The sequence below is a fragment of the Mesorhizobium sp. BHscii genome (assembly GCF_053848065.1).
Window position 1 is genome coordinate 330,777 of sequence record NZ_JBSPKW010000002.1, and the last position, 55,695, is coordinate 386,471.

Consider the following 55,695-nt stretch of genomic DNA (forward strand, 5'->3'; position numbering starts at 1 on the left):
GCTCGGCTGCATGCAGACGAATGGCCAGACACGTCAGGCGCTGGAGAGTTGTTCCTGCTCGATCGACGTCATCGCCTCGATCCTTCCGCTCGAGGATTATGAAAGGGCCGAGACTTTCAAGAGCATGTCCCTGACGACAGGGGAGCGTTCGGGACTGTTCCGCGAAAACGCGCCGGCAAAAGCCGCAAGCACGGAACTGAAGCGCGCGCAGGCGGAGGCCGACGTGCGCTGCTTTTAAAGCGCGTCGCGTTTGAGTGGATTCATGCGACGCTTTGCATGTGGTTTCGAGGCTTCAAAGCCCCGTAACCTCCAGCGGCCATTGATTGCGAAACACCTTGCCATCCGTATCGATTGCTTCGACCTGGATTTGGCCAGTGCCGTGCGCGGTGAAATCGAACCGGAAATTGGGATCTTCCGAAATAGATATCCCCCCTTCCATCGACAGGATCAGCCGGTCGGCCTGCGAGACCGACAGTTTCTGAACGAAATGCGCGGGGATGAAATACTGGGTCAGCGGATTGCGCTGCAGGCCCGAATTGTTCGGGTGGCGGATCATCAGCTGCAATTCCTGCGCCTTTGTCATCGTCTCTTGCGGCGGGAATTGGCGCAGCTTCATCTGCCCCATCGTCGCCATCGCCTCGTCCTGGTTCTTGACCGCCGGGGCGGAGCATCCGCCTGACGCCTTGACGAAGGTCTGGGCCATGTGAAGCTCGCCGCCCTGCGTCTCTGCTATGGCACGCAGATAGGAATAGTCGTCGACGCGCACGCGCGTCGACAGATGCGTCACGCCGGCGTCCTTGCCGATCTCGAACGTCGCCGCCACCGGCGCCGGGTTGACGTCGATGATCAAGGTGACGGATTTGATGCCGGCGGGCGCCCTGGCCGGGTCGATATAGATGTCGACGGGCACGATGGCGGCATCCTGAGCCCGCTTCGGCGCCTCGATCCTGACGACGCCGCTATCGACCAGAATTGCCCGATCGCCGAACACGTCGCCTTTCAGAGCCTGCCAGATCCTGTTCGAAGACGCGGTTGTCTGCTGGGCGTTGGCGGCGCCGGAGGCGCCAAACAGCGTGCCGACGGTCAGGACAATCGCGGCAAAGACGACTGCGAGCGGCAAGCCGAGCTGCCGGCTCCGGTAAGCGTGGTTCTGCATTTCGATGCCTCCACCAATGTCAAAGAGGTGGTGCCCAGGCCGAAGTCGAGGATAGACCCTTGACGATGCGTTGGCAAATCGATCCACAGCGCCTGTCGCTGTGACCTATTCCCATTCGAGTTCGGCAAAGGCGGCCGTTGCATTGCGCTCGTTGTAGTCGTCGAACAGATGCCAATTGTCCCGTTCGCTTGCGCCGGCAGTCTTGACGGCGTCGCGGAGCGGTATCCCGTCGGCAATCGCCTTGCGAATATCGCGCGCCAGAATTTCGAAATAGCGCCGCTCTGCCATCAGCGCCGCCGGCCAGTCGGCCGGCACCGGGCCATGACCCGGCACGGCGCGCACTGCGCCGATCGCGGCGAGCGCATCCATCTGGCGAAGCCAGCCGAGCAGCGATCCGTCCAGCGTCGGCAAGGAACCGATGAAAACCAGATCGCCGGCAAACAGCGTGCGGGTCGCGCTGTCGAAGACGGTCAGGTCGTTGTCGGTGTGAGCCGCCTTCCATGCCTGCAATTCGAGCACGCGTCCGCCAAGGTCGAGCTGCAGGCGATCGTCGACCAGCATCGTCGGCGGTATAATCTCGATCCCTTCGATCAGCGCGTCGCCGATCTGTTCGCGAAAGCTATGCAGGTAGAAGGCGCCGCGCGCCTCGAGAGCGCGCGGCAGATTGTGGTGGCCGACGATGGTGGCGCCGATTTGCCGGAACGCCGCGTTGCCGAAGACATGGTCGGGGTGCATGTGGGTGTTGATCAGGTAGCGGACCGGCCTGGCGCTTACTTTGCCTATCGCGGCGATGAGGGCGTTCGCCTCGATCAGGCTGCCGCCGCTGTCGATGACGGCGACGGCGTCGGTGCCGACGACGACGCCGAGGTTGGAGATCGCGCCCTGGTTGGCGGCGCTCATCAATTCATCGACGCCCTGGAACGCGAAGACGCCGTCGGCGACTTTCCTAAGCTTGAATTCAGGGCCGTAGGCTGCGGCGAGAGCGGCCCGCCCGAGGCAACAGGGCAGCATCGCGGCGCTGACCGCGGTGCAGGCGAAGCCGTTCACAAGCTTGCGTCGTATCCTGTCGATCGGCATGGCTTCCTCCCATATGCATTTCCGAACCGTAAGGCGATCAGGCCACGCCTGGGAATTTTCGATGGAACGACCGCAAGAGGTCGCTCATCACCTGTGGATTGCGATATTGCCGCGGCAGCTTTACGTCGAACATGCCGAGCACATGGGCCGGCCGCTGCGCGAGCACGATGATGCGGTCCGACAGCATCAAGGCCTCGCGCAGATTGTGGGTTACCATCAGGGCGGTCGTGGGCCGCGCCGACCACACGGTCAAAAGCAGGTGCCGAAGCCGTTCGGCGGTCCGTTCGTCGAGTGAGGCAAAGGGTTCGTCCAGGAACAGCACCGCCGGTTCGGTGGCGAAGGCCCTGGCAAGCGCTGCCCTGCGCGCAAGGCCGAGCGAAAGCTCCGCCGGGTAGAGCGAGCGCATGCCGGCGAGGCCGAGCGTGTCGAACAGCCCGTCGAGATTCTTCGTCCTCAGGCTTTTCGGCAGCGCCAGCCTGACATTCTGCTCCACCGTCCGCCACGGCAGCAAGACCGGCTCCTGGAACACGGCGGCGATCCGGCCGGAGCCGCCCTCAGGCAGCTGGAACGAGCCGGAAAAGTCCTTGTCCAACCCAAGCAGGATGCGCAGCGTCGTGGTCTTGCCGCAGCCGGACGGCCCCAGCAAGCAGGCGAATTCGCCTTGCCGGACCTCGAAGGAAAGGTCCTGGAGCGCCGTGATCGAGACGCCTTGCGCGGACCTGAAGGTCTTTTCGGCGATGTCGACCCTAAGCGGGACGGCGGCGCCAACGGGTTGCATGTCGTTCAACGGGCTGCACCAGAAGGAGTTCGATGACAAGCATCACCGCCACGAAAGCCAGGGTGTAGGCAAGGATGGCGGCGACGTCGAAGAGCTGGAAATAAAGATAGATCTGGAAGCCGACGCCGTTGGAGCGGCCGAGCAGTTCGACCACCAGGACGATCTTCAGATCAGAGCGATGCCGGATCGTGAGGCGGCGGCAAGATAGGGCTGCAGTTGCGGCAGCAGGACATGGCGAATGCGGTCGAGAAGACCAAAGCGGTAGACGGCGGCCATTTCGGCGTAACTCGGATCAAGCGCCCTGGCGCCCTCGCGCATCGTCACCACGACATTCGGAAGCTTGTTGACGGCAACCGCGCCAATCGCCGCCGCTTCGTTGAGGCCGAACCAGATGTAGGCGAGCACGATGACGACCAGCGCGGGAATGTTGAGGAACAGAACCACCCAGGGAGCGAAGAACCGGTCTGCGCTGCGGTGGCTGCCGAGGAGGACGCCGATGACCGAGCCAACAACCATCGCGACGACATAGGCCGCGGCAAGCCGGCCGAGGGTCGCGCCGAGATGGTAGAAAAGATCGCCGTTCGCCGCCTCTGCAAGCAGCACCTGCCAGACCTGTCCCGGCCCTGGAAAGGCACGGCTCGGCCAGGCATGTGCCGCAACACCCCACAGCAGGCCAAGCCCGAGCAGCGAGGCCGCCACCGTCAGCACCGGTGTCAGCGCCGCTGCAAGGCCGGATTGGCTGGACATGCCGGCCGCAGCCCCAGGCGGGCGATCGCCGGTGTCAGGTACGCTCATTGCGGGGTACCTGCCAGAACGTGCCGGGCGCCATCTCCGGCGCGCGGCCGACCAGCTTTTCGCCGCCGATCTCGGCCAGCACGCGATAGAGTTTTCCCGCGTCGGCCGCATCCTCGGCGACGGGGCGTCTGGGAATGCCCTCGCGATAGCGGTCACGCAGTTTTGCCAGTTCCTCGCCTTGCGCGCGGATGACAGGCGCAAGGCGCAGCCACTCGTCGTCGGATCTGGCCAGCAAGTCCTTGGACTGCGCCGAAGCCTTGACGAAGCCCCTGATAGCGTCCGGATGTTCGTTCGCCCATTTGTCATGAAAGACATAGCCGAGCGCCGACACGGCGCCCGAGGCCCCGAGCGCTTTCGCCGCAGCATCGGCGCCGATCAGCCGACGAAAGCCGTTGGCCTCGAGTCGGGCGCAAAAATGCCAGAAATTGAGCACCGCATCGAGCTCGCCCTGCATCGCCTTTTCCGAAATCAGCGGCGGCGCGCCAAAGACGACGTCGCTGGTTGCCGGCAGGTCGAGGCCGTGATCGCGTCTGGCCAGCGCCTGGATCAGCAGCCAGCTTTTATCGAGAGGTCCGCCGGCGACGCCGAGCTTTTTTCCCTTGAGATCGGTGATCGTGCGGATCGGCGCTCCCTGCTTCACCATGATCGCCCCGACAGCGGTCGAATAGGGGACCAGTGTGAGGTCGACGCCTTCGGAGCGCTGGCGCGAGACCCACAGCCAGTCGGAGACGATCATGTCGATCGCGCCGGCCAGCAAGGCGACGTTGGTTGCATCCTCGCCGGCGAAATCGAGGACCTCCAGATCGATGCCGTTGGCTATGTCGAATCTGTGGTGCTTCAGCGTGTCAAGCGCCCAGCTCACGGTGCCGAATTTCAGCACACCGATGCGAACCCTGTTCTTGGCGAAGGAGGGATCTGAGACCAGCGCTGCGGCCGTTCCAAGGGCTGCCAGACGGAGCGTTCCTCGACGCGAAATCATCACGATGTCTCCTCCGGGGCCAATAACAGGCCGGGGCGCCAATCAGATCGCGCGTTCTTTGTTCGGGAAAGCGCATTTCCAACGCTTGACCCTTAGCTTCGGGTGTTCCTGCGACCATTTCGCGATTTCGCTGGGCGCCAAGACCATGCATTGGACGAGAGAGCCACGGCTCTCGAAATAGAGATGTTCGTCTCGGCAATTGCTCGGATCGGCAATCAGGCAAACCGTCAAGATGAGGTCGACCATATCCATTCAGCACCTCTTGCGCGCTTGAAGACGCCCGCTTCGGCGAGATCCCGCCCGGTCTGCGAGCCTGGACAAAATCGCCAACTGCCGGAGTCCCGAGGTGCCCATGGAAAACCGGAATGGTTTGAGGCTACGCGTTCGCCCGATGGCCGTCAACAACGGCGAATGGATTGGGGCGCCGATGCCGAACTCCGCCGGTTGCTTGCCCAGTCTTCCAGCGTTGGTGGTTGGCGAAAGCCGAAGCGGCCAGCTTTGCCGACTGCGCCACAGCAATTGGTCTGAAGCGACTGCCTTGTACTCGGGTAGCGGTTGACTTCCCCCATCTGCCGGGTAGCTTCCAGGATGCAGGCGCGGCAACTCCCACAATGAGACGTTTTCGCTCTGCATAAAACGACGCATGCCGATGATCCGACAAAGGCATGCGCAAATCGTCCAGGGCACCTTGACGATCAATGAGGAAACGCCATGCGTGCAATCGCATTTTTCGCCGTCGTGTCCATTGCGACTGCTATCACAAACCAATCTCAGGCACAGGATGCCGCGGCGGGTGAGAAGGTCTTCGCCAAATGCAAGGCCTGCCACGTCGTCGATTCGGACAAGAACAAGATCGGTCCGTCATTGAGCGGCGTTATCGGCCGGACGGCCGGCACGCATCCGGGGTTCAAATTCTCTAAACCCATGACCGAGGCGGGCGCATCCGGCGTCAAATGGGACGAAGCCACGCTGACAGCCTATCTTCGCGACCCGAAGGCCATGATCAAGGGTACGAAGATGGCGTTTCCCGGTCTCAAGAAGGACGAGGATCTCGCCAACGTCATCGCCTATCTGAAGCAATACTCCAAATAACCCGGTTCTTCCGCAGGAAGTAACCCGGTTCTTCCGCAGGAAGTAACCCGGTTCTTCCGCAGGAAGTAACTTCGCCGGCCGTTCGTAACTGCGTTCGGCCGGCGCTCGCACCGGTTGGCACCGGTCACGCGGCGTCTTGCAGCCTGCGCATGGCGGAAGGCAGGTCGAGCAAGCCGTCGCAAACCAGGTCGGCGCCAAGCTCTTCAACCGGAATTTGGGTGTAGCCGCCACGCAGCAGAATAGCCGGCATGGCGGCGGCGCGGGCGGCGGCCACGTCGGCGCCGCTGTCTCCGACCATCAGCGCGTCACGAGGCTCGACCTGAAGCTGGTCGAGCGCCAGCAGCAGAGCATCGGGCGCCGGTTTCAAGGATGTCACCGCGTCTCCGCCGACGATCGCGCCGAGATGCTCCGTCAGCCCGAAATGCAGCAGGATTTCGCGAGCCGCCAGCTGCGGCTTGTTGGTCACCACGCCCATGGCTATTCCGCTCAAATGGAAGTGGGTGAGAACCTCTTTGACGCCGGGCATCAGCCTTGTCAGGCCGGTCAGATGTCTGCGGTAGATCGGCGCCATGACGCGGTTGGCTTCGTCGAGCGCGCTGCCGAGCAGCGGCGCGCCGGAAGCGGCGAAGGCGCGCTCGACCAGTTTTCTGACGCCGCCGCCGATCATCGCCCTGACTTGCTCCAGGCGCAGCGGCGGCAGATCACGGCCGGCCAGCAACTCGTTGACGGCGGCCGTTATGTCAGGCGCCGAATCGACCAGCGTGCCGTCGAGGTCGAACAGGATCGCTTTCGGCGATCGAAACCGCCTGCCTGCGCCGACGTTCATGCAGCATCCTTCCACTTGATCGAGCAGCCGATCGTAGCGATCTGGTCCAGCGGTCCGTCGCCGGTTCGGGCGATCTGCCTCATCGCCTCGAACAGGTCGCGTCTTAGTCCGGGCGGTCCAGCGTCGCGCCGCGCCGCGTCCAGCCGGCCGCGATATTGCAGCGTCAATTCGCTGTTGAGCCCAAAGAAATCCGGCGTGCAAACGGCTCCATAGGCACGCGCCACCGTCTGGCGCTCGTCGTGGAGGTAGGGGAAAGTGAAGCCGTTCGTCCTGGCGAAAAGCTTCATGTTGTCGAAGGAATCATCCGGATAGGCGTCGGCATCGTTGGAGTTGATCGCAACAAAGCCGATGCCTTCGGGCTTGAGGTCGTTGGCATCGCGGACGATGCGGGAAATCGCCGCCTTCACATAAGGGCAATGGTTGCAGATGAAGGCCACGACCAGCCCGTTCGGGCCGGCGTGGCTGAAGATCAAATGCGATTTGCCGTCGACGCCGGGCAAAACGGCATCGATGGCTTGCCAGCCGAAATCGCAGACAGGTGGGATCGCCCCCATGTTGCCCTCCGATGAAATGGTTTACGCGGCTTTCCGGCTCGCGCCGTCGGCCGCCTGCCTGATGGCGCCGATATTGGCGCGATAGGCCGCCTCGCTGCCGCCCTTGAAAATGGCCGAGCCGGCGACCAGCACATTGGCGCCGGCCGCGGTGACCAGCGGGGCGGTCTCGGGGGTGACGCCGCCGTCGATCTCGATGTCGATCGGGCGATTGCCGATCAGCGCCTTGACCCGCTTGACCTTGTCGACGACCGCCGGAATGAAAGCCTGGCCGCCGAAACCCGGATTGACCGTCATCAGAAGGACCAGATCGAGCCGGTCGAGCACATATTCGATGACGCTTTCCGGCGTCGACGGGTTCAGCGACACCCCGGCCTTCTTGCCGAGATTCCTGATCGCCTGCAGCGAACGGTCGAGATGCGGCCCGGCCTCGGCATGCACGGTGATGATGTCGCAGCCGGCATCGGCGAAGGCGGCGAGAAAGGCGTCGGCCGGCGCTATCATCAGGTGACAGTCGAAGACCTTGTCGGTTCGATCGCGGATCGACTTGATCACCGGCGGACCGAAGGTGATGTTGGGCACGAAATGGCCGTCCATCACGTCGAGATGGATCCAGTCGGCGCCCGCCCGGACGACCGCTTCGACCTCGTCGCCGAGCCGCGAGAAGTCCGCAGAAAGCACCGAGGGCGCGATGATTGTCTTGGTACCCATGGTCGTCGGCTCCCGTTCTGTCTTCCGTTTCCGGTCGCTGCACCCAACCGGCTTGTCAGCGCGCCTTCGTCTCCGGCTCGCCTTCGAGCTTGCCTTCCGCGAACACGCGGCTGCCGCGAATATCGGATTCCTCAATGGTGATAAGGTCGGTCTTCGTCAATGCCCGGTCGCGCGACGTGAAAAGCCGGTTGGCCTGGCGAAGCCGCGCCCGGTCGAGCCCATTGCGGACCGAGCGAGCATTGGAGAAATGCGGCAGCCGCATGCGGATCGGCAGATACTCTTCGAGCGCCTTGGCCGCCGCCTCGCTGAGACGGTAATTCTGTTCCGCCAGCATGATCTCGGCGATCGATTTGAGTTCGCCGACGCCGTAGTCGGGAAAATCGAGGTGATGGGCGATGCGCGAGCGCATGCCGGGATTGCTGTTGAAGAAGCGGTCCATCTTGTCCTTGTAGCCGGCAAGAATCACAACCAGATCGTCACGGTTGTTTTCCATGCATTGCAGCAGGATCTCGATCGATTCCTGGCCGTAGTCGCGTTCGTTCTCGGGCTTGTAGAGATAGTACGCCTCGTCGATGAAAAGCACCCCGCCCATGGCGCGCTTGATCACTTCGCGGGTTTTGGGCGCGGTGTGGCCGACATACTGGCCGACGAGATCGTCTCGCGTTACCGCGACCATGTGGCCTTCGCGGACATAGCCGAGACGATGCAGGATTTCGGCCATCCTCAGCGCCACGGTGGTTTTTCCGGTACCGGGATTTCCGGTGAAGTTCATGTGCAGCGTCGGCGCGCCCGAGGTCAGGCCAAACTTGCGGCGAAGCCGGTCGACCAGGAGCAGCGCCGCGATCTCGCGAATGCGGGTCTTGATCGGCTTCAGGCCAACGAGTTCGCGGTCGAGCTTGCCCAGCACCTCATCGATGTTGGACGCCTCGAACTCGGCCTGCAGATCGACCGGCGCGTCCTGCGCGGCAGCGCCCTTTGCTATCGCGTCCAGCATGGTTTCGGCTAGCTCCGCTCGCCTTCGGGCTTGTCGGTCGCATAAGGCACGATCGAATAGCCCTGGCTGCGGCCGTCGCGCTCCTGGCGCAGCAGCCGGAACCCGGGTTCGTTGGGCGGCCGGTTGACCATGAACGACATGCGCGGCGCTTCCCAGCCCTTGCTCGAATCGAAGGCGGTGACCCGGACATACATGTTGGGCATGGCTTTGCGGCAATTGTTGACTTCAAGCAGGATGCCCGCCGGGTCCTTCAGGTCGAACATCGGGTTGCCGTACATTTCCCAATAGGTGTTTCTCGGATGCGGATCGTCGGTGTACTCGACGCTGACTGCCCAGTGGTTTTTCAGCGCGTATTTGATCTGCGCCGAAATCTGCTCATCGGTCAGGTCGGGCAGGAACGAAAACTGTCCCTGCGTGACCTTGTTTCCCGGATTGGTCATCATGGCGACGGTTCCTTTCGTCTAGAAGCTGGGCGTTGCGGTTGGCACGAAGTCGGCCGTGTCGGTCGATTCGTAGTTGAAGGTGACGTCCTTCCAGGTCTCCAGGGCCGCCTTCAGCGGCGTGCACCATCTGGCCGCCTGCTCAAGGATTTGGGTGCCTTCGCGCAGATAGTCGCGGCCCTCGTTGCGGGCGAGGATCATCGCCTCCAGGGCGACGCGATTGGCCGTCGCGCCGGCCTGGATGCCGTCCGGGTGGCCGATCGTGCCGCCGCCGAACTGCAGGATGACGTCCTCGCCAAGATAATGGATCAGCTGGTGCATCTGGCCGGCATGGATGCCACCCGAGGCGACGGGCATCACCTTGTTGAGCGAGGCCCACTCCTGATCGAAGAACAGCCCGGTTTCGAGGTTCTGCGGCGTGCGCTCCTCGCGCAGCGTGTCATAAAAACCCTTGATCATCAGCGGGTCGCCTTCCAGCTTGCCGACCACGGTGCCGGCATGGATGTGATCGACGCCGGCCATCCGCATCCATTTGCAGATGACGCGAAAATTCATGCCGTGGTTCTTCTGGCGCGAATAGGTCGAGTTGCCGGCGCGGTGCAGGTGCAGGATCATGTCGTTGCGGCGTGCCCACTTGGCCATCGACTGGATCGCCGTGTAGCCAATGACCAGGTCGATCATGATGATGCAGGAGCCAAGCTGTTTGGCGAATTCGGCGCGCTCGTACATCTCCTCCATCGTGCCGGCGGTGACGTTGAGATAATGGCCCTTGACTTCGCCGGTGGCGGCCGACGCCTTGTTCACCGCCTCCATGCAGTAGAGGAAGCGGTCGCGCCAGTGCATGAAGGGCTGCGAGTTGATGTTCTCGTCGTCCTTGACGAAGTCGAGGCCACCCTTCAGCGCCTCGTAGACGACGCGGCCATAGTTGCGGCCTGACAGGCCAAGCTTCGGCTTGGTCGTCGCGCCGAGCAGCGGCCGGCCGAACTTGTCGAGCCGCTCGCGTTCCACCACGATGCCGGTCGCCGGGCCCTGGAAGGTTTTGAGGTAAGCCACCGGAATACGCATGTCCTCGAGCCGCAAGGCCTTGACTGCCTTGAAGCCGAAGACGTTGCCGATGATCGATGCCGTCAGGTTGGCGATCGAGCCCGGCTCGAACAGGTCGAGGTCGTAGGCGATGTAGGCGAAGTACTGCTGCTCGACCTTGGTGCCGGGACCGGTGTTCGGCACCGGCTCGGATCTGAACGCCTTGGCGCGATAGAGTTCGCAGGCGGTCAGCCTGTCGGTCCACACCACCGTCCATGTCGCGGTGGAGGATTCACCGGCAACCGCGGCGGCCGCTTCCTCGTGGTCGACGCCGGGCTGTGGCGTGATCCGGAACATGGCGATCAGGTCGGTCTCCTTGGGCCGGTAGTCCGGCTCCCAGTAGCCCATTTTCTTGTAGGGGATGACGCCAGACTTGTAGCGTTCGCTGCCCTCCTTGAGCGTGCCTGCTGACTGCATGTCGATCTTGTTCATGACAGGTCTCCTGTTCGCCGCTCAGGCGGCTTTCGCGGTTGCGATTTGCGGGTCGAGTTTTCCCGCGGCGTAACGTTTGGCCATCTCGTCCATGGCGATAACCTTGATCTTCGAGGCGTTGCCGGCGGTGCCGAAGCGTTCGAAGCGGTCGCGGCACAGGTCGCGCAGGGCGTCCATCGCCGGTTTCAGGAATTTGCGCGGATCGAATTCGCGCGGGTCCTCCGTCGCGACGCGGCGGAACTGCCCGGCCATGGCCATGCGGCAGTCGGTGTCGATGTTGACCTTGCGCACGCCGTAACGGATGCCGCGCTCGATCTCCTCGACCGGAACGCCAAAGGTCTGGGGCATCTCGCCGCCATATCTGTTGATCACGTCCTGCAGTTCCTGCGGCACCGAGGAAGAGCCATGCATGACCAGATGCGTGTTGGGCAGCTTTTCGTGGATCGCTTCGATCACCTGCATGGCGAGGATGCCGCCGTCGGGCTTGCGGCTGAATTTGTAGGCGCCGTGCGAAGTGCCGCAGGCGATCGCAAGCGCGTCGACCTGGGTGGCGGTGACGAAGTCGACCGCCTGATCGGGATCGGTCAAAAGCTGGTCGTGCGAAAGCGCACCTTCGGCGCCATGCCCGTCCTCGGCCTCGCCCTGGCCGGTTTCCAGCGAGCCGAGCACGCCGAGCTCGCCTTCGACGGAAGCGCCGACCCAATGCGCCATGCGTGCGACTCGTTCGGTGATGGCGACGTTGTAGTCGTAGCTCGCCGGCGTCTTGGCGTCCGCCATCAACGACCCGTCCATCATCACCGAGGTGAAGCCGTGGCGGATCGCCGAAAGGCAGGTGGCTTCGTTGTTGCCGTGGTCCTGATGGATGCAGAGCGGAATGGCTGGATGCATTTCGGTCAACGCCTCCATCATCTTGGCCAGCATGATGTCGTTGGCATAGGAGCGGGCGCCGCGCGAGGCCTGGATGATGACTGGCGCGTCGCAGGCCCTGGCCGCCTCCATGATGGCAAGGCCCTGTTCCATGTTGTTGATGTTGAATGCCGGAACGCCGTAGCCGTGCTCGGCGGCATGGTCGAGAAGCTGGCGAAGGGTGATGCGGGCCATTTTAGGGTCCTTCCTAGATGATGAGCTTCAGCGCCGTTGCGGCGACGACTTCGGGCGTGATGTCGAAATGCCGGTAGAGATCCGGGGCAGGGGCGCTGGCGCCGAAACCGGCCATGCCGACGAAAGCGCCGGTGTCGCCGATCCAGCGGTCCCAGCCAAGCCGTGCTGCGGCTTCGACGGCGATGCGCGGCGCCGAGCCGAGGACGGCCTTGCGGGTGTCGGCATCCTGTTCCTCGAACAGCTCCCAGCACGGCATCGAGACGACCGCGGCGGCGATGCCGTGCTCGGTCTCCAGCCGTTCGGCGGCGGCAACGGCGATCTCGACCTCGGAGCCGGTGGCGATCAGCGTCACGCCGCGGTGCCCGGCTGGCTCGCGCAGGATGTAAGCGCCCCGGCTCGACCGGTTCTCGTCGCTATATGCTTGGCGCAGCATCGGCAGGTTCTGCCGCGAGAGCACCAGCACGCTCGGCCGGTTCCTGCTCTTCAGCGCCAGTTCCCAGCACTCCGCCGTTTCGATGATGTCGGCCGGCCGGAAGACGTTGAGGTTCGGCGTCGCCCGCAGCATCGCCAGGTGCTCGATCGGCTGGTGGGTTGGGCCGTCCTCGCCGAGGCCGATGGAATCATGGGTCATCACATAGATTACGCGCTGGCCCATGAGCGCCGAGAGCCGCATCGCGCCGCGGGCATAGTCGGCGAAGCACAGGAAGGTGCCGCCATAAGGCACGAAGCCGCCATGCAGCGCGATGCCGTTCATGGCCGCGGCCATGCCATGCTCGCGGATGCCGTAGTGGATATAGCGGCCGGCATAATCATCAGGCGCTATGCGATCCATGCCTTTGGTGATCGTCAGGTTCGAATGCGTCAGATCGGCGGAGCCGCCGACGGTCAGGTTGGTTGTGGCGTTGATCGCGCCGAGCGCCATTTCGGAGGCTTTTCGCGTTGCAACCTTGGTCGCCTTCTCGACATGCTCCTTGCGGAAGGCGCCGAGCACTTCGAAGACCGCGTCGGGCAGGTTGCCGGCGACCGCGCTTTCGAAGGCTGCGCGCCGTGACGAGGCGGCAAGCCGCTGCTCCCAGTCACGCCGCGCCGCTTGCCCGCGCTCGGCAATCTCGCGCCAGGCGAACAGGATGTCGTCCGGTACCTCGAATGGCGCGTAGGCCCAGCCGATATTTTCGCGCGTCGCGGCAATCTCGGCATCGCCCAGCGGCGCGCCATGCGTCTTTTCCGAACCACCCAGATTGGGTGCGCCCTTGCCGATCACCGTGCGGCAGGCGATCAGCGATGGCCGGTCCGACTGCTGCGCTGCTTCGATTGCCGCAGCGACGGCCCCCATATCGTGGCCGTCCACCGATTGGACATGCCATCCCGCGGCTTTGAACCGTGCCGGCTGGTCCATCGATGTCGACAGCGAAGTCGGTCCGTCGATCGAGATCGCATTGTCGTCCCAGAAGACGATCAGCCGGGAGAGCTTCAGGTGACCGGCAAGGTCGATCGCCTCATGGCTGATGCCTTCCTGCAGGCAGCCGTCGCCGGCGATCACATAGGTGAAATGGTCGACGAGATCGGCGCCGTGGCGGGCGGCAAGCATGCGTTCGGCCAGCGCCATGCCCACGGCGGTCGAGATGCCTTGTCCAAGCGGACCGGTCGTCGTCTCGATGCCAAGCGCATGGCCATATTCCGGATGTCCGGCGGTACGGCTGCCCAGCTGACGAAACCGCTGCAATTCCTCGATCGGCATGTCGTCGTAGCCGAGCAGGAAATGCAGCGCATATTGCAGCATCGAGCCGTGCCCGGCCGAAAGCACGAAGCGGTCGCGATCGGGCCAGTTGGGCGCCGACGGATCGATATTGATGAAGCGGCTGAACAGTACCGTCGCGACATCGGCCATGCCCATCGGCATGCCAGGATGACCGGAATTGGCCTTTTGGACGCTGTCCATCGCCAGTGCCCGAATGGCATTCGCCATGTCGCGCTCCGAGACGGCTGCGACGGGCTTCAATGCTGCTGCTTGGCTGTTCATGGCGTCCTCCTCACGACACACGGTTCTTGCGTTCGATCAATTGCAGGATGAGCGGCGTCAGGATCAGCTGCATGGCAAGGTCGAGCTTGTTGCCTGGTACCACTATGGAGTTCGGCCGCGACATGAACGAGTCGTGGATCATCGAAAGCAGGTAGGGGAAATCGATGCCGCGGGGGTTGGCGAAGCGGATCACCAGCATCGATTCGTCGGGCGTCGGAATCCAGCGCGCGATGAATGGGTTGGACGTGTCGACGATCGGCACGCGCTGGAAGTTGATGGCGGTCTGCGAGAACTGCGGGACGATGTAGCGGACATAGTCCGGCATGCGGCGCAGGATCACGTCCATCACCGCCTCGGTGGAATAGCCGCGCGTTGCCCGATCGCGATGGATCTTCTGGATCCATTCGAGATTTATGACCGGCACCACGCCGATCTTGAGGTCAGCGTGCCTGGCCAGATTGATCTTGTCGGTGACGACGCAGCCATGCAGGCCCTCGTAGAAGAGCAGATCGCTCGGCGGGAATTCGCGCCATTCGGTAAATTGTCCCGGCGGCGTGCCGTACTGCTTCTCCTCGTCTTCGTCATGGATGTAGGTGCGGGTCTTTCCGGTTCCCCGGCGGCCATATTCCTCAAACACCTCTTCGAGGATTCCGAGTTCGTTGGCCGCGGCATTGAAGTGGGTGAAGTTCGGATTGCCCGCCTTCTCCTCCTCGGCCACCTTCACCTTCATCGTGGCACGGTCGTAGCGGTGGAAAGCGTCGCCCTCGATGAAGGCGGCCTCGATATTCTCGCGCCGGAAGATCAGATCGAAGATGCGCTTGACCGAGGTGGTGCCTGCGCCCGACGACCCGGTGATGGTGATGATGGGGTGCTTTGCCGACATGATGCTCAAGCCCTGAACAGGCCGCGGCGGCTGAACAGCGGCGCACGCTCGCCGATGGCGCTGGGCTCGGTGTGATAGCGGGTGATGCGCGCGACTTCCCGCGCCGATCCGAACACCACGGGGACGCGCTGGTGCAGGCTTTCGGGTTCGATTTCGAGGATGCGGGTGATCGTATCGGTAGCGGCACCGGCCGCCTGTTCGATGAGATAGGCGATCGGGTTGGCCTCGTAGACGAGGCGCAGCCTTCCCTGGCGATAACCCTTGCGCTTGTCGCCTGGATACAGGAATACGCCGCCGCGCATCAATATGCGATAGCAGTCGGCGACCAGGGAGGCGATCCAGCGCATGTTGAACTCCTTCTCTCGTGGGCCTTCGGTGCCTTCGAGGCAGTCGTCGATGTAGAGCCGCACTGCCTCGTCCCAATGCCGGTAGTTGGCGGCGTTGATGGCGAACTCCTGGGTGCGCTGCGGGATGATCCGGCTCTCGTAGGCCTGGACGAAGGTGCCGAGCCTGGTCGAGAGGACGAAGACATGCGTACCGCTGCCGAGCGACAGAACCAGCGCCAGCTGCGGCCCGTAGATGAAGAAACCGGCACCCAGCTGGTTCACGCCTGCCTGCAAAAAAGAGGCGGCCGGATTTTCGTCCGGCGCGCCAGTTGCAGGGAGGAGCGAGAAGATCGTTCCGATCGACACGTTGGTGTCGATGTTGGAGGAGCCGTCGAGCGGGTCGATGGCGATGGCGAGAGGCGCTTGCCTGTCGAGCAGGACCGGCTGCTCCAGTTCCTCGGAGGCGTAGAGCGCGACCGGAGCGTGGCGCATGGCGTCGAGGAAGATGTCGTCGGCGAAGATGTCGAGATCCTTCTGGATGTCGCCATCGGCATTGGCGCCGCGGGTCCCGGCAAAGGCGGTGCCGAGCACCCCTTGATTGATGGTGTTGCGGATATTGGTAGCGGCCTGCGTCAGCTGGCGGACAGTCGCCACCACCGCGGAGCGCAGCTCGTCCGGCGGGCCGAGATAGGAATTCAGAAAAGCATCGAGCGTTGCCGCTGGCATCGTAACCTCCCGATCCAGCCGCCTCTCCTCGGGTCGGCCGGACAGGGGAATGAGAACAAACACCACCGGATAAGTAAAATTCAATAACTTTACTTCCACACTAAAAAAATTTTAGTGTGTCGCATGAGAAACCTTACGCTCAAGCAATTCAAGACAGTTCAGGCAATCATCAGCCACGGAAAAATCGTCAGCGCGGCCAAGGCGTTAGGCCTGTCTCCTCCAGCGCTGACGATCCAATTGCGGCAAGTCGAGGAGGAGTTCCAACTGGCCTTGTTCGACCGGACGTCGGACGGCATGCGTCCCACTGCCGCAGGTCTGGCCTTCGTCGAGACGGCGCAGGCGATCGAAGAGCGGCTTCGCCTGCTCGAAGACAGGATGAATGCGATCAAGGGCGTGCGCATCGGCAGCTTGAGGCTGGGCGTCGTTTCCACCGCCAAATATTTCGCGCCGCGGCTCATGGCCGGCTTCATGAAGGAGCATCCCGACATCGACATGCGGCTTGCCATTGGCAACCGCGCCGAAACGATCGACAGTCTGAAGAACCACGACATCGACATCGCGCTGATGGGACGCCCGGCGAAGGAAGTCCCGGTCCGTGCCTCGGTCTTCGGCGATCACCCGCTGGTCATCATCGCGCCGCCCGACCACCCGCTGGCCTCGGTACGCGAGATATCCAAGGAGCGGATCGCCGAGGAGCATTTCCTCATTCGCGAGCCCGGCTCCGGCACGCGCATCTCGCTGGAGATATTCCTGAGCGACGTGCCCGGCCGCATCGACGATCTCGGCGTCGAGATGGACTCGAACGAGACGATCAAGCAGGCGGTGATGGCCGGGCTCGGCATTGCCTTCATCTCTGCCCACACCATCGCCGCCGAAACCGAAGCCGGCCGGCTGGTCATCCTCGACGTTGTCGGCATGCCGATCCGCCGGCAATGGTTTTCGGTGATGCGCAGCGATCACGCGATCTCGCCTGCCATGGCGACGTTCCACGACTTCCTGATGCGCAAAGGCGCGATGTACCTGCCCCTGTTCGGCAAGCTCTATCCGCACGAAGAACCGAACACTAGAGGTCGCGCGAGTTAGGGCGCGGCCCCAGGGCAAACCCTTCAGACAAACGATGGCCCTCGTCGCTCTCAAGTTAGATTGCGTTTGACCTTTACATCGGCCCCACGGACGCGAGCTCTCGGCCAGCAGCACGCAGGCTGCCGTCTGCAGGACGGGTCAGTGCACTGGCGTCGGCTCGCAGGTGCACGTCGGTCTCGGACGACACCGTCACCTCCTCGCCGGACCTCGAGAACGCGTAGAGGGCGCCCCGGTTGCCCGGCATCGAAAAGGCCACGGAGTCCCCGTCGGCGAGGCCCATGACGACGCGCTGCGGATCGCCCCCGATCTTCGGCGCGAAGGTGGCGGTGACCTCCAGGAGGTCGCCCTCGGCCGGGACGTAATAGACGACCATGTCGAGGTGTCCCTCGTGCAGGCTGCCGGCTTCGATCGGGCGTCCTATGGTGGCTTCCTCGGCAAATGCCGGGGCGGCAAGAAACAGCGCGGCCAAAACCGAGGCGCTCAGGGTTTTGCGGATCATCTCGTACTCCTTCTTTTTAGATTGCGTTCGAACTCTATAAAGGAGTTAGATTACGAATGCAATCTAAAAATGAAAAATAATGATGCCTGTGAGGCGCTGCGGAAATCCGCGAAACCGTGATCAATGTGGCAAGCGGGCTTTTTCGGGAGCGCGGCTTTGACGGCATCGGCCTTAGGTGCCGGGCTGACCCAGGGCGCGTTCTACAAGCAGTTCGCCTCCAAGGACGATCTGGCGGTGCAGGCATCGAGGGCGGGCGATGGAGAGCGCCACCCGCCGGTGGTCTCGCGGACCGGCAACGACGAGCGCTGTCGAAGCGGTTCCTGCAAGCGGCCGCTGAGAGCGTGCTGATGGGGTCGTCTGCGGGCGATGCCCGGCATGGCCACGGGCTAGCGTACCCGCGGTTACGCTGCGGCCGCCGACTGCACTTCTGCTAGCCTACAATTGGTTCGGCGACAGCTTCTTCGAGGCCAGTTGCCGCTTGGGCGGCAAGACCGCGGGCTGCTGCTTGTGAATCGTAGAATTCCTCGAGGGCATAGACCTTGCCCCATCGCAGGGTGAACACGTGGAGACCGCTGTTGACGTAGGACGCGTCGCCGTTGAGCAGCGTCGCGGTGCCGTCCCACTGGGCAAAGACGGTGGTATGCCACGGCCAGCCCTTCACCCAGACGTGGTTGACCGTAAGATGGAGATTGGGCAGGACGCGGCCGAGGCGCTCAAACCAGCGGCGCACGGCTTCTTTGTCGTGCCGCTCACCACCAAGCGCATGGGTGCCGGAAACGCGGTGATGGACATGCGGCACGAGTGCTTTCACCGCCTCATCCCAGCGATGTTTGTTGACGTGGTCGAAGCTCTCCCGGATCGATTTCTCGACAAAATAACTGTATAGCATTTGACCTCTCCTCCAAATTTTCGATGGCGTGATCGCGGGCACCCGTGCGCAGCCAAATTGGATTGCGTTCGCACTCTATATCTGCTATAGATGTCGAACGCAAGCTAATTTAGGAGATGACGATGCGTGTGAGTCGCATTCAGGCGGCGGAAAACCGCGAAACCGTGATCAATGTGGCAAGCCGGCTTTTTCGGGAGCGCGGCTTTGACGGCATCGGCCTTAAGGACCTGATGGAGGCTGCCGGGCTGACCCAGGGCGCGTTTTACAAGCAGTTCGCATCAAAGGACGATCTGGCGGCGCAGGCGTCCAGGCGGGCGATGGAGAGTGCCTTCCACCGATGGTCGGCCGCAGCCGCGGCCAATCCTGAGGATCCGCTTGGCGCGGTGATCGCATTCTACCTCAGTTTGGACCATCGCGCAGACAGAATGGACGGCTGCCCGGTCGTGGCGCTCGGCTCGGACGCCGCCAGGCAGGGCGCCGATGTCAAGGCGTCATTCGAAGCCGGCGTCAGGGAGTACCTCGAGATGCTCGGTAATTGGGTTGGCGACGGCGAGGAGCCCAGTGGCAAGGCCATGGCCATTCTCTCGACCATGGTCGGCGCGGTAGTCCTCTCGCGGGCTGTCAACGACGAGCGGCTGTCGAAGCGGTTCCTGCAAGCGGCGGCCGAGAGCGTGCTGATTGCGTCGTCTGCGGGCGATGCCCAGCAAGGACCGCGCCAATGACGATGGATTCTGCGAGCGAAGCGCGCAGCGCGACAGGCTCAATCGCCGAGCTGGCGGACTGCACCGGGCTCGAGCTCGTTGCGAGGCTGGCGGACGGCAGCATTCGCGCGGAAGCGCAGAGCTGCCGGTAAGGACCCACAGCCGGACCGAACCATTCGACGCGTCGGCGATAGGCTGCGGGCCGCTGCTTCTCATATCCATCAAGTCTGATGTCGTGGGCGATTACTGCGAGCTGGAATTCGCGCAGACGCATGCGCTCGAAACGCCTGGTGGCTTTGCGATGTGCTGGCAGCCGCCTTCCCAGGCCGCCTAGTCCGACTTGCCGAGAGCCTTCAGAATAAAGCGAATCTGCTCGCGCAGGCCCGCTTCGGTGTCTTCGCCGTGTTGAACGCTGTGCTCGATCAGAATCGGGTGGAAGAACGGCGTGAACGCGGTCTTGATCGCACGCGCCGCTTCCGCGGGATCTTCGACGATGAATTCGCCCGCTTCGATGCCCTCGCGGATGATCGCCTCGAAGATTGTCACCATCCCCTCGATATGCGCTTTGATGATCGCCGAGTTCGCCTGCATGGCGTCGACAATCATGTCGTGCATGCGCTTTTCCTTGATCAGTTTCGTCTTGTTGTGGTGGTGAATAGCGGTCAGGAGCCGGTCGAGTTTTTCCGAGGCTGTCGCGTTCGTGCATGCGATCGCAAAGGCGATCTCAGCGACCTCGTTCACGACACGTCCATAGATGGACTCGTTGATCGCACCCTTGGAGGCGAAGAAACGGTAGACGTTCGCCGGGCTCATGCCGATCTCGGAGGCGATGTCGGCCACCGACGTCTTGTGGTGGCCGATGCGGCGGAAGTGCTCCTCCGCGACCTCCAGGATGCGTGCGCGCATCTCGTCGGGATCAGTTCGCGTTCGGACGGGACGATTCATAAATGTCTCCAGAACTGATGACTGCCGGGCTCGCCCTGGACGATCATCTGTAAGCGGCAAGATCGTGCAGCTTGCCCTGCGCATGTTCAGGCAAAGGCCAGCGGACGAGAACTTGAACCGCCTCCTCCGGCAACAGAACCCTATTCGGCGGCTAATGTTGTTTGCATTTCCAGTTCATCCGTCGAGTCGGATGGCTCCTCATGGACGTCGTCTGCTGTTGGCTTGATCCGGAACCACGCGGCATAGAGCGCTGGAAGGAAGAGCAGGATCAGCACCGTGCCGACCGCCGTACCGCCGATCAGCGTATAGGCCATCGATCCCCAGAAGACAGAGTGCGTGAGGGGGATGAAGGCCAGCACGGCGGCAAGTGCGGTCAGGATCACCGGCCGCGTGCGTTGCACCGTGGCCTCGATGACGGCGTGATAGTCGTCGAGGCCGGCCGCCTGGTTCTCCTTGATCTGTTCGGTCAGGATCAGCGTGTTGCGCATCAGGATGCCGGCCAGACCAATCAGGCCCAGAATGGCGTTGAAGCCGAAGGGCTGGTTGAAGGTGAGCAACATAGGCACGACGCCGACGAGGCCGAGCGGTGCCGTCAGCATGACCATGGCCATTGTCGAGAAGGACCGCACCTGCAATATGATGACGATCAGCATGGCGGCGATCATGGCCGGAAAGACTTTACCCAGCGCGGTGTTGGCCTTTTCGGCCTCCTCGATCGATCCGCCCAGTTCGATGCGATAGCCGGCCGGAAGAGACGCGATCAGCGGCTGAAGGGCCTTCATGATCTGCTTGGAAACCTCCGGAGGCTGGGTCGCCTCGTTGATGTCCGAGCGGATCGTGATGACGGGCGTGCGATCGCGGCGCTTCAGGATCGGCTCTTCCAGGCGGATTTCCGAATGGCCGATCTGGTCGAGCGGAATCTGGCGGCCGTCCCGGCTCATCAGCGAGAAATCCGCCAGGCGTGCCGGATCCAGCCGCTCAGCCCCGGCGCTGCGTGCGACGACGGGGACATTGCGGATGTCCTCGCGGACCTGCGTTACGGGGATACCGGTGAGGAGGAATTGCAGTTGCTGGGCCACCTGGGCAGGCGAGAGGCCGATGAGGTTCAGCCGGTCCTGATCCGGGACGAAGCGGAGCACGGGCGTGCGGTTGCCCCAGTCGCGGTTGGCCTGCCGTACGTCCGGGACGTCCCGCATGATGTCGAGGGCCTTCTCGGAAATGCTGTAGAGTTGCACGGGATCAGGTCCCATGACCCGAAACTCGACCGGGAACGGCGTGTAGGGCCCGAACACAAGTTGGGTGACACGTACGTCGGCCCCGGGTGCAAGCCCTTGGGACACCGCCTCCCGGAGCCGGTGCTTCAATGCCTCGCGCGCCTCCGCGTCCGGTGTCAGCACGACGATCTTGGCGAAGGCGGGATCGGGCAATTCCGGCGCCATCGCGAAGAAGAAGCGGGGAGCGCCCTGACCGACATAGCTCGTGACGATCTCAGCCTCGGGCTGGTCGTCCAGCCAGCCTTCGAGCGTCTCGACCGTGGCGGTCGTCGTCTCGATGCTGGTGCCTTCCGGCAGGCGAACCTCCACCAGCACTTCGGGGCGGTCGGATGTTGGGAAGAACTGCTGTTTGAGGGAGCCCATGCCGACGACGGAAAGCACGAAGGCGATGGCGACAATACCGCTGATTACGAACTTGTGCCGCACGGCAAGGACGATGAGCCGCCGCAGGCGCCGATAGTTCGGTGTGTCGTAGATCGCGTGGTGACCGCCTTCGACCGGTTTGATCTCGGGCAGCATCTTGACGCCAAGATAGGGCGTGAAGATCACCGCGACGATCCACGAGATGATAAGGGCAAACCCGACGACCCAGAAGATGTTGCCCGCGTATTCGCCGGCCGTGGAGCGCGCGAAGCCCACCGGCAGGAACCCGGCGACCGTCACGAGCGTTCCCGACAGCATCGGCGCCGCGGTGTGGCTCCACGCATAGGCCGCCGCCTTGATGCGGTCCATGCCCTCTTCCATCTTCACCACCATCACCTCGATGGCGATGATGGCATCGTCCACGAGAAGACCGAGCGCCAGGATGAGAGCGCCGAGCGTGATGCGGTCGAAGAACCGGCCGGTTTCCAGCATGATGAGGAAGACGACCGCAAGCGTCAGAGGAACGGCGGCCGCCACGACGATGCCGACGCGCCAACCCATGCTGATCAGGGCGATCAGCAGCACCACGCCGAGCGCCATCGCGAACTTCATCATGAATTCGTCGACCGCCGAGGTAATGTTGACGGCCTGATCGCTCACCTTGTCGAGCGTCATCCCGAGCGGGAGTGTCTGTGCGATGGCCGCAGTTCTGTCCTCCAGCGCCTTGCCGAGCGCGAGACCGTCCCAGCCCTCCTGCATGACGGCTGCCAGCATGATGGTGGGCTCACCCTGGCGGCGGATGAGATATGTGGGCGGATCCTCGTAGCCGCGGCGGACCTCGGCAATGTCGGAGAGCTTCAGCGTCCGCCCCGAAGCGACGATCGGCGTGTCGGCGATCGCCTGGACGCTGTCATAAGCGCCGTCGACCCGGATGAAGACCCGCGGCCCCTGAGTGTCGATCGAGCCCGCCGGTGTGACGGTGTTCTGCCGCTGCAAGGCGGCGACGATGTCCTGTGCCGAGACGCCGAGGGTTGTCAATTTGGCGTAGGAGAACTCGACGAATATCTGTTCGGGACGCTCACCGAGGATGTTGATCTTCTTGACGCCGGGCACGTGCAGGAGGTCCTGGCGGATCACTTCGGCCTGCCTGGCCAGCTCACGCATCGGCATGCCCTTGGCCTTCAGAGCATAAAGGGCGAAGCTCACGTCCGAATATTCGTCGTTGACGAAGGGGCCGAAGACGCCGGGCGGCAGGTTGCGGGCTTCATCCCCGAGCTTCTTGCGGGCCTGGTAAAACTCCTCCTCAACGGCGGATGGCGGCGTGTCGTCCCTCAGCGTGACCGTCATATAGGCATAGCCCGGCCGTGTGGTCGTCTCCACCCGGTCGTACCAGGTCAATTCCTGAAGCCGTTTCTCCAACGGTTCGGCGACGAGATCCTGCATCTCGCGTGCTGTCGCACCCGGCCACGCCGTCGTGACCGTCAGGGTCTTGATGGTGAAGTTGGGGTCTTCCGCCCGCCCGAGCATGACAAACGCATAGGCGCCGGCCGCCACTGCCAAGAGGATGAAGAACAGGGTGACGGCCCGTTCGCGAACGGCAATCGCGGAAAGATTGAGGTTCATCACTTGCCCCCGCTTTCGGATGCAGTCCTGACTTGAGCGCCCTCCTGCAGGAGGTGAGCGCCGAGCGAAACAATCGGATCGGCAGAGTTCAATCCGGAGATCACTGCGGATTCACTGGTCACACGAACAAGCTGCACGGGCTGAAAGTGTACGGTCGAGGTGGCGCTGTCCAGGACCCAGACGCCGGTCTTCCGACCATCATCGAGCACAGCCCCCAGCGGCACCTGGACTTCAGGCTGACCGGCCTGGCTTGCAAGCCGAATGGTTACCGTCGCGCCAAGCGGTGTTGCCGCGGCCTCGCCATCAAGCACATAGCGGGCCTCGTAGGTACGGGTCTGGGCATCGGCGGAGTTCGATAACTGCCGGAGATGTGCTGCATAGCGACGCCCATCACCCCCATACACGCTGGCTTCGGCCACCGACCCGATCGCCGGCCGGATCGTTTCGGGAAGCGCGACCACCGCTTCGCGGGGGCCGGCCTGGGCGATGCGAACCACCGGCTGGCCGGCGGAGACGACCTGCCCCGGCTCGCCAAGCGTATCGACCACCGTTCCATCCGCGTTCGCCACCAGGACCGCGTAGGTCGCCTCGTTCTCTGCGACCTTCGCTTCCGCTTCCACCGCGGCAAGCTGGGCCGTGGCAGTATCCAGCGCGGCCTTTGCCTGCTCGTACCGCTGCGGGGTTGCAGCCAACTCCTTCTTGACCAGAACAGCGTAGCGCTTTTCGTCCGCGCTCGCCTGAACCAGGACAGCGCGTGCTGCAGCGACAGCGTTGCGCTTCGCCGTGAGCGAAAGGCGAAGGTCGGTGTCGTCGATCCGCATCAGCGGCTGACCGGCTTTGACCTCCTGACCGACGTCCACGAGCCGTTCCACGATCTTGCCTGAGACGCGAAAACCGAGATTGCTCTCGACCTTCGCTCCTATGATGCCCGTGAAGCTGCGTTCGGATCCGGCCACCGGAGCTGCCATCGCCAACCTGACCATAGGGGGTTCCTGCCTCGGGTCGCCCACGGCGGCGGCTTCCTGCGTGGGAATGGCAAGTGTGGCGAACGCCACCGCCCCTGACACCGCGATCAAGACACCGGCTAACACCACACGATTCCGCTTTTTCATGCCCATCGCCTCCTCTCAAAATAGATTGTATTCGCACTCTATATCCGATATAGATTTCGAACGCAATCTAAAAAAAGGAATTCGACGATGCGTGTGAGCCGCATGCAGGCCGCGGAAAACCGCGAAACCGTGGTCAATGTGGCAAGCACCGCTTCTTCCGAGCGCCACCTCGCCGGGGCGGAGCCAAGCGATTCTAGCCACCTGCCGAGATCGATAGGAGAACAGATGCGACGGATTGTCGTTACAGGCATGGGAGCGATCACGCCCCTTGCTGCCGATGTCGAAGCGTCCTGGTCGCGCCTCCTGGCTGGTCGCTCAGGTATCCGCAGGCTTCCCGGCGATGTGGTGGGAGACCTGCCGGCGAAGATCGGCGGGGTGGTTCCGTCGCTGGAAGACGATCCGGACGCTGGTTTCGATCCGGATGCCGTCCTGCCGCCAAAGGACCAGCGCAAGGTAGACCGGTTCATTCTCTTTGGACTCGCCGCTGCACAAGAGGCACTCGCCCAAGCAGGATGGGCACCCGCCTCGGAAGCGGATCGCCTGCGTACGGCTACGATCATCGCCTCGGGCGTCGGCGGATTCCCCGCCATAACCGAGGCGGTGCGCACGGTCGACCGGCGCGGCGTCCGCCGTCTATCGCCGTTTACGGTACCGTCCTTCCTGGTGAACCTCGCGGCGGGCCACATCTCGATCCGCTATGGCTTCAAGGGGCCACTCGGCGCACCGGTGACGGCGTGTGCGGCCGGCATCCAGGCGATCGGCGATGCGGCTCGTCTTATCCGCGCCAATGAAGCCGACATCGCGGTGTGCGGCGGGACGGAAGCATGCATGAATATCGTCAGCCTCGGTGGTTTTGCCGCGGCTCGCTCTCTTTCGACCTCCTTTAATCACCGTCCTGATCAGGCCTCCCGTCCGTTCGACATGTTGCGTGACGGCTTCGTCATGGGCGAAGGAGCCGGCATTCTGGTGATCGAGGAATTGAGCCACGCGCTTGCGCGCGGTGCGAAACCGCTCGCCGAGCTCGTCGGCTACGGCACGACGGCGGATGCTCATCACGTCACCTCCGGTCCCGAGGACGGCGACGGGGCGCGGCGGGCTATGGAGATCGCGATCGCCCAAGCCGGCATCTCGCCGGGTGAGGTCCGCCACCTCAATGCGCACGCGACCTCCACCCCGGTCGGTGACCTCGGGGAAATCGCGGCGATCAGAACACTCTTCGGCGCAGATTCCGCCATCGCTGTCAGCGGAACGAAGTCGGCGACCGGACACCTGCTCGGAGCCGCCGGCGGGCTTGGAGCGATCTTCACAATCCTGGCGCTCAGGGATCAAGTAGCACCGCCGACACTCAATTTGAGCGCGCCGGATCCAGCCGGCGACGGGATCGACTTCGTCGCAAACCAAGCCCGCCCGATGGGAATGGACTACGCGATCTCCAACGGCTTCGGCTTCGGAGGCGTCAATGCCAGCGCGCTATTCCGGCGCTGGACGGACGAGTTGGCCGGTGCGGGCACCAGGGGCGCTCATAGCTGACGCCCTCCGAGAAGCGCTATGCGGCGGGAAAAAATGGCGCGCCAAGTCAGTTTCCTGCGCCGTTTCGCCCCGCATTCGCATTCGACAAGAGCCTGCGTAAGGAGAACGGGCTGCCGGTCTGACGACATCGACGACACGCCGTGATGATCGGGTTCATCGGCACTGGAAATATCGGCGCCACATCGAGGCAGCACAAACCTGAAGCAATTGCTCTGGAGAACGTCCCGGCGATCGTTGGCGTAAGATAAGCGATATGTTATGTTGCAGTGCGAAAGAGCGGGGGCCGCGTCCTCTCATAGCCGTAAGCAATCTGTATGTGCGAACCCCTGCAGACTGGTCGGTATCACTGAAACCTCCCGGGCATGGGGTTCGGGATTCGATGGGGACAAGGGGTAAATGCTTTACACGCTCGTTATGATGGTCTGCCTGACCGATGTGCCGCAGACCTGTGAACAACGCGAACAGATGGTGGACGGCCTGGCGATGAATCCCGGGACCGCCTTCATGCAGGCGCAGCCGCTGGTCGCCCAGTGGATCGAGACGCATCCCGGTTATTTCGTTCAGCGCTGGCGCGTGCTGCCCGGCCGGGGATCGTGAGATCCGCCGCGAAGGTTGAATGAGGTTCTACTTCTTCGCGGCGAGTGTTTCCGAGACCGCCTTGGACAATTGATAAAGCCGCTGCTCGATGATCGTCGGCACTTCACAGACGTAAGTCAGTGATTGGACGCGCTCGTTGAAAATTCGCGTTGCGAATTTCAGCTGTTCGGTTCGCCGTTCGATCTCGTCGGGATCTGCATCGGGCTTTGCCCGCAACGCATCGACGTCGGACGCTTCCTTGCGCAACGCGGCGGCCATTTCGAGCTGCTTGTGAGCGTAACGGGCAATGCCTGAGATCACGTGCGAACGCTCGGCGTCCATTTGATCGAACATACCTTGCACCAGCATCGCCATTTTCGGGGCAAGCTGCTCGGCCGGCAGCGAGGCGGCGAAATCCTTGATCTTCCTTTGGGCTTCGGCAATCGGCATTTGCCGGGCTGCCACCTCCTCGACCAGGGCGGAGACGGCGGCGTCCTTCGACAAGTCCTTCGCCGCTGGCGGCAGCTCCGGCCCGTTCCAGATCTGGCCGAGCGAGAGTTGCGGCACCTTGCGCTGTATGCAGGGCCAGTCCGGATCGGTGCTCGCCGCCTTGGCGCTCACGTTCGGCGCGAGCATGGCAGCCACAACCAGGCTGCGAACAAGGCTCATTCGTGCCATCAGGCATTTCCTCCCGTGTCCTGTTTGCGGATCATTAGGCCGCGTGAAGGGTCGTAGGCGATGATGGCGGCTGCAAGGAACAGAACAGTGCAACCGGCAACGACGCCCAGCGACAGCCAGTCAAGCTGACCGTAGAAGGCGAAGCGGATCAGTTCGACGGCATAGGTGAACGGATTGGCGAGGCAGATTTTGTAGAGCAGCGGGCTCGCCTCCTGGATGCGCCACAATGGATAGAGCGCCGGAGAGGCGAAATAGCCGGGAAAGATGACGAAGTTCATGATGCCGGCGAAGTTTTCGAGCTGCTTGATCATCGACGACAAAAGCATGCCGAGCGCGCAAAGCATCATGCCCGACAAGAACAACGCCGGCAGCACCATGAGATAGCCGATCGGCGGCGCCTTGACGCCCCAGAACCAGGCAACGATCAGGAACGCGTAGACCTGCGCAATCGATACGGAGACGCCGGCGAGCATCTTCGACACCAGCAGGAACCAGCGCGGGAAGGGGCTGACCAAAAGCGTGCGCATGTTGCCCATCTCGCGGTCATAAACCATCGACAGCGAAGACTGCATGCCTGAGAACAGCAGGATCATGCCGCACAAGCCCGGCGTGATGTAGACCTCGTAGAGCACGTAGGTCTTGTAGGGCGGGATGATCGATACGCCGAGCACCTGCCGGAATCCGGCGGCAAAAATGAACAGCCAGATGAGCGGCCGAACCAGCGAGGATATGAAGCGTTCGCGCTGGTGCAGGAAGCGCAGGCACTCCCGCAGGACGACGCCTTTGAGGCAAATGAGATAATGGCGCAGGCCGAATTTTTCGAACTTCACCGGGATGATGCCGGCGACTTTCTCGGGCATTGCGGGAGCGCTCATGGCGATATCTCCGCGATGCCGGCTGCCTCGATGCGGCTGAGCCTCGAAAAGGCGTCGCGGATCGAACCGGCGCCGCTCGTCCTGACGACATCGGCAACCTTGCCCTTGGCGACCAGTTCGCCCTGCCGCAGCACGACGACATGGTCGCCGTCTTTGACCTCGTCGATCAGATGCGTCGCCCACAGCACGCCAATGCCCTCGGTTTCGACGAGCTTGCGGATGGTGGCGAGAATGCCCGCACGCGACTGGATGTCGAGACCGACGGTCGCCTCGTCGAGCAGCAGCAGGGAAGGACGGTGGAGCAGCGCCCTGGCGATCTCGATGCGCCGCATCTGGCCGCCGGAAAGACTGCGTGCCTTGTCATGCTGACGGCCCTGCATGTCGACCGTATCGAGCAGCGCGGCAATGCGCTGCCGGGCCTCGCGTCCGCCGATGCCATGCAGCGCGGCGTGATAGGAGAGGTTCTGGTGGACGCTGAGATCGAGGTCGAGCGTGCGGGCCTGGAACACGATGCCGACACGCCTGAGTGCTTCGCCAGAAGCGCGGCTGACGTCATGACCGAAGATACGGATCGATCCGCGGCGCGTGTCGTAAAGATGGCTGATCAGCGAGAACAGAGTTGTCTTGCCGGCGCCGTTAAGGCCGAGAAGGACGGTGAAGGTCGCCGGCGCGATCGAGAATGAGACGTCGTTGAGCGCCCGCTTCGGACCATAGGAATGGCTGACGCCGACGACGTCGAGCGCCGCCACCTCATCTCCTGGTCCGCTTGTCCTCACATGCTGCACGCGGCTGGCTCCTTGTCGTCGACGATAGTCTAGCGCACCTAGCGCACCAGGAGTCTAGCGCACCGGGCCCGATCGCGAAGGTCCCGCTTTCCGGTGATCCTACTTGATCGTGATTGTGCCCTTCATGCCTCTGTCGGCGAGGTCGGGCACCGACCATGTGTAGATGCCGGGCCTCACGGTGGTGAACTGCACCTGGATGGTGCCGTCGGCGTCGAATTCGAGCCATGCGGGTGCGCCGTTCATGTGCACCTCGAGGTCATTGATCACGATCTGGTTGTTCCACACATTGCGGAAGAGGTCGGTATGGAATTTGTACTCCAGCCCGCCCGCCGCGGTGATCTTCCAGCGATAGCCCTGGCCGGCAATCAGCTGGAAGTCCTTCTGGTTGGCGGTGAACTGGTCTTCCTTGCTGCCGAGGATAAGTTCCGGCACGTCCTTGCTGGCCCGGGTTGCCTTCTCGGCTTCGGGGCTGGCGTCAGTTTTGGTGGCCGCACCGGCGGCTGCGTCGTCGTCATTGTCCTGCGCCCCGACCTGGCCCTGCGTGAGTGCCATGCCCACCAGCGCAGCGAAAGTGACGGCCCGAAATTTCCGCATGATTTCCTGCCCTTCTGCTGTTGTTCTGTCTGTTTGATTCAATTGAGTTGATTCAATTGGGCGAGACGACGACGCCCCATGGCAGCGCGCCGACGGTCACCGACTGCACCGGCTCGTCGGTCTCCACGTCGATGAAGGTGATGTCGTTCGACACGCCGTTGGTCGAGATGATGGTTTTCTGGTCCGGAGTGAAAGCGAGCTGCCAGACGCGTTGGCCGACCAGCACGTATTTCTCGACCTCGTATGTCTGCGTGTTGATCACCGCGACGCGGTTGGCCGGTCCGAGCGCTACATAGGCTTTCTTGCCGTCGGCGGTGATGCGCACACCAACCGGCTGGATCGATTCGGCCCTCAGGCCGGCAATCTGGAAGGTGATCTTCTGGACAACTTCGCGCGTTTGATTGTCGATCACCGAAACAGTGCCACCGATCTCGGCACTCACCCAGGCCTGCTTGCCGTCGGGGGTGAACTCGACGAAGCGCGGACGCGCATCCACCAGCACGTTGTCGGTGATCTCGTGGGTCGACGTATCGATGAAATGCGCCATATTTGTCGTTTCCGACGTATTGATCATGATCTTTCCGTCCGGGCTGACGCCCATGCCTTCCGGTTCGACACCGACCGGAATTTCAGCCAGCACCTTCTTATTCTCGATGTCGATGACGGTGACGAGATTGTCGTCCTCATTGGCGACATAAAGCGTCTTGCCGTCAGGCGAGAGCACGAAGAGCTCCGGGTCGGGCCCGGAGGGCAAGGTATCGACGATCTCCAGCGACGCCGTGTCGATCACCTCGATCGAATCGTCGTCGCTGGCGCAGAGATAAATGTGCTTGCCGTCATGCGAGATGGTGATGCCGCGCGGACGTTGCCCGACATTGACGGTCTTCACCACCTGCATCGTCGCGGTGTCGACGACGGACATCGTGTTGTCCTTCTCGTTGGAAACATAGGCCATGTAGGCCGACGCTGGGCAGGCCATGAAGCCGGTCGCGAGAATGGCGAGTGCGCAAGCTCGTCTCTGCACTGAAATTCCTCCCAATTGGTTCTACTCAAGCACGCATTTTGTTTCGGGTTCATCGACCCCGAGCGTATCGAGCTCCGACACCTGGTGCAAAAAACCTTCCTGCGGCGACGTCGAGACGACCGACCTGTTGTCGCCGAGGAAGATCGGCTGCCGCAACTGCTGGTTCCACTTGCGGAAAGTCAGTTTCTGCCCCTTGAACGCGGCGATCGAAAAATCGTCGGAGCGGATGAAGTCGGCCATCTTGCGCGGGTCGGCACCCTGCGTGCGGGTCGCCGCCTCGCCGAGGATGCGCACCGCGGTCCATGCCGCCATATCCTTCGACATCATGCGGCGGCCGTTTGCCTTGGCGAAGCGGTTCTGGATCTGGGTGCCGCCCCATTGCTCGCTGGCCGGATGCCAGGCCGACGGGGTGAGCCCGGCGGTGCCGGCGACCGGCCGCGGAGTCCAGGTGCGGAACGGAACATAGCTGCCGAACACCTCGCTTTCGTCGGCGACCAGCAACACATCGTGCTCCGGCAGATCCTGGGTGAAGACAGGCATCTGCCGCTGGATTTGGACGACGCCGGAATCGGTCCGCCGTGCCGTTCCGGTATCCTCGAACAGCTTTTCGCCGACGATCTCGCCGCCGAAGCGCGTCGCCGCCCGGCGCAGGGCCTCGGCAAAAAGCTGGTCGCGCTCGTGCGAGCCGTAGATCAGCACCCAGCGCCGCCATTGCTTCCAGATCAGATATTGCGCCAGCCCGTCGGCCAGCATGCTGCGCGTCGGGATGGTGTGGAAGATGTTGGCGCGGCATTCCTCCTCGCGAAGACTGTCGTCGGTGGCGCCGGCATTAAAGATCAGAACGCCGTTGTCGCGGGCAAGATCGGCGATCGACAGCAATTGTTTGACCGAGAGGTCTGCGATTACGTAGCGGTCGCCTTTGGCGATCATTTCCTGGAAGGCCGCAACGACATCCGCGTCCGGCTTTACCTCGATCACGTCGAGGCTGAATTTCTGGCCGAGGAAGCTGCCGGTCGTGTTGTTGTCGGCAATCGCGACATTGCCGCCGGCAACGCCTTCATCGCGGGGCGGGACGTCGAGCACCGACAAAGCGAGCTGCGGCGCATAGGCGCGTAAATAGCCTATCTTGATTTCGGTCAGCTTTTTTTCCGGCTTGGCCGTTGCGGCCGGTTGCTTGCCCGTCGCTTCCTGGGCCAGCGCGCCCGGAACGTTGACGGTCAGGGAAAAAAAGCACAAAAAGGCCGCGAGAGTGCCCGGCACCGCGCTCGTCATCGATAAAATTACCCGTTCTTGCGCTAAAGTCCGATTGTTGCCGGACCGGCGCGAAGTCAAGGTGCCCGTGATGAGCTTAGCTGACCCGCAAATTTTATCAAACCCTGAAAGTGGACTTCTCGCGTCTGCTTTAGTGGCATGCCTGCTGGCCGGAAGCGCAACTGAGCGGATTTCGGTATCCGGACCCGAGAGCGCCCTGTCCCTCATGCCGGAGAAAGTCCTCCAATGACCAGAATGCTGGCCAGTGTCACCGGCGTCGACGAGGCGGAGATCGCGCTTTCGGGTGGCGTCGACATCGTCGACCTGAAGGATCCGAAGGCGGGGGCGCTGGGCGCGGTATCCACGCAAACCATCCGCCGGACGATTTCATTCATCGCCGGCCGGGCGCCGGTCAGCGCGGTCTGCGGCGACCTGCCGATGGAGCCGGAGACGATCCGCGGCAAGGCCGAAGAGATCGCCGCGACCGGCGTCGATTACGTCAAGATAGGCTTTTTCCCGTCGGAAAATGTCTCCGCCTGCGCGGCGGCGCTCGAGCCGCTCGCCGCGCGAACGAAACTGATCGCCGTGCTTTTCGCCGACCTGGCGCCGGATTTCGAGCTTCTGCCGATGCTTGCCAAACATCGCTTCCATGGCGCCATGGTCGACACTGCGATCAAGGCAAACGGGCGGCTGCTCGACCATCTGCCGCCCGAGCGTATCCCGGGTTTCATCGATCGAGCCAAATCGCTCGGTCTGATTGTTGGCCTGAGCGGATCGCTGGAAACCCCTGATATCCCGCGCCTGCTGCCCTTCGCTCCCGATTTTCTCGGCTTTCGCGGGGCACTGTGCGGCAACTCCGGCCGCGTGGGTTCGATCAGTGCCGAGGCCGTTGCGCAGATCCGCGAGTTGGTCCCGGAAGAATCCCGGGCCGGCGGCCCGTCGAGCGTCGACTACCGCCTGCTGGCGGCGAGGGGCTATTCGCCGGGCACCGACCCGACACTGGGCACCGACAAGATCTTCGTGCGGGACTTTGTCCTGCCGGTTCAGATCGGCGCTTACAGCTTCGAGCACGGCCATACACAGAAGGTGCGTTTCGACGTGACCGCCGACGTGCTGCAAGTCACCGACCATCCCGAAGACATGCGCCATGTGTTCTCCTACGACATCATCATGGACGGCATTCGCACCATCGTCGCGCGGGGCCACGTCCAGCTTAGCGAGGCCTTGGCCGAGCAGGTGGCGACCTACATTCTGGAGAACCCGCGTGTCGTGCGCGTCACGGTAAGGGTGGAAAAACTCGAACTCGGCCCAGGCGGCGTCGGCGTCGAGATCGAACGCAAGCGCCAAGCGGCAGGCCGCGGCCTCGCCTCCGGCCCTGCCGGCCGAAAAGGCCAAATCGCTCCTTCCCAGCCGCGACAAGAAAGGCCTGAGGCCATCAGGCGAGCCGCCGTCAAGCCGTCCGTCGTCAAGCTTGGCGGCAGCACGGTCCATGCGGCGGAAATGGAAAGCTGGATCGCGGCGCTGGCGGGTTCCAAGCTGCCTATCGTCATCGTGCCCGGCGGCGGCCTCTTCGCCGACCAGGTGCGTGAGACGCAGTTCCGGATGGATTTTTCCGATACCGCTGCCCACGCCATGGCGATCCTCGCCATGGAGCAGTTCGGCCAGGTCATACTCGACCGTGACGAAAGGCTGGCGCCGGCACGGTCGCTGGAAGAAATGGTTCGCGCGTTGGATGAAGGGAGGGTACCGGTGTGGCTGCCGTCGTCATTGGCCCTGTCGGCGCCGGACATTCCAGCGTCCTGGGACATTACCTCCGATTCCCTTGCCGCCTGGCTTGCCGGCAAGCTCGGCGCGAATACGCTGCTGCTGATCAAGCAGACCGGCGCCTTCTTCGGCAGCGACACGATCGACGGCCTGGCAGTCAGAGGCATCGTCGATGCCGGCTTCGCCGCTATGCTGCCCGACGGTGTCGATTTCCATCTCGCCGGTCCGAAAGATGCAGCCGAAGCCGGGGCGCTGCTCGCGTCGGGCAATCTGCCCGGGATCCGGATCGCGGCTCCGATCCGGTCGGCAAGAAAAGCAGGGTAGGCGATGGCGACGCTGCATACGCCGCGCTGGGCATGGGTTTTGACCGGTTCCGGTCATTTTTTTACGGAGAGCTTCGCACTCATTCACCAGATAGAGCATTGCGATGTCTTTGTGTCGAAAGCCGCCAACGAAGTGCTGCGCATGTACAAGCTCAAGCTCGATTTCCCGGAGACGACGCGCGTCCTGCACGACAAGACGGCGAGCGCGATCCCGGTCGGCGAATTCTATCACGGTGTCTATCACACGGTGGTGGTGGCGCCGGCCAGTTCCAACACGGTTGCCAAATGCGTGCACGGCATTTCCGACACGCTCGCCACCAACGTCTTTGCCCAGGCCGGAAAATGCCGGGTGCCGGCCATCGTCTTTGCTTGCGACAGCGCGCCGGAACTCGAAACCATGGCACCGCATGGGCTTGTCAAGGTCTATCCGCGCAGGATCGACCTGGAGAATACCAACCAGCTGAAGAGCTTCGAGCGGACCCAGGTGGTCGAGTCGCTCGCCGATCTCGAAGCTTCGGTCAGACGGCGCCACGCCGAACTCGCAAGCCATGGCTGAGCGGCTGGTCTTTCTTACCGGCCACCTGGCCAAGGTCCGGCTGGAAAGGCTGCTGGCCGGACTGGGCGAAACCGAATTTGCGTGGGAGATCATCGACATCGGCGTCAAGGTCGCCGCGCTGATGAGCGAAGACATCATCAAGCGGCGGCTCAGCCTGACAGGCGGCGGCGACCGCGTCATCCTGCCCGGCCGCTATCGCGGCGACATCGAGCATCTGTCGAACCATTTCGGCGTGCCCTTCGTACGCGGGCCTGACGAGATCGCCGATCTGCCGGCCTTTCTCGGCCGGGCGGGCGAGCCGCCTGACCTTTCGCGTCACGACATGCGGATCTTCGCCGAAATCGTCGACGCGCCGATGCTGTCGGTTGAGGCGCTGGTGGCGAGGGCACGGACGCTGGCTGCGGCCGGTGCCAACGTCATCGATCTCGGCTGCCTGCCGGAAACACCGTTTCCGTTACTGGAAGAGGCCGTGCTCGAGCTGAAGACACAGGGATTTCTGGTCAGTGTCGATTCGGCCAGCACGGACGAACTGTCGATCGGCGCACGCGCCGGTGCGGACTATCTTCTCAGCCTCGATGAGAACACGCTGCCGTTGGCCTTCGATTGCAAGGCCGTACCAGTGCTGATCCCGTCCACCCCTGGCGATTTGGATTCGCTCGGCCGGGCCATCGAAGCGGCGCAAAAGGCCGGCGTCGCCTTCATCGCCGATCCCGTGCTCGACCCGATCCATTTCGGCTTTGCGGCCTCACTTGCGCGCTTCATTGAGTCGCGGCGGCGCTGGCCCGACATCGAACTGCTGATGGGCACCGGCAATCTCACCGAATTGACCGACGCCGACAGTTCCGGCGTTACCGCGGTTCTGGCCGGGCTCTGCTCGGAACTTCAGATCCGAAACGTGCTTGCCGTGCATGTCAGCCCGCACACGCTGCGAACGATCGAGGAGCACGATGTTGCCCGCCGCATCCTGTTTGCGGCGAAGAACGACGGAGCGCTGCCGCGCAGTTACCATCCAGGGCTGCTGCAGGTTCACGACCGCAAGCCGTTTACGGCCTCGACCGAGGATATCGCAGCACTCGCGGCGGAGGTGCGCGACAACAACTTCCGCATCATGACCGCCGAGGACGGCATTCATGTTTTCAACGGCAAGGGGCATGCAGTTTCCAGGGATGCGTTCGAACTCTTTGCCGGGCTTGGCGTTGAGGCAGATGGCGCGCATGCGTTCTATCTCGGCGCGGAACTGATGAAGGCCGAGATCGGGTGGCGCCTCGGCAAGCGCTATGTGCAGGACGAGCCGCTCGCATGGGGCGTTGCCGCGCCGGCTCCTGAAACCGACCGCAGCCGTCTTGCGGAGGCGGGCCATACGCTTCGCGCGAAGAAAGAGCGCTAAACCATGCCCTACATTCGCGAATCGATCATCACCACTGTCAGCAAGACCGGCGATGTCCACATCGCGCCGATCGGCATCATCGCCGAGAAGGACGGCTGGGTCATCGCGCCGTTCCGGCCGTCGATCACGCTCGACAATCTCGCCGAAGTGCCGTTCGCCATCGCCAATTACACCGATGACGTGCGTATCTTTGCCGGCTGCCTGACCGGGCGCAAGCATTGGCCAACCGTTGCGGTCGACGGGTTTCCGGTGCCGCGGCTGGAGGCGGCGCTCGCGCATTCCGTCCTCGAAGTTGAAGGCATCGATGACGATGCTATGCGACCTCGCCATTTCTGCCGCGTGGTGCAGGAGGAAACGCATGCGCCGTTCACCGGCTTCAACCGCGCCAAGGCGGCGGTGCTGGAGCTGGCCATCCTGGTCAGCCGGCTCGGCATGCTGCCGCGCGACAAGATCGAGGCGGAAATCAACTACCTTTCGATTGCCATCGAAAAGACCGCCGGCGAGGGCGAAAAGGAAGCCTGGGACTGGCTGATGCAGCGTGTCGGCGATCACCTGGCAGCCAAGGATGCCAGCGGCGAGGACGCGCGGGGGTGAGCGAAATACGCCGAACCAGAGTAAGCCTCTAGGCTGACGTATTTTAGCATGGTACACGATGGCGGTGGCGCTGATCTCAAACGGCGGTGCTCGACCCTTTGCGGGTCATTGAGCCCGGTATGAATGACTGGAGTGGGGCCGGGAGCAGATCGGCGGGTTTTGGGTCAGCGTAGACGATCAACCGACCTTTGTTCATCCGCCGCGTTCATGTTCATCATCGGCATTCATGTCCAATCGAGACGTTTCTGAACGAACGACTACTACGCAGCCCTTGAGACCATCAACATGGCCGCGTAGGACTCAAACCAACAAAGCCTCCCTCTAACCCAGGGCTGTTCAAGCAGGCTTTGTTATCATGACTAGGATTTCGTCGCGCCACTCTCCCTTCCGTGCAAGATGAACGGAACATGAGACTTTGGCATTCGGGCCGAGAACTTTGTCAACAATCACATGCGTGTCCTTGTTCCAGATGACGAACCGGTCATCTTTGCAATCGAAGTTCCACTGGTGCAGCCCTTCGTATTCGCCGCCCTCGGCTTCATTTCGGTAATGGCGGAGCAAAACCACGCCATCGTCTCTGACAAGTTCGAGCATATTCGCGATGGTGGCTATTGGGTCATAGGTGTGGTCGAGAGAATTTCTCGCATATGCAATGTCAAAGCTAGCCCGCGCAAACTGGCTCAGTAGCGTCTCGCCGTCACCCTTAACCGTGGGGAACGGCAGCTTGACACCCCTCTTGCGCAGCACGTTAGCATAGTGATCAGCGAGGGGGTCGACAGGCGTGATGGATATGTTCTTACCTGGATGCGTATACCCAACTTGGGTGATTGCTCCAGCCCCGACATCGATGATGGCAATGTCGGTACGAGATTCTGTCGATAAATATTTTGTGATCATAGGATCCCGTATGGGACACTCTAGGTTCTGAGCCTCGGCTTGGAATTGAGCAGCCTCCGGCTCACTGGAATGGTACGACTCGTGCCAATCACGCTCGTTGAGGAGGCCGATAGTCCACTTAGCCTTGTTGCCCAGTCTCGCCTTTGCATCGGCATTTCTTGATAACGTCTGGCGCGCCACATAGAACGTGGAGAGAAGAGTAAGATGTAATTTCGTTGCCACTCGTGCACCACGGCCCTGAAGGGCCGATAGGATGCGCCTGGGGCCAACTTTCGTAGGTTGGGTCATCTCGCCACCACGTGCTATTGGACCAATCAGGTTGAGCATCATGAGGTCGGCGACTGGACAATCAACGATCGCCGGCAAGATGACCCTCAAGAAACTATACCGCATCCATGGGGAAAAGCACTCGTCGCGCAGTGGTACCCACGTTGCTAGCGGTGCGCGTAACGGGGGCTGCCGAATTGTCGTCCAACCGGTGCTGACTCCATCGACGTCCATGCCGATCGAAGGGATTAGCGACTGCTTCGTTCAGCTAACCTGACATAATCTCTTACGAGCCGTATGATCGCTGATGGCGCATCCACGCCGGTGACGTTGACACAAGCGATGTCCGCTTCTTGGGGACGAAGAGGGCCGGCGGAATGACCGACTGGAGGCGCGAAGCTGCCCGCCAGAACAAGCCATTTATGTGCTCAAGGTTCTGCGAAGTGACGCCTGATGTTACCCCACCGGCTTGCCTGCAAGAAGAGGCGGGGTAGCGATAGAAAAGCCACGTTTCAGAACTTTAGCGTATCGATGAGCGAGCAAATCACGCCTGCCACCGCCTTCCGTAGGCGGTGGTCGTTGTTTTCGGTGCTGCGCGAGGTGACCGAGTGAGTTCGCCTTACCGGTGCAGAGTGCAAACAGCTCAGCGAGCCATCTGTTTGCGCCGCCTCCGCAACCGCCAATGCCCGATGGCGCAACCTTGCAAAAATGTAACTGAGTTGTTACAGGTTGTTCCATGGACGCGACCGCTCACGCGCTGGCAGACCCTGTTCGTCGTGACATCCTGCGGATGCTGCGCGACCAGCCCGTGAATGCAGGTCGCATCGCGGAAGTCTTCCCGGTCAGTCGACCGGCAGTCAGCCGTCACCTGCGGGTGCTGCGCGAGGCTGGGCTGGTCCGCGACGAGTTGAGCGGCCGCGAGCGTGTGTACCGGCTGACGCTGGATGCGCTCTCTGAACTGGAGGCGTTTCTCGCCGAGTTGCGCGCGCCAAGTCGGTGGGAGCACCAGCTCATGGCACTCGAGACTGAGGTCCATCGCGTGAGGCGTGCACGGCGGGACACCCCCAAGGCTCCCAAACGCTTGAACGACAGCAAGAAGGATAGAGCATGAATCCCCAGCCCACCGGCCACCTTGTCGGCAACGACCTGATCCTCACGCGCATGTTCCACGCACCCGTCGATGACGTCTGGACGAGCGTTACGAAATCCGAGAGCACAGCGCGCTGGTTTGGCCGTTGGGAAGGCGACGCCGGCCCCGGCAGGATCGTGCGACTGCAGCTGGTCCATGAGAAGGGCCAGCCATGGACCGACGTTACGATCGAGGAATGCGAGGCGCCGCGCCGTCTGGTCGTCGTGATGAAGGATGACCACGGGGAGTGGCGCATCGAGCTGACGTTGACCCAGTCGGACGACAAGACCGAATTGCGCTTCGTGCAGCACCTGAGCGACCGCAAGCTAGCGGGCGATGTCGGCCCGGGCTGGGAGTATTATCTCGACATGCTAGTCGCCGCGCGCGAGGGCAAGGCGCTGCCGTCGTTCGAGGACTACTACCCTTCACAGAAGGAACACTATCTGAAAGGCGCATAGACGATCGGCACGTCACAAGGCCTTGATTGCAAGTTCCGCTTCGCGCCCGAGGCGGCAGGTCTGATCGTCAGGCTCAAGCTTTTCGACGTGACTGACGCCTCGGTCATCGGAAACTGACCTACGGGGCGACACCTGCCCTAGACAGTCGGCAACAAAGCTGAACGGCAGCTTTCAGGAAGTCACGGAGCCGCATCGAACGGCGGCAATGGGGGCGCGACCCGGACATGCGCCGAGCGGGTGCCGAACGCCAGCTTTCCACCTTGTTGTGACCCTGCGCGCGGTCCGATTTTGGACGCATGGCGGGTTGAGATCTTTCAAGCCGGGGCAGTATCTCATCTCCCCGATTGATCGGATGGCCATGATATATTGCCTACAATTGAGATCCCGCCAGCAACGCCACCGCTGACGCAGGCGCCACGCTGCTGGCTTCGCCGCGAACGGCGTCATCTGCGGGAATGATCTCGGCGAAGTCGACGAAGCGGCGTTCCATGCGTTCGGCCAGCCGCCTGATCTGCCAGCGGCCGGTTCCGGCGCCGACGATCGGCGCATCCCGGGCAAGGGCCCCGGCAACCAGGGATCCGACAACCAGGGACGCTGCGTCGTGGATCCTGCGCAACTGCTGTTCGCTGAACCAGCGCGCGATTTCATGCCATTCCGGCAGGGTCAGCTCGGTGGCGTCGCGCCCGATCATGCGCGCCAGCCGCGCGATCGAGCCATCGACGGTCTTTTCCTTGCCGTCGGCGGAAGCGTGCCTGTCGTCCTTCTCGTCGAGCACCGCCAGGATCCGGTGCGCATCGGCGATCGAGGCGAAATACTCGTTCATCAGTGGTGTCAGCCTGCCGCGGACGGGGGCCGACGAGGCGACACCGAACAGGAACGTCCTGGTGAAGCCGGTATAGACCAGTTCGCCGCTCAGAAGCCGTCCGGCATCGGTGTAGCCGCCATTGGCGACGGCGCCATTCCTGACGGCGATAATGTCGGTGGTGGTCGAGCCCATGTCGACGAACAGGGCATCGCCGGCGAGCTTTGCCACCAACGACGCTGTCGCATGCCAGTTGGCGGAGGCGACATCGGCGCTCAGCCGCGTTGCTTGCTCGACCCCGACGAAGCCGGACGGCCCGGCATAGATCAACTTTTCGCCTGGGAAACGGGTTGAAATCCCATCCAGCAGAGCCGCGACGCCGGCATCGCGGGACGGAAAGATGTCCGCCAGTTCGCCGGTCATGGTGAATGCGTTGAGATCGGCGCCGGCATAAATCGGAGCCGTTTCCTCGAATGCCAAGGTCAGGGTATCGAGCCCTAGCCAAAGCGGCGTGGCGATTGTTACTGCCTCGACGATGCGGCCGTCTTCCGCACGCGTCACCTTCAGATGCGCGCCGCCAATATCAAAGCCGGCAACGATGCTCTTTCTTTTTTCCACACTTCAAGCTTTCATCACAGGGGACATTCGGACAGGGACATTGGTGAGCGAGAAAAGCGTTGCGTATCATTCCGGTTCTCGACCTGAAAGGCGGCGAAGTGGTGCGCGCCCAGCAAGGAAAACGCGATCGCTACAGGCCGATCGTTACGCCGCTCAGCCAAAGTTCCGATGTCGTCGCCGTCGCCGAAGGCCTGCGCGGGCTTCACCCTTTTCCGACCTTCTATATCGCCGATCTGGATGCCATCGAAGGGGGAACGCCAAACAGCGGCGCGCTTGCCCGGCTGAAGGCGATGGCAGAGCCGCCGGAGCTTTGGGTCGATGCCGGCTTCGCCGACGAGACAACACTTTCGGCAGCACTTGCCGAACCCTGGCTTTGCCCAGTCCTGGGATCCGAATCGCAGCAGGACGAAGCGCTGTTGCGGCGTTTTTGCGATCATCCGGATCTTATCCTGTCGCTGGATTTCTTCGACGACGGGTTTCGCGGTCCGGCATCATTTCTCGACGAGCCGGAGCGCTGGCCGCAAAGGGTGATCGGCATGACATTGGCCAAGGTCGGCTCCGCCTCCGGTCCCGATTTCACGCGCCTCGTGGCGATCAAGGCGAAGGCTGGAAGCCGCTCCGTGATCGCGGCCGGCGGGGTACGCAACGAGGCTGACATTCGCGCGCTTTCGTCACTTGGTATCGCCGCGGCGCTGGTCGCGACCTCGCTGCATGACGGCACGCTCACGCCCCGGCACCTTGCAACGCTTGGCACCTGACATTCGCGTGGCCCTCGACTTCGGCCTCGGAAACTGGGCCTTGTAGAGCGGCGGACTCTCAAGAGGATCGTCTCGCCGCTCCATTTCTTTGCTGGAGCATCGGATTTCCCAAATAACCGGTTCTCAACCCTCGGATCAGGACCGAGGGCAGTTTTGGGTCCGATGCTCTAAAGGCCCACAAGCTTTTTCAGGCGACGCAACAGACCATCCGGCTCAGCGGAGGGTTTTACCTGTGCGGGGCTGTCTCTTGTCTAAGCCGCGAACGGATGCTTCACCTGGTCCCGCTTGGCCGTGGCTTCGGCGGCCGTCGGCGTCCCCGAGACCGCGCGCTGGATGGCTTCCTTTGTCGCTTCGTAATTGTATTTCTGGATCTTGGCGTCGTCAGCGGCGTCCCAATGGATGAAAACGCCGACGCAGATGAACAGATCGTCCGCCTCATTGGCGGGAATAATGTCCTCCGCGACGGCATCCTGCACGGCCTTTGCGACCGCATGCTGGGCCGGGCCGAACATCTGCACGGCCTGCTTGGCGCCCTTGATCGTGACCTTGTTGAACATCACGGTGTTGGGCTTGCACTGAAGATTGGGCGCGATCACCGCCAAAAGGGAGGTAAAACCGTCCTTGTTGTTGGTAAGCGCGTTGCAAAATGCTGTTTCGACCGCGCTCCCCCGCGGGCCGATGAGCAGGTCGACATGCGCCACTTCGTTGCCGTCTCCTACCAGCGATTCACCGACCATTACTTTCGAGATCTTTGCCATGCCAATTTCCTCCAAGACACAGTTATGGTGTCCAAAGACGCCGCAAACCGAGCGAGCGCTCGATGGACAGCTATCCTTGTTGGCAGCGCCCGGACATCCGGACCGGTTGGCTGGATAGCCGCGGAAGCCCAGCTTCCGCTCCTGAAAGTCAACCACCAACGTTCCGATTATGCAAGCTGAACGCCGAGGAGGTGGACTAAAAGAGTAGCCACGGTCAGGTCGGCCGAGGTGCCGGGGTTAACGTTGTCCGCCTTCAGCCGGCGGTCGAGCCCCATGAGCAGACGAATGCGTGACGCCTCGTCGCCATTGGCATGCAGCGCCGCTTCAACGGCAAGGGCTTCTTGCCGTGCCTGATTTGCGGTTTCAGCGCCATGGTTGCGCACCACGTGACTGTCGGGGAAGCCGGCGAGAAACGCCATATAGGCGAACACCGTCGGCCACATGCCGTCTTCCCCGCGTGCCAACGCCGCTTCCAGAGCCGCAAGCCCGACGCTGAACACGTCGCCGAAACCGGTAACATACTGGCGGGCGATCATGTCACGGTCGGCCGCCTCCCGCATGGCTTCGAGCAGATGAACTTTCGGCTCCTGCCGCACATCGTTCGCGGCCTCGCCAAGGCCGCCCGGCGCGGCCGCGACGATCGCCTCGAACACCGCCCTGGTATCGTCCATGTTCATCGCGCGCAGCACCGCGTCGAGATTGTCGTGCAGCCTGCCGCCGGTCATTTGGGCGGCGCATAGCAGAGGCCCTGCCAGAAGGATGATACCGAGATTGGTGTTGGTCGCGACCGCCAGACGTGTCGCGCGGACCGCTTCCAGCATGCGCTGTCCGACCGGCAGGCGAGGATCTGTCAGCGGCGCGGACGAGACCTCTGCGCTCGTCATGAACTGGGCGGCAGACATGCCGTGCCCGTCGGCGAACAGATGGACGTTGCCGGGCTTCAGCGCCTCAATCTCCATCCGGCAGGAATCCTTGTAGGCAACCCGGAGGCGTTCTCGCGAAAGCGCCATGCTACCGGCTCGTCACGAATTCGCCGGCGCCGTAAGGCGGTAGGCGCGCGCCGCCGCCGCCTCGGTGCGATCAGCCAGGAATTTCAGCAGGGCATCGGCAATCGCATCGGCGATGTTCACCGCGACGACCGATTGAAGCCCGGACCAGGCGGGCATGCTGTTGACCTCCAGCACGAACAGCTTGCCGTCGGTTGCCGGCACGATATCGACGCCGGCGAAATCCGCGCCGATAGCGGCAGCGGCGGCTCTTGCCAGCGCCGCTAATTCGGTTTCGCCCTGCCCCGAAACCAACTCGGGCACTGCCCCGCGATTGATGTTGGTGATCCAGTCGTCGCCACGCCGGCTCATCATCGCCAGGACTTCGCCGGCGCAGACGAAAACGCGAAAATCGCGGAAAGGAGGGCCGGGACGCGGCACGTAGTGCTGGAGATAGTAGACGCCGTTCACCTCGTCCTCGGCGGGGAGATCGGACAGTGTTTCGATCAGCCTGATGCCGCGACCCTGTGCGCCGAAGAGCGGCTTCAGCACCAGCGGCGTAAACGGCAGTTCGCGTCCGGCGATCGCTTCGGCCATGGCACGTCCCTCGACCGCGAATGTCGGCGGCGTCGGCAGGCCGGCATCCTTCAGGAGGAAGGTCGTCATCGATTTGTCGACGCAGCGTTCTATCGCCTGTGCGGAATTCCACACCGGAATGGAAAGCTTGCCGAATGCGTGCAGCACGCCGAGGCGGCGGGTGACCGCCTCGAACGACCCGGCGGCGATCGAACGGACCAGCACGGCGTCGGGCAGCGCGCCGTCGAAGCCGGGGATCGACAGTCCGCTCGGGCTGCCGGTGTCGAACGCGATCGCCGCCAGCGGCACGGTTGCGACCACCGCGCCGCTACGGTCCAGCCTTGCCGCCAGGCCCCTGGCGCGGGCGTCCGAGACGTCGCTGACGATCAGGATGCGGGGGATCATGTCACGCCTCGGATACCGGATACCGAAGGCGCGAGCGGGCGGCCCGGCAGGCGGATGAACGAGGAATCCATTGCAGCGCCATGGTCTAACCGAGACTCCGTTCGAGCATCTGCAGATCACGCTCGCCGGCGCGAAACGTATCGCCGGTTTCGATGGCCGTGACGATCACTTCGGCCGGGCTGAACAGCAGCGGATCGATGGCATAGAAATCGCCCTTGAACCGCTTGAAGACCTCGGCAAAGGGGTGGCCGTGGTCCCGCGAGGCGCGGCTCGGCAGTTGCTCGGCGAGCTCCCTGGCGTCTTTCGACGTGCCCTTTACGAAGAGCTGGACGCTGCCGCCATAGATGATGGCGTCGTTGGTTCTGCCCATGGCGGTCAGGAAATCCGGATGGGGGGCGGGGACAGGTGCCGTTCCGATGCCGTCGACGACGTTCTCCAGCGGAAACTTGAGATCGTTGGTCTTGTGCAAGGCAACCTCGAGCGCGCGCGCAACGATCTGCACGCCGCCCGCAAGGCTTTGTGTCGGCGCGTAGAGGAAGGTGAGCTTTTCGGTTGCCAGTCCGGTTGCCTTGCCGACCTTCTCGACAATCGCTTGGGGCGGCGGTTCGGCCGTCTCCAGGATAAGCACGGCGGATGAGGCGGTGTCGCGATAGGAAAGAGCTTCGAACAGCGGTTCGACGCGGGCGAGCGCCCGCGCCGGTCCCGATCCCATGGCGAAATAATCCTGGCTCGACAGGTTCCAGCCCGCATACTGGCTGCCCAGGCAGGCAAGCACCGGCTGCGAAGACCGCACTTCGACGGTGAGCGGCCATTTCTGCGACGCGCGGTCCATACAGACCGAAACGCTGCCGAGACCGCCCATCGCGGCTTCCGCCATGCGCAGCCCGGCCTCGACGCCGCCAGAGGCCTTGGCGCCGGCATCGATCAGGCACTCGCCCAATGGCCCGGTGGAAACGGCGATACGCAGGCGTTCGGCGTCGCCGATCATGCCGTCGATGATGCGCTGCGCATTGTCATTCAGGAATGCCGAACCGTCTTTCATGTCCGGTCTCCTTCCCACTGGTGTTGCAATCGGCTGGCTTGTGCCTTGATGAGCCGCCTGGTCAAATCGGCGCTCGGACCGCGCGCGAAGATGGTGCAGACAGGATCGCCAGCGATCAGACGGGTGCCGGGCGACTGATGGTCGGCAGTCCATTCAGGCCAGGCAACCGATGGAAACTGGGCGATCGGCGTCGCGGCGTAGGTCACCATCGATGCCATCGAATCGACGAAGCGCGGCAGGCGGCAGGCCCTGCCTGCCGCGGCGCGCAGATGCGCTTCGATCAGAGGCGCGTCGGCATCGTCGAAAATGTCGAGCGTGGCGCCTGGCCTCGGATTGATCTCGATGAGCTTGTAGCCATCCGGTCCGCGAATGAGATCGGCGCTGCACAATCCAACCAGGCCGGCGCGGCGCACCAGAGCTGAAAGCCAGCCGCGGATCATCGCCGCCTGCCTGCGATCGAAGCGTCTCAACCGCACGGCGCCGCCATAGCGATAGGGCGCTGCCGGGGCAGGCGACGCCCATTGTTGGCTGAAGCCGACGATATCAGCGCTTTGGCCGTCGCCGACGAACAGGGCCGAGATGCTGCGGCCGGCAACGAAACGCTGGAAATAGCGGCCGCCAGGAGCCTGACTCCTCAATACCGGGGCTTCTCCGGCGGCCCGTCTGATATGCGTGCCGCCGGCGCCGCCCGCCGTCTTGACCACCCAGTTCTCCGGATCAGGCGGCCGGTCCCATCGGAATTCCGGATGCGGGATGCCGAGCTCGGCGCAATCGGCGGCCAGCAATTGCGGGTCCTTGATCCTGCGGATCGCGGCGCCGCTATTGCCGGCGAGCGGAAAATGGCGCGCGACCTCGTCTACGGTCTCCGTCATCCGCTCGAAGCCCGAGCCCAGGACAATGGCGACCGGCTGGTCGTCTCCAGACAGTTGCCGAAGCGTCTCAATGATGCGCTCGCTGTCGATGCCGCCCTGTAGGTCGCCCGGCAGCATCGTCGCGCGTTCGGCGAGCGCGACCGTGTCGGTGTCGCAAAAGAAATCGGCGACCAGCGGACGATAGCCGGCGCGACGCGCAGCGGCAGCCAGCGCCCGGCCTGAAATCGCCGCGATCAGGAGAGATCCGGCATTATTTGGCGGTTTCGCGTGCAAGGGAAAATGCTTCCTGGAAATCCAGCGTGATGGTTTTTTCGGATTCGATCATTCTTTTGAAGAGGCCGAATTCGACCTTGTATTTCACGTTGCCGATGGCAAGCGGACCAATGCCGACAGCTTTTGCCGCTTCGAGCGGATCGCCATTGGCATTGACGGCCACGCCTTCGATGCCGGCCGGCGGAACCGCATTGACGTCGGCGGCAATAAGCAGACCATTGCCTTTCAACTGGGCTTTCGAAACCACCTGGACGCCAGCCTTGGCGCACGCCAGGATCACCTCGCTCGCCTCGACCAGCTTCGTTTTGCGGGCGTCGCTCGATCCGTCAGCCGCATCTACGGCGATGTTGAATCGACTTTTGATCTCGGCCGCGATCTGCTCGACCCTTTCGATTCCGTCATGACCGACAAGCGTGACCCGGGCGCCTTCCCTGGCGGCGATGACGGCGGTGCAGAAGCCAACGACGCCGGTGGCGCCGAAAACAGCGATCCTCGTGTCTTTCAGTCCGCGCTCGAATTTCTTCTCCAGCGCTTTCTCGACCTTGGCCACCATCGCCGCGGCCGTGGTGAATGAGCCGGCCGGATCGGCGAATACCGAAACCTGGAAAGGCGGCACCATCGCTCTTCGCGCTGCGTCGAACATGTCGAGCGCCAGCGAGGCGTCCTTCCCGGCGATGAAGATGCCGGTATCGACGCCCGCATCGGGCGGGCGCGAAAAGATCGCGTCCTGCACGAGGCCTGTCACCTCGCCAAGGCTTACATCGACATAGGGGACGACGGCGTCGAAGCCTGCGTCGAGCGCCATGTTCACGTCGAAAGGGCTCATATGCTTCAACGGCGTCAGCATGTGCAGGATATGTTTACGGGCCATTTCTCGCCTTTCTGCTTGAAAGTGATCGCGTTGCCGAGCCGTCAGCTGCCGACGAGATCAAGTTTGGTCGAACTGATCTTCGCGCCGGAATTCCTGCCCTTGACGATCTTGATCTGGATGCCGTTTTCAACTTTCTGCTGAACCGCGCTGACGAAGCTGACTGCGGCGTCTTGCGATGGGGCGAAGGCAAATCCTGTTGGTCCCCACGAGCTTTGGCCGATGCCGACGGCGCCTGCTTCATTGAGACCGTGGGCCACCCTCTCGACCCGCTTGGAGGTGAACACGCCGCCTTGCGCCGGGGCAAAATGGGTGCCGATCAGCATTTGGATCGCGGCGACGGCGGCGCCGAAGGCTGGAAGGTCGTGCTCGATCAAAGCCGGCATAATGCCCATCAGCACCCGCCGGCAGATCTCGCCGCTGCCGGCCGCCGGAAACGGCGGCAGCGAACGAAACGCCGCGATCTCGGCATCGCCATGCAGTCCATGGCCGCCGTGGTCGAGGATCATGATGACGCGCCACTCTTCCGGGAACGGCAGGCGCGCCACGACCGGCGGCGGCCTGCCGCTGTCGTCCTTGCCGGCGTCGACAATGACACCACCGCGTTCGAAACTGGCGATGCCGATGCCGGATCGGCCGCCGCGCTCGAGCAGGGTCGCGTCGCCGCCGATATCGAGAGGTAATTTGTGGAGCGTGCGCAGCGCCGAGGCGACGGCAAGGGCGATCTGCGTGCCGGAGCCCAGGCCGGCATGGCTCGGGATCGACTGTTCGACCACCAGCCGGTGCTGGCCGCGAATGCCGAGATGGCTGCAGAGCGTCGACAAATGCTCGCTGGCGCGACGGCTTTCGGTGCCTTCGACGATGGTCTCGCTGGACCGCGACAGAGTGACGACGGTTTCGGGTTCGCTTAATGGTAGCCCGACGCTGCCAAAGCGGCGGCCGGTATCGCCATTGAGATCGAGGAAGCCAAGGTGCAGGCGGGCGGGCACTCGTATGGTAACAGAATTCGACATCTACCCCCCGATGGGTGCATCATAGACGCATCATGGAAGTTTAGGTGCCCGTCACCATGATAGCTGTTTTCGTCGAAGGGGCAAGCCGGAGAGAGTGCATTCGTTTTATCTGTTTTGGTCCCGGCATGACAGACCGGGCAGTTCGCGGAGATCGAGATGAGCGAGACAGCTAAGGAAAAGGTCTATTCGGAAGCCGAGATTGCTGAGCGGCTCGAGAAGGAGCTGCCGAAATGGCGCTACGAGAACGGCTGGATCCGGCGCAAGTACAAGACCCACAGCTGGAAATCGACACTTATGGTCATCAACACGGTCGGCCATCTCGCCGAGGCGGCGTGGCACCATCCCGACATCACCGCCTCCTATGCCTGGGTCGAGGTGCGCCTGATGAACCACGCAGCGAAGGGGATCACCGACAAAGACTTCGAATTGGCCAAAAAGATCGAGGATGTCGTCCAGTGGCAGCCGGCCAAGGAAGGCGGCGCGCTGGAAGGCACTCCGCCGACCGATCAGCGCTTCGCTTACATCAAATATGATTAGCGCGATCGGAATTTGTAGATAGCGTATGAAAACATTCGCTAATCTGCTGGCAGGCGGGGTTCACGGCCAATCCAGTTTCGTCTAGGATCGAGCCGGCACCAGAAAGTAGCTTAGTGGATGGCGGTTGCTTGGATCGGCAACCGGGAAACGCTGGTCGAGCGCGCGGCTGCACATGCCGCCGCGCTGTTGGGGTCGAGCCGGTGCCCGGTTTTCAGCTTGGATACGGATATACACGGCACCAGGGCGGCGATCGCGCTGGCTGAGCGGGTTGGCGCGGCATACGATCATGCCGCCGATGGCGCGGCACTTTCGCGGGAGACCGCGCTTTTTACCGATAAGGGCGCGATGACCGTCGCGCCCGGCGAGACGCGCCGGCGCGCCGATGTCGTGGTGATTGTGGGCGAACTCCCGCAAATCCATCATGAATTTGTCGGCGAGCTTGCTGAGACGGTTCCCGATCTCTCGGCCAAGAATCAGCGCGAAATCTTTCTGGTCGGATCGAAAGGGGCGTCTGCTCCGCCGCTGAACAACGGGCGGACGGCGACGCTCCTTTCCTGCGGCGAGGCAAGCCTCGGCGCGACGCTGGCGGCGCTGAGGGCGCAGTGCAGGGGGCGTCGGACATCGCAACCGGTGTCGAATTTCGACGATTTCGCCAAAGCCCTGGAGGCTGCGCATTTTCCCGTCTTCCTGTTTTCAGGCGACGCAACCGAAGGGCTGGCGCTGGAGATGCTGCAAGGACTGATCGCCGATCTCAACCGCAAGTCACGCGCATCCGGCCTTCATCTGCCGGCGAACGAAAACGGCTGGGGAAGCGCGCTCGCCTCGACCTGGATGACGGGTTTCCCGTTGCGCACCGGCTTTGCGCGCGGCTTCCCGGAATTCGACCCCTGGCGTTACGATGTCGCGCGCATGATCGCTGCCGGCGAAGCCGACCTGCACCTGCGGATCTCTTCCTCAATTGTCCAGCCGCAGAAGAAAAAGAACCGCATGGCGCTGATTGTGCTGGCGAAAACGCAGGAGCCGATCGCGGGTGCTGCAGTCACCATCGCCATTGGCGAAGCGGGCGTCGATCACGAGGCGGTGGTCTATTCCAGCCGCACCGGTTCGCTAAGGTCGGTCGATGTGCGAGCGGCGTCGGAACTGCCCTCCGCTGCAACTGTTATCCGCCTGGTCGCCAGTCATGTCTCCGCCGAGGCCGCGTTGCCATGCTGACGAAAATCTCGGGCGGCGACATCATCGATCCGGTCAACGGCCGTCTCGGCAAGGGCGACCTCTGGATCAGGGACGACAAGATCGTTGCGGCGCCGGCGGGGGGCGCTGCTGACCGGACCATCGACGCTGCCGGCTGCATCGTGATGGCGGGCGCCATCGACATCCATTCCCACATCGGCGGCGGCAACGTGAATACGGCACGGCTGCTGTTGCCCGAGCAGCATGCCGCGCATCAGGCGCGGCCGGCGACGACGCCGCTCTCCAACGCGGGCTGGTCGACCTTCCAGACGGGCTGCCTCTACGCCAAAATGGGTTTCACGACGGTCGTCGAGCCGGCGATGTCGCCGGGAGCCGCACTTCACACCCACCTCGAACTGGCCGACATCCCGATCATCGACAAGGCGACGCTCGCCATTCTCGGCAACGACGATTTCCTGCTGTCGATGATCCGCGACGACGCCCCCTCAAAGATGATCGAAGACTATGTCGCCTGGACGGTCGCCTCGACGCGGGCGCTTGGGGTCAAGGTGATCAACGCCGGTGCGGCGGCCGCCTTCAAGGAAAACGTCCGCACCTTCTCGCTGGACGACGTCGTGCCTTCCTATGGCGTCAGCTCGCGCAAGATCGTCAAGACGCTGCAGGCGGCCGTCGACAGTCTCGGCGTCCCGCATCCTCTGCATGTCCATTGCAACAATCTGGGCAGCCCCGGATCGGCGGATACGGCGGCCGCGACGATCGCGGCGGCGGAAGGATTGCCGCTGCACCTCGCGCATCTCCAGTTCTACGGCTACGGCACCGAAGGCAAGCGCAGGTTTTCCTCGGCCGCGGCGCGTCTAGCCGAATTGGTGAACGCGACGCCGGAGGTCACCATCGACATCGGCCAGGTAATGTTCGGCCAGACGGTCACTGTCTCCTCCGACGTCATGCGGCAGTTTTCGGCGCGTGGCAGTGCCCACCCGAAGAAATCCGTCATTCATGATGGGGACGGCAATGGCGGCGGCATCGTGCCCTACAGCTATGGCAAGGATTTCTATGGCACGATGCAGTGGGCGATCGGGCTCGAGCTTTTTCTCCTGATCGACGATCCGTGGCGTGTCTTCTTCACCACCGATCATCCCAATGGCGCGCCCTTTACCGTCTACCCGGCTCTGTTCGAGCTGCTGATGAGCCGGGAAGCGCGCGCCGAAATGATTGCCGAACTTCCAAAATCCGCCATGGCGCTGTCCACCCTGGCCGCGATCGACCGTGAATACACGTTCGAGGAAATTGCCATCATGACGCGCGCGGCCCCAGCCAAGCTGCTCGGGCTGACGGATCGGGGCCATCTCGGCGTCGGCGTCACAGCCGACATCGCCGTCTACCGCAGGGACGAGAATATTGCGAAAATGCTGGGGCAGGCGGCGTATGTCTTCAAGGATGGCGATCTCGTCGTGCAAGATGGGGAGATCACCCATTACCGTTGGGGCAAGGCGCTCAGGCTCAATCCCTCGCCGGACAAGGCGATGGTGCGGCGGCTGGAGGACTATCACCAGCAGCGTTACGGCCTGTCGCTGGACTGGTTCAATTTCCCGGATTCCGCGATAGCGCGCGAACAGCCGTTCGGCGAGGTTGCATGCCGAATGTGAGCGTAAATGGCATAACGATCGACGATACCTTTGCCGAGGCCTTCGGCATGCGCGCAACCGCCATCATCATCACCGCGCCGAACCGGAAATGGGCGCGCCAGGCGGCGATCACGATGACCGGCTTTGCCACCTCGGTGATCGGCTGCGGCTGCGAAGCGGCAATCGATATCGAACTGCCGCCATCGGCCACACCGGATGGCCGGCCCGGCTGCCGCGTGATGATTTTCGCGATGGGAACAGACGAGCTGCAGAAACAACTGCTCAATCGCGTCGGCCAGTGTGTCTTGACCTCGCCGGGTTCGGCCTGCTTCGCCGGACTGGAGGGCAGCGCCGAGTTGAAGCTCGGTTCGGCGCTGCGCTATTTCGGCGACGGCTGGCAGATCTCCAAGAAAATCGGCGGCAGGCATTTTTGGCGCGTTCCCGTCATGGATGGCGAATTCCTGTGCGAAGCAACGACCGGGTTGACGAAGGGTGCCGTCGGCGGCGGCAATTTCTTCGTCATGGCTGAAAGCAGCGCCAAGGCCTTGGTTGCTGCCGAGGCCGCCGTTGCCGCGATAGGCCTGGTGCCCGGCGCGATCGTGCCGTTTCCGGGCGGCATCGCCCGTTCGGGTTCCAAGATCGGTGGTAAATACAAGGGCATGATCGCCTCGGCCAACGAAGCCTACGCGCCGACACTGCGCGGTGTTGTCAGGAGTGAGCTCGGGCCCGACATCAACGCCGTCCTGGAAATCGTCATCGACGGCGAGACCAACGATGCCGTTGCCGCCGCGATGAAGGCCGGCATCAAGGCCGTCATCGAGCTTGGGCCGAAGCGAGGCGCGGTTCGCATAAGCGCCGGCAATTACGGCGGCAAGCTCGGCAAGTTCATCTATTCGCTGAAGGATATGCTGCCATGAAGGCGCTGACCTTCACCCTTGTCGCCGAGCCGCCCGAGCGCCTTGACCTGTCGCCGCTGACGCCGGAGCGGCTTGCCGGGATGGAAAGGCGCGATATCGAAAAAGTCCAGATCGGCATGTCGAAGCATGGATCGAAGGTCGGCGATATCTTTCGCCTCGCCGGCAACGATCCGCTGGACATCGTGTTCGAAGGTGGAAGCGCGCGCCTCGACCGCGTGGCGGAGGGCATGCGGGGCGGTTCGGTTCGCGTCGTCGGTAATGCCGGCGCCCAGGCCGGGCGTGCCATGCGCGGCGGCAAACTCACGGTCGAAGGCAATGCCGGTCCGCATGCCGGCTCCGGCATGCGCGGCGGCAGGCTTGAAATAACAGGCAACGCCGGTGATCACCTTGGGGCGCCGCTCGCCGGGGAACTGGCCGGCATGAATGGCGGCGTGCTGATCGTCAGGGGCAAAGCCGGCGCTTTTTCCGCCGACCGCATGCGGCGCGGCCTGGTCGCGGTGCTGAAAGGCTCAGGCGACCATGCCGGCAGCCGCATGATCGCCGGCACGCTGGTGGTGGCTGGCGGCACCGGCGAGATGCCGGGCTATCTGATGCGTCGCGGTTCGATCCTTCTCGATCGCGCGCCGAAAAGCCTGTCGCCGAGCTTCGTCGAATGCGGCGCGCCAGTGAGTGTCTTCGCCGCCATCGTCGATCGCCATCTGATCGCCGAGGGTATTTTGAAACGGCCGCTTCTGGGCAAGGCGCCGCAGAAATATGGCGGTGACAACGCGGTGCTTGGAATGGGTGAGGTTCTTTTCCCTCGCTGAGGTCTACTGCTGATAGCGCAATGCCTTCAGCGCCATGCTCCAGCCGACAGCTGCATGTTCCGGTTGAACTGCTGATTTCTTCCCGCGAGGGTATTTCGCACGGCGTTTGGCTTTGCGACGTTTTGGAAGAAACCACACCATCCCAAACCTAAGCCCCTGCCACCTATTGGGCAATGAGGCTGACTCGGTGTTCTCCAGCAGAACGTTTTTGTGTCAATGTGCCTAAAATATCAACATGGTAGAGTGATTGCGCTTTTTTAGGCGCAGTATCAGCAGCGCACAGCAAGAATCCATGTTGCCAAGTGAAGAGTTTTAGTTAACGTAAAGAAACCACAAAACCACATGATAGAAAAAGGGGAACGACAAATGAGCGAGTCAAGCAGGCGCGATTTCATGAAAGGCATGGCGGCGTTCGGAGCGGGCGCCGGGCTAATGGTGATCAACCCGGAATTCCTGGTCTCTGGCGCGGCTGCGCAGGCGGGCAAGCAACTGGTCTTCCTGTCGGCCGAGAATATCACCGGCAACTGGGATCCGACGGCGCATACGACGCTGTCGCAGAAGAACATCGAGGGTTTCGTCATGGGCTTCCTGACGCGCACGCCGATGCGCGTCGAAAATCCCGACGAGGTCATCTATGAACTCGCCACAAAGATCACCTTGCTTGAGCCGACCAAGCTTGAGATCAAGTTGCGTGAAGGGGTGAAGTTCCACGACGGAAAACCATTCAAGGCGGAGGACGTCAAGGCGACCTTCGAATACGGCTCGCAGCCCGACCGGCCGGCGCAATGGTATCCAGGTCCGACTGATACGCTGACGATTACGACGCCGGACGACTACACGGTGATTGTCGACACATCGAAGGGCGGCTATCCGGCGCACCTGTTCATCTTCCTCGCCTCCTACCTGCCGATGCTATCGGCAACCGACATCGCCGCCGGGTCGGGCGGACCGCTTTCGCAGCGCCTGAACGGCACCGGGCCTTACAAGTTCGTCGAGCAGCGAGGCAACGACACGGTGCTGGAAGCCTATCCGGACTACTTCCTCGGGGCGCCGGCTATCCCCGGCATCAGCTTCAATTTCGTTGGCGATTCGACCACCCGCATGCTGTCGCTGATGAACGGCCAGGCGTCCATCGTCGAGCGACTCGAACCGGAGCAGGTGGCGACCCTGCAAGGCAACGAGAAGGTGGCTATCAGCAGCGTGGTCTCGGTCGAGAACAAGTATCTGTGGTTCCGCTGCTCCAAGCCGCCGTTCGACGACCCTCGCGTTCGCATGGCGGCCTGTCACGCGATAGACCGGTCCATGCTGCTCGAAATCCTCGGGGAGGCCGGCCATGCCTCGGCGAATTATGTCTCGCCGGTGAAGTTCGGCTATATCGACCTGCCCAACTATCCGGAATACAGCCCGGAGAAGTGCCAGGCCCTGCTCGCCGAAGCAGGTTTCCCGAAGGGGCAAGGTCTCCCCGAACTCGAATACATCACCTCAGTCGGGTTCTATCCCAAGACCAAGGAGTATGGCGAGGTGATCACGGCCATGCTGCAGGAGCAGGGGTTTCCCGTCACGCTGTCGGTGCTGGAGATCGCGGCGTGGAACGAGCGCCTCTACGACCGTCCCGGCGGCGGTCCGGGCCATATGGTCGACTGCGGCTGGTCGACCGGATCGCCGGAGCCGGACCTCGTGCTGCGTACGCATTTCCATTCCTCGTCCAAGCGTATCACCGGCATCGTCGATCCCGAACTGGACGCCTCACTCGACAAGGAGCGCAGCGCCGCGTCGCTGGAGGAGCGCAAGCAGATCCTCCAGACCGAGACCATGCCGATGATTGCCGCGAAGGTGCCGTCGTTCTCACTGTTCACCTCCGTCATGATCCACGCGATGGACAAATCTCTCACGGGGCTCTTCATCTATCCGGACGGTTCCATGGATGCGTCGAAGGGGGCGTTTGCCTGATTTGGCGCCAGCCGCGGCCCGGGAGAAAACAACCTGGGCCGTATCGGTCGTCGACGGCCGGGTGGCCGGACACACGGACTCGGCTGCCGGCAACCAGTCCCTCGGGCTTCTTCGCAGCAGGAGATGGAATGTTCATCATTAGCTTTCTTGTCCGCCGCCTGGCCCAGGGTGCGCTGATCATCTTTCTCGTTACGCTGCTGATCTTCACATTGCTTCGCGTCGTTCCGGGCGATCCCGTCCGGTTGATGGCGGGCGGAATGGCGCCCGAGGCGCTGATCGAGCAGATCGCTAAGGAGATGGGGCTTCGCGACCCGGTGCTGGTTCAATTTGGGCGCTACATGAGCGGCGTCGTCAGGGGCGACCTCGGTCAGTCGTTCGTTCGACCGGCCAGCGGCGCCTCCACCGGCGGATCCAGTTTCGGGGATGCCACGCGCGGCGAGCGCGCCGACGTGCTCACCCTTATCGGCGAGACCCTGCCGATGACGCTGCAGCTCGCCTTTCTGGCGATCGTGTTCGCGATGCTCTTTTCGTTCCTGGTCGGCATCCCGGCC

55 protein-coding genes and 3 pseudogenes (2 of these 58 running past the window's edge) are annotated in these 55,695 nt (G+C 62.8%); 22 read left to right on the forward strand and 36 right to left on the reverse strand.

The window, feature by feature from the left end; translation table 11 throughout:
- A protein-coding gene (locus tag ACWTU7_RS04390) for a hypothetical protein (protein ID WP_455837762.1) crosses the window boundary here: on the forward strand, window positions 1-238 show its 3' portion. It extends 116 nt beyond the left edge of the window; the window shows 238 of its 354 coding nt (coding positions 117-354); its start codon lies beyond the left edge, outside the window; the stop codon is at window positions 236-238.
- A 54-nt stretch (window positions 239-292) separates the two neighbouring features.
- On the opposite strand, the gene ACWTU7_RS04395 is transcribed toward ACWTU7_RS04390, so the two are convergent.
- The 6 genes and pseudogenes from ACWTU7_RS04395 to ACWTU7_RS04420 form a co-directional block, all read right to left on the reverse strand.
- The gene (locus ACWTU7_RS04395) at window positions 293-1,156 is read right to left on the reverse strand and encodes a quinoprotein dehydrogenase-associated SoxYZ-like carrier (RefSeq protein WP_455837761.1); all 864 of its coding nucleotides are present in this window, start codon (window positions 1,154-1,156) and stop codon (window positions 293-295) included.
- 105 nt (window positions 1,157-1,261) lie between these two features.
- Window positions 1,262-2,233, reverse strand: a complete 972-nt coding sequence (locus ACWTU7_RS04400) for a quinoprotein relay system zinc metallohydrolase 2 (RefSeq protein WP_455837760.1) — start codon at window positions 2,231-2,233, stop codon at window positions 1,262-1,264.
- Window positions 2,234-2,270: 37 nt separating this feature from the next.
- Window positions 2,271-3,011 carry an ABC transporter ATP-binding protein gene (locus ACWTU7_RS04405; RefSeq protein ID WP_455837992.1) on the reverse strand — a complete coding sequence of 247 codons (741 nt, stop codon included), beginning with the start codon at window positions 3,009-3,011 and terminating at the stop codon, window positions 2,271-2,273.
- Window positions 2,980-3,758: pseudogene (locus tag ACWTU7_RS04410) on the reverse strand (ABC transporter permease). Before ACWTU7_RS04410 ends, ACWTU7_RS04405 begins: the two are co-directional and overlap by 32 nt.
- A gap of 34 nt (window positions 3,759-3,792) precedes the next feature.
- Complete coding sequence (locus tag ACWTU7_RS04415; protein ID WP_455837759.1) at window positions 3,793-4,788, reverse strand: ABC transporter substrate-binding protein; 996 nt, start codon at window positions 4,786-4,788, stop codon at window positions 3,793-3,795.
- A gap of 39 nt (window positions 4,789-4,827) precedes the next feature.
- Entirely contained in the window at window positions 4,828-5,037 is a 210-nt protein-coding gene (locus tag ACWTU7_RS04420; protein ID WP_455837758.1) for a hypothetical protein, read from the reverse strand.
- A gap of 459 nt (window positions 5,038-5,496) precedes the next feature.
- Here ACWTU7_RS04420 and ACWTU7_RS04425 point away from each other — a divergent pair, with 459 nt between their 5' ends.
- Complete coding sequence (locus ACWTU7_RS04425; RefSeq protein WP_029350330.1) at window positions 5,497-5,877, forward strand: c-type cytochrome; 381 nt, start codon at window positions 5,497-5,499, stop codon at window positions 5,875-5,877.
- Between the two features lie 124 nt (window positions 5,878-6,001).
- On the opposite strand, the gene gph is transcribed toward ACWTU7_RS04425, so the two are convergent.
- From gph to ACWTU7_RS04475, 10 genes are read right to left on the reverse strand one after another with little or no spacing between them, the layout of a single operon-like run.
- Window positions 6,002-6,703, reverse strand: a complete 702-nt coding sequence (gph, locus tag ACWTU7_RS04430) for a phosphoglycolate phosphatase (protein WP_455837757.1) — start codon at window positions 6,701-6,703, stop codon at window positions 6,002-6,004.
- The gene (locus tag ACWTU7_RS04435; protein ID WP_455837756.1) at window positions 6,700-7,257 is read right to left on the reverse strand and encodes a thioredoxin family protein; all 558 of its coding nucleotides are present in this window, start codon (window positions 7,255-7,257) and stop codon (window positions 6,700-6,702) included. Before ACWTU7_RS04435 ends, gph begins: the two co-directional genes overlap by 4 nt.
- 21 nt (window positions 7,258-7,278) lie before the next feature.
- Window positions 7,279-7,965, reverse strand: a complete 687-nt coding sequence (gene rpe / locus ACWTU7_RS04440) for a ribulose-phosphate 3-epimerase (RefSeq protein WP_455837755.1) — start codon at window positions 7,963-7,965, stop codon at window positions 7,279-7,281.
- Between the two features lie 55 nt (window positions 7,966-8,020).
- Entirely contained in the window at window positions 8,021-8,959 is a 939-nt protein-coding gene (gene cbbX / locus ACWTU7_RS04445; RefSeq protein WP_455837754.1) for a CbbX protein, read from the reverse strand.
- An 8-nt stretch (window positions 8,960-8,967) separates the two neighbouring features.
- Window positions 8,968-9,402, reverse strand: coding sequence for a ribulose bisphosphate carboxylase small subunit (locus ACWTU7_RS04450; RefSeq protein WP_455837753.1), 435 nt, complete (start codon window positions 9,400-9,402; stop codon window positions 8,968-8,970).
- Window positions 9,403-9,420: 18 nt separating this feature from the next.
- On the reverse strand, window positions 9,421-10,914 hold the full coding sequence (locus tag ACWTU7_RS04455; protein WP_370463524.1) for a ribulose-bisphosphate carboxylase large subunit: 1,494 nt from the start codon (window positions 10,912-10,914) through the stop codon (window positions 9,421-9,423).
- Window positions 10,915-10,935: 21 nt separating this feature from the next.
- Window positions 10,936-12,015: a class II fructose-bisphosphate aldolase gene (fba, locus tag ACWTU7_RS04460; RefSeq protein ID WP_287052991.1), complete on the reverse strand. Its 1,080-nt coding sequence runs from the start codon at window positions 12,013-12,015 to the stop codon at window positions 10,936-10,938.
- Between the two features lie 13 nt (window positions 12,016-12,028).
- Entirely contained in the window at window positions 12,029-14,035 is a 2,007-nt protein-coding gene (gene tkt, locus ACWTU7_RS04465; RefSeq protein WP_455837752.1) for a transketolase, read from the reverse strand.
- A gap of 10 nt (window positions 14,036-14,045) precedes the next feature.
- Entirely contained in the window at window positions 14,046-14,918 is an 873-nt protein-coding gene (locus tag ACWTU7_RS04470; RefSeq protein WP_065010922.1) for a phosphoribulokinase, read from the reverse strand.
- 5 nt (window positions 14,919-14,923) lie between these two features.
- Entirely contained in the window at window positions 14,924-15,970 is a 1,047-nt protein-coding gene (locus ACWTU7_RS04475; RefSeq protein WP_029350350.1) for a class 1 fructose-bisphosphatase, read from the reverse strand.
- 123 nt (window positions 15,971-16,093) lie between these two features.
- On the opposite strand from ACWTU7_RS04475, the gene ACWTU7_RS04480 reads away from it, so the two are divergent.
- Window positions 16,094-17,053: a LysR family transcriptional regulator gene (locus ACWTU7_RS04480; protein WP_455837751.1), complete on the forward strand. Its 960-nt coding sequence runs from the start codon at window positions 16,094-16,096 to the stop codon at window positions 17,051-17,053.
- A gap of 73 nt (window positions 17,054-17,126) precedes the next feature.
- Here the strand turns inward: ACWTU7_RS04480 and ACWTU7_RS04485 are convergent, their stop codons facing one another.
- Window positions 17,127-17,552 (reverse strand): hypothetical protein, encoded by a 426-nt coding sequence (locus tag ACWTU7_RS04485; RefSeq protein ID WP_455837750.1) that lies wholly within the window; start codon window positions 17,550-17,552, stop codon window positions 17,127-17,129.
- 104 nt (window positions 17,553-17,656) lie between these two features.
- Between ACWTU7_RS04485 and ACWTU7_RS04490 the strand changes: the two are divergent.
- Window positions 17,657-17,871: pseudogene (locus ACWTU7_RS04490) on the forward strand (TetR/AcrR family transcriptional regulator); the annotation flags it as partial.
- Window positions 17,872-17,982: 111 nt separating this feature from the next.
- On the opposite strand, the gene ACWTU7_RS04495 reads toward ACWTU7_RS04490, so the two are convergent.
- Complete coding sequence (locus ACWTU7_RS04495; protein ID WP_455837749.1) at window positions 17,983-18,441, reverse strand: nuclear transport factor 2 family protein; 459 nt, start codon at window positions 18,439-18,441, stop codon at window positions 17,983-17,985.
- 122 nt (window positions 18,442-18,563) lie between these two features.
- On the opposite strand from ACWTU7_RS04495, the gene ACWTU7_RS04500 reads away from it, so the two are divergent.
- Window positions 18,564-19,163: a TetR/AcrR family transcriptional regulator gene (locus ACWTU7_RS04500; protein ID WP_455837748.1), complete on the forward strand. Its 600-nt coding sequence runs from the start codon at window positions 18,564-18,566 to the stop codon at window positions 19,161-19,163.
- A gap of 309 nt (window positions 19,164-19,472) precedes the next feature.
- On the opposite strand, the gene ACWTU7_RS04505 is transcribed toward ACWTU7_RS04500, so the two are convergent.
- From ACWTU7_RS04505 to ACWTU7_RS04515, 3 genes are all read right to left on the reverse strand, one after another.
- Window positions 19,473-20,087 (reverse strand): TetR family transcriptional regulator, encoded by a 615-nt coding sequence (locus tag ACWTU7_RS04505; protein ID WP_455837747.1) that lies wholly within the window; start codon window positions 20,085-20,087, stop codon window positions 19,473-19,475.
- Window positions 20,088-20,227: 140 nt separating this feature from the next.
- Window positions 20,228-23,347 (reverse strand): efflux RND transporter permease subunit, encoded by a 3,120-nt coding sequence (locus ACWTU7_RS04510; protein WP_455837746.1) that lies wholly within the window; start codon window positions 23,345-23,347, stop codon window positions 20,228-20,230.
- Entirely contained in the window at window positions 23,347-24,459 is a 1,113-nt protein-coding gene (locus tag ACWTU7_RS04515) for an efflux RND transporter periplasmic adaptor subunit (protein ID WP_455837745.1), read from the reverse strand. Before ACWTU7_RS04515 ends, ACWTU7_RS04510 begins: the two co-directional genes overlap by 1 nt.
- Before the next feature lie 225 nt (window positions 24,460-24,684).
- On the opposite strand from ACWTU7_RS04515, the gene fabF reads away from it, so the two are divergent.
- From fabF to ACWTU7_RS04530, 3 genes and pseudogenes are all read left to right on the forward strand, one after another.
- Complete coding sequence (fabF, locus tag ACWTU7_RS04520) at window positions 24,685-25,989, forward strand: beta-ketoacyl-ACP synthase II (protein WP_455837744.1); 1,305 nt, start codon at window positions 24,685-24,687, stop codon at window positions 25,987-25,989.
- Window positions 25,990-25,997: 8 nt separating this feature from the next.
- Window positions 25,998-26,111, forward strand: a pseudogene (locus ACWTU7_RS04525) (oxidoreductase); the annotation flags it as partial.
- A gap of 274 nt (window positions 26,112-26,385) precedes the next feature.
- Complete coding sequence (locus tag ACWTU7_RS04530; RefSeq protein ID WP_095518885.1) at window positions 26,386-26,586, forward strand: hypothetical protein; 201 nt, start codon at window positions 26,386-26,388, stop codon at window positions 26,584-26,586.
- Window positions 26,587-26,613: 27 nt separating this feature from the next.
- Here ACWTU7_RS04530 and ACWTU7_RS04535 read toward each other — a convergent pair whose 3' ends face one another.
- From ACWTU7_RS04535 to ACWTU7_RS04560, 6 genes are all read right to left on the reverse strand, one after another.
- The gene (locus ACWTU7_RS04535; protein WP_455837743.1) at window positions 26,614-27,243 is read right to left on the reverse strand and encodes a hypothetical protein; all 630 of its coding nucleotides are present in this window, start codon (window positions 27,241-27,243) and stop codon (window positions 26,614-26,616) included.
- Complete coding sequence (locus tag ACWTU7_RS04540; RefSeq protein WP_455837991.1) at window positions 27,243-28,103, reverse strand: ABC transporter permease; 861 nt, start codon at window positions 28,101-28,103, stop codon at window positions 27,243-27,245. Before ACWTU7_RS04540 ends, ACWTU7_RS04535 begins: the two co-directional genes overlap by 1 nt.
- A gap of 11 nt (window positions 28,104-28,114) precedes the next feature.
- Window positions 28,115-28,903, reverse strand: coding sequence for an ATP-binding cassette domain-containing protein (locus ACWTU7_RS04545; protein WP_455837742.1), 789 nt, complete (start codon window positions 28,901-28,903; stop codon window positions 28,115-28,117).
- A gap of 99 nt (window positions 28,904-29,002) precedes the next feature.
- Window positions 29,003-29,497, reverse strand: a complete 495-nt coding sequence (locus ACWTU7_RS04550; protein ID WP_455837741.1) for a hypothetical protein — start codon at window positions 29,495-29,497, stop codon at window positions 29,003-29,005.
- A 52-nt stretch (window positions 29,498-29,549) separates the two neighbouring features.
- Window positions 29,550-30,476, reverse strand: a complete 927-nt coding sequence (locus ACWTU7_RS04555) for a YVTN family beta-propeller repeat protein (protein WP_455837990.1) — start codon at window positions 30,474-30,476, stop codon at window positions 29,550-29,552.
- Window positions 30,477-30,542: 66 nt separating this feature from the next.
- Window positions 30,543-31,793 carry an ABC transporter substrate-binding protein gene (locus ACWTU7_RS04560; protein ID WP_455837740.1) on the reverse strand — a complete coding sequence of 417 codons (1,251 nt, stop codon included), beginning with the start codon at window positions 31,791-31,793 and terminating at the stop codon, window positions 30,543-30,545.
- 225 nt (window positions 31,794-32,018) lie between these two features.
- Between ACWTU7_RS04560 and ACWTU7_RS04565 the strand changes: the two genes are divergently transcribed.
- The 4 genes from ACWTU7_RS04565 to ACWTU7_RS04580 are packed head-to-tail and all read left to right on the forward strand — an operon-like array spanning window position 32,019 to window position 36,396.
- Window positions 32,019-33,860 (forward strand): (5-formylfuran-3-yl)methyl phosphate synthase, encoded by a 1,842-nt coding sequence (locus tag ACWTU7_RS04565; protein ID WP_455837739.1) that lies wholly within the window; start codon window positions 32,019-32,021, stop codon window positions 33,858-33,860.
- A 3-nt stretch (window positions 33,861-33,863) separates the two neighbouring features.
- On the forward strand, window positions 33,864-34,415 hold the full coding sequence (locus tag ACWTU7_RS04570) for a flavoprotein (protein ID WP_455837738.1): 552 nt from the start codon (window positions 33,864-33,866) through the stop codon (window positions 34,413-34,415).
- Window positions 34,408-35,802, forward strand: a complete 1,395-nt coding sequence (locus ACWTU7_RS04575; protein WP_455837737.1) for a DUF6513 domain-containing protein — start codon at window positions 34,408-34,410, stop codon at window positions 35,800-35,802. Before ACWTU7_RS04570 ends, ACWTU7_RS04575 begins: the two co-directional genes overlap by 8 nt.
- Before the next feature lie 3 nt (window positions 35,803-35,805).
- A complete protein-coding gene (locus ACWTU7_RS04580; RefSeq protein WP_455837736.1) occupies window positions 35,806-36,396 on the forward strand; it encodes a DUF447 domain-containing protein in 591 nt (196 codons plus the stop codon).
- A 336-nt stretch (window positions 36,397-36,732) separates the two neighbouring features.
- Here ACWTU7_RS04580 and ACWTU7_RS04585 read toward each other — a convergent pair whose 3' ends face one another.
- Window positions 36,733-37,659 carry a class I SAM-dependent methyltransferase gene (locus ACWTU7_RS04585; protein ID WP_455837735.1) on the reverse strand — a complete coding sequence of 309 codons (927 nt, stop codon included), beginning with the start codon at window positions 37,657-37,659 and terminating at the stop codon, window positions 36,733-36,735.
- 637 nt (window positions 37,660-38,296) lie between these two features.
- Here ACWTU7_RS04585 and ACWTU7_RS04590 point away from each other — a divergent pair.
- Together ACWTU7_RS04590 and ACWTU7_RS04595 are read left to right on the forward strand one after the other, a co-directional pair.
- Window positions 38,297-38,671 carry an ArsR/SmtB family transcription factor gene (locus ACWTU7_RS04590; RefSeq protein ID WP_455837734.1) on the forward strand — a complete coding sequence of 125 codons (375 nt, stop codon included), beginning with the start codon at window positions 38,297-38,299 and terminating at the stop codon, window positions 38,669-38,671.
- Window positions 38,668-39,147, forward strand: a complete 480-nt coding sequence (locus ACWTU7_RS04595) for an SRPBCC family protein (RefSeq protein WP_455837733.1) — start codon at window positions 38,668-38,670, stop codon at window positions 39,145-39,147. Before ACWTU7_RS04590 ends, ACWTU7_RS04595 begins: the two co-directional genes overlap by 4 nt.
- A gap of 370 nt (window positions 39,148-39,517) precedes the next feature.
- Here the strand turns inward: ACWTU7_RS04595 and ACWTU7_RS04600 are convergent, their stop codons facing one another.
- Window positions 39,518-40,567 carry a hydantoinase/oxoprolinase family protein gene (locus ACWTU7_RS04600; protein WP_455837732.1) on the reverse strand — a complete coding sequence of 350 codons (1,050 nt, stop codon included), beginning with the start codon at window positions 40,565-40,567 and terminating at the stop codon, window positions 39,518-39,520.
- 59 nt (window positions 40,568-40,626) lie between these two features.
- On the opposite strand from ACWTU7_RS04600, the gene ACWTU7_RS04605 reads away from it, so the two are divergent.
- On the forward strand, window positions 40,627-41,325 hold the full coding sequence (locus ACWTU7_RS04605) for a HisA/HisF-related TIM barrel protein (RefSeq protein ID WP_455837731.1): 699 nt from the start codon (window positions 40,627-40,629) through the stop codon (window positions 41,323-41,325).
- A 251-nt stretch (window positions 41,326-41,576) separates the two neighbouring features.
- Here the strand turns inward: ACWTU7_RS04605 and fae are convergent, their stop codons facing one another.
- From fae to ACWTU7_RS04640, 7 genes are all read right to left on the reverse strand, one after another.
- Window positions 41,577-42,083, reverse strand: a complete 507-nt coding sequence (fae, locus tag ACWTU7_RS04610; protein WP_029350398.1) for a formaldehyde-activating enzyme — start codon at window positions 42,081-42,083, stop codon at window positions 41,577-41,579.
- Between the two features lie 167 nt (window positions 42,084-42,250).
- Window positions 42,251-43,093: a triphosphoribosyl-dephospho-CoA synthase gene (locus ACWTU7_RS04615; RefSeq protein ID WP_455837730.1), complete on the reverse strand. Its 843-nt coding sequence runs from the start codon at window positions 43,091-43,093 to the stop codon at window positions 42,251-42,253.
- Window positions 43,094-43,105: 12 nt separating this feature from the next.
- The gene (locus tag ACWTU7_RS04620) at window positions 43,106-44,050 is read right to left on the reverse strand and encodes an ATP-grasp domain-containing protein (protein ID WP_455837729.1); all 945 of its coding nucleotides are present in this window, start codon (window positions 44,048-44,050) and stop codon (window positions 43,106-43,108) included.
- Between the two features lie 85 nt (window positions 44,051-44,135).
- Window positions 44,136-45,092, reverse strand: coding sequence for a methenyltetrahydromethanopterin cyclohydrolase (gene mch / locus ACWTU7_RS04625; protein ID WP_455837728.1), 957 nt, complete (start codon window positions 45,090-45,092; stop codon window positions 44,136-44,138).
- A complete protein-coding gene (locus tag ACWTU7_RS04630; protein ID WP_455837727.1) occupies window positions 45,089-46,237 on the reverse strand; it encodes an ATP-grasp domain-containing protein in 1,149 nt (382 codons plus the stop codon). The genes mch and ACWTU7_RS04630 overlap by 4 nt, the downstream gene beginning before the upstream one ends.
- Window positions 46,215-47,108: an NAD(P)-dependent methylenetetrahydromethanopterin dehydrogenase gene (locus tag ACWTU7_RS04635; protein WP_455837726.1), complete on the reverse strand. Its 894-nt coding sequence runs from the start codon at window positions 47,106-47,108 to the stop codon at window positions 46,215-46,217. The genes ACWTU7_RS04630 and ACWTU7_RS04635 overlap by 23 nt, the downstream gene beginning before the upstream one ends.
- A gap of 41 nt (window positions 47,109-47,149) precedes the next feature.
- Entirely contained in the window at window positions 47,150-48,118 is a 969-nt protein-coding gene (locus ACWTU7_RS04640; RefSeq protein WP_455837725.1) for a beta-ribofuranosylaminobenzene 5'-phosphate synthase family protein, read from the reverse strand.
- 156 nt (window positions 48,119-48,274) lie between these two features.
- Between ACWTU7_RS04640 and ACWTU7_RS04645 the strand changes: the two genes are divergently transcribed.
- The 7 genes from ACWTU7_RS04645 to ACWTU7_RS04675 all read left to right on the forward strand — a co-directional run.
- On the forward strand, window positions 48,275-48,655 hold the full coding sequence (locus ACWTU7_RS04645) for a 4a-hydroxytetrahydrobiopterin dehydratase (RefSeq protein ID WP_095518869.1): 381 nt from the start codon (window positions 48,275-48,277) through the stop codon (window positions 48,653-48,655).
- Between the two features lie 117 nt (window positions 48,656-48,772).
- Window positions 48,773-49,867, forward strand: a complete 1,095-nt coding sequence (locus ACWTU7_RS04650) for a tungsten formylmethanofuran dehydrogenase (RefSeq protein WP_455837724.1) — start codon at window positions 48,773-48,775, stop codon at window positions 49,865-49,867.
- Window positions 49,861-51,492: a formylmethanofuran dehydrogenase subunit A gene (locus ACWTU7_RS04655; protein WP_455837723.1), complete on the forward strand. Its 1,632-nt coding sequence runs from the start codon at window positions 49,861-49,863 to the stop codon at window positions 51,490-51,492. Before ACWTU7_RS04650 ends, ACWTU7_RS04655 begins: the two co-directional genes overlap by 7 nt.
- Complete coding sequence (fhcD, locus tag ACWTU7_RS04660; RefSeq protein ID WP_455837722.1) at window positions 51,480-52,388, forward strand: formylmethanofuran--tetrahydromethanopterin N-formyltransferase; 909 nt, start codon at window positions 51,480-51,482, stop codon at window positions 52,386-52,388. Before ACWTU7_RS04655 ends, fhcD begins: the two co-directional genes overlap by 13 nt.
- A complete protein-coding gene (locus ACWTU7_RS04665; protein ID WP_455837721.1) occupies window positions 52,385-53,194 on the forward strand; it encodes a formylmethanofuran dehydrogenase subunit C in 810 nt (269 codons plus the stop codon). Before fhcD ends, ACWTU7_RS04665 begins: the two co-directional genes overlap by 4 nt.
- A gap of 366 nt (window positions 53,195-53,560) precedes the next feature.
- On the forward strand, window positions 53,561-55,144 hold the full coding sequence (locus tag ACWTU7_RS04670; protein ID WP_287337601.1) for an ABC transporter substrate-binding protein: 1,584 nt from the start codon (window positions 53,561-53,563) through the stop codon (window positions 55,142-55,144).
- Between the two features lie 128 nt (window positions 55,145-55,272).
- Window positions 55,273-55,695, forward strand: the 5' portion of a protein-coding gene (locus tag ACWTU7_RS04675) for an ABC transporter permease (protein WP_287337603.1). 558 nt of this gene lie beyond the right edge of the window; only the first 423 of its 981 coding nucleotides appear in the window; its start codon is at window positions 55,273-55,275; its stop codon lies off the right edge, out of view.

Coding starts and splice junctions, on each gene's coding strand:
- tkt (WP_455837752.1), bottom strand. CDS start 14,035: ATGAACAGCCAAGCAGCAGCATTGAAGCCCGTCGCAGCCGTCTCGGAG.
- ACWTU7_RS04505 (WP_455837747.1), bottom strand. CDS start 20,087: ATGAATCGTCCCGTCCGAACGCGAACTGATCCCGACGAGATGCGCGCA.
- ACWTU7_RS04395 (WP_455837761.1), bottom strand. CDS start 1,156: ATGCAGAACCACGCTTACCGGAGCCGGCAGCTCGGCTTGCCGCTCGCA.
- fhcD (WP_455837722.1), top strand. CDS start 51,480: ATGCCGAATGTGAGCGTAAATGGCATAACGATCGACGATACCTTTGCC.
- ACWTU7_RS04555 (WP_455837990.1), bottom strand. CDS start 30,476: ATGGCCTGCCCAGCGTCGGCCTACATGGCCTATGTTTCCAACGAGAAG.
- ACWTU7_RS04495 (WP_455837749.1), bottom strand. CDS start 18,441: ATGCTATACAGTTATTTTGTCGAGAAATCGATCCGGGAGAGCTTCGAC.
- ACWTU7_RS04485 (WP_455837750.1), bottom strand. CDS start 17,552: ATGATCCGCAAAACCCTGAGCGCCTCGGTTTTGGCCGCGCTGTTTCTT.
- fae (WP_029350398.1), bottom strand. CDS start 42,083: ATGGCAAAGATCTCGAAAGTAATGGTCGGTGAATCGCTGGTAGGAGAC.
- ACWTU7_RS04455 (WP_370463524.1), bottom strand. CDS start 10,914: ATGAACAAGATCGACATGCAGTCAGCAGGCACGCTCAAGGAGGGCAGC.
- ACWTU7_RS04405 (WP_455837992.1), bottom strand. CDS start 3,011: ATGCAACCCGTTGGCGCCGCCGTCCCGCTTAGGGTCGACATCGCCGAA.
- ACWTU7_RS04565 (WP_455837739.1), top strand. CDS start 32,019: ATGACCAGAATGCTGGCCAGTGTCACCGGCGTCGACGAGGCGGAGATC.
- ACWTU7_RS04650 (WP_455837724.1), top strand. CDS start 48,773: ATGGCGGTTGCTTGGATCGGCAACCGGGAAACGCTGGTCGAGCGCGCG.
- ACWTU7_RS04620 (WP_455837729.1), bottom strand. CDS start 44,050: ATGATCCCCCGCATCCTGATCGTCAGCGACGTCTCGGACGCCCGCGCC.
- ACWTU7_RS04400 (WP_455837760.1), bottom strand. CDS start 2,233: ATGCCGATCGACAGGATACGACGCAAGCTTGTGAACGGCTTCGCCTGC.
- ACWTU7_RS04480 (WP_455837751.1), top strand. CDS start 16,094: ATGAGAAACCTTACGCTCAAGCAATTCAAGACAGTTCAGGCAATCATC.
- ACWTU7_RS04590 (WP_455837734.1), top strand. CDS start 38,297: ATGGACGCGACCGCTCACGCGCTGGCAGACCCTGTTCGTCGTGACATC.
- ACWTU7_RS04500 (WP_455837748.1), top strand. CDS start 18,564: ATGCGTGTGAGTCGCATTCAGGCGGCGGAAAACCGCGAAACCGTGATC.
- ACWTU7_RS04640 (WP_455837725.1), bottom strand. CDS start 48,118: ATGTCGAATTCTGTTACCATACGAGTGCCCGCCCGCCTGCACCTTGGC.
- fba (WP_287052991.1), bottom strand. CDS start 12,015: ATGGCCCGCATCACCCTTCGCCAGCTTCTCGACCATGCCGCCGAGCAC.
- ACWTU7_RS04575 (WP_455837737.1), top strand. CDS start 34,408: ATGGCTGAGCGGCTGGTCTTTCTTACCGGCCACCTGGCCAAGGTCCGG.
- ACWTU7_RS04580 (WP_455837736.1), top strand. CDS start 35,806: ATGCCCTACATTCGCGAATCGATCATCACCACTGTCAGCAAGACCGGC.
- rpe (WP_455837755.1), bottom strand. CDS start 7,965: ATGGGTACCAAGACAATCATCGCGCCCTCGGTGCTTTCTGCGGACTTC.
- ACWTU7_RS04425 (WP_029350330.1), top strand. CDS start 5,497: ATGCGTGCAATCGCATTTTTCGCCGTCGTGTCCATTGCGACTGCTATC.
- fabF (WP_455837744.1), top strand. CDS start 24,685: ATGCGACGGATTGTCGTTACAGGCATGGGAGCGATCACGCCCCTTGCT.
- ACWTU7_RS04470 (WP_065010922.1), bottom strand. CDS start 14,918: ATGTCGGCAAAGCACCCCATCATCACCATCACCGGGTCGTCGGGCGCA.
- ACWTU7_RS04550 (WP_455837741.1), bottom strand. CDS start 29,497: ATGCGGAAATTTCGGGCCGTCACTTTCGCTGCGCTGGTGGGCATGGCA.
- ACWTU7_RS04635 (WP_455837726.1), bottom strand. CDS start 47,108: ATGGCCCGTAAACATATCCTGCACATGCTGACGCCGTTGAAGCATATG.
- ACWTU7_RS04540 (WP_455837991.1), bottom strand. CDS start 28,103: ATGCCCGAGAAAGTCGCCGGCATCATCCCGGTGAAGTTCGAAAAATTC.
- ACWTU7_RS04595 (WP_455837733.1), top strand. CDS start 38,668: ATGAATCCCCAGCCCACCGGCCACCTTGTCGGCAACGACCTGATCCTC.
- ACWTU7_RS04645 (WP_095518869.1), top strand. CDS start 48,275: ATGAGCGAGACAGCTAAGGAAAAGGTCTATTCGGAAGCCGAGATTGCT.
- ACWTU7_RS04420 (WP_455837758.1), bottom strand. CDS start 5,037: ATGGATATGGTCGACCTCATCTTGACGGTTTGCCTGATTGCCGATCCG.
- ACWTU7_RS04670 (WP_287337601.1), top strand. CDS start 53,561: ATGAGCGAGTCAAGCAGGCGCGATTTCATGAAAGGCATGGCGGCGTTC.
- ACWTU7_RS04560 (WP_455837740.1), bottom strand. CDS start 31,793: ATGACGAGCGCGGTGCCGGGCACTCTCGCGGCCTTTTTGTGCTTTTTT.
- ACWTU7_RS04655 (WP_455837723.1), top strand. CDS start 49,861: ATGCTGACGAAAATCTCGGGCGGCGACATCATCGATCCGGTCAACGGC.
- ACWTU7_RS04665 (WP_455837721.1), top strand. CDS start 52,385: ATGAAGGCGCTGACCTTCACCCTTGTCGCCGAGCCGCCCGAGCGCCTT.
- ACWTU7_RS04515 (WP_455837745.1), bottom strand. CDS start 24,459: ATGAAAAAGCGGAATCGTGTGGTGTTAGCCGGTGTCTTGATCGCGGTG.
- ACWTU7_RS04570 (WP_455837738.1), top strand. CDS start 33,864: ATGGCGACGCTGCATACGCCGCGCTGGGCATGGGTTTTGACCGGTTCC.
- mch (WP_455837728.1), bottom strand. CDS start 45,092: ATGAAAGACGGTTCGGCATTCCTGAATGACAATGCGCAGCGCATCATC.
- ACWTU7_RS04435 (WP_455837756.1), bottom strand. CDS start 7,257: ATGGGGGCGATCCCACCTGTCTGCGATTTCGGCTGGCAAGCCATCGAT.
- ACWTU7_RS04615 (WP_455837730.1), bottom strand. CDS start 43,093: ATGGCGCTTTCGCGAGAACGCCTCCGGGTTGCCTACAAGGATTCCTGC.
- cbbX (WP_455837754.1), bottom strand. CDS start 8,959: ATGCTGGACGCGATAGCAAAGGGCGCTGCCGCGCAGGACGCGCCGGTC.
- ACWTU7_RS04530 (WP_095518885.1), top strand. CDS start 26,386: ATGCTTTACACGCTCGTTATGATGGTCTGCCTGACCGATGTGCCGCAG.
- gph (WP_455837757.1), bottom strand. CDS start 6,703: ATGAACGTCGGCGCAGGCAGGCGGTTTCGATCGCCGAAAGCGATCCTG.
- ACWTU7_RS04450 (WP_455837753.1), bottom strand. CDS start 9,402: ATGATGACCAATCCGGGAAACAAGGTCACGCAGGGACAGTTTTCGTTC.
- ACWTU7_RS04475 (WP_029350350.1), bottom strand. CDS start 15,970: ATGCCAGCGGCAACGCTCGATGCTTTTCTGAATTCCTATCTCGGCCCG.
- ACWTU7_RS04510 (WP_455837746.1), bottom strand. CDS start 23,347: ATGAACCTCAATCTTTCCGCGATTGCCGTTCGCGAACGGGCCGTCACC.
- ACWTU7_RS04535 (WP_455837743.1), bottom strand. CDS start 27,243: ATGGCACGAATGAGCCTTGTTCGCAGCCTGGTTGTGGCTGCCATGCTC.